Raw genomic sequence first — 57,671 nt, 5'->3', positions numbered from 1 at the left:
TGAGTCACTCATTTCTTACTAACAAAACAAACACTTCTATGTCTAAAAAATTACTGCAATTTCGAGTGGCTTTGGTGCTCATCGGCAGTATGCTATTGGCGGTGCTCAGTGGGAGCATAGCTATGGCACAGGTAACCACAGCCGTCATTGATGGCCAGGTGACCGACGATAAAGGCGGGGTTCTGCCTGGCGCCACTATTGTCGCTATTCACCTACCGTCGGGTAGCCGCTATGGTACAACTACTAATGCATCTGGCCGTTACACGATTCCTGGTGTACGTGTAGGTGGTCCTTTCAAAGTAACCGCCACGTTTGTGGGCTTTAAAGATCAGGTTGTCGATGGTGTCTTTACAAACCTGGGTACGTCGGCCGACGTAAGTTTTAAAATGGCTGATAACAGCACTGCCTTGTCGGAAGTAGTTGTAACCAGTAATCGGAATGGTATTATTAGCTCGAATCGCACGGGTGCTGCTACCTCCTACGGTCGGGAAACGATCAATACCGTTCCAACGATTGGTCGTACATTGACTGACATTACCAAATACAATGCGTATGGTAATGGTCAATCATTTGGCGGTCAGGACCCTCGTTTCAATAACATCACGATTGATGGTGCAGTGTTTAACAACGGCTTCGGCCTGGGTTCGTCTGCTATCGCGGGTGGACGTACGGGTACAACGGCTGTTTCTTTAGATGCGTTAGACGAAATTCAGCTTAACGTTGCCCCATATGACGTTCGCCAGACTGGTTTTTCAGGTGCTGGTATCAACGCTGTAACCCGTTCTGGTACGAACGATTTTTCGGGATCGGTATATTATCTGTTCCAGAATAACAGCTTAGCTGGTAAAAAAGCTGATGGCCGGGATCTAGCCCCAGTAACTATTGATAAGAAAACATCTGGCTTCCGGTTAGGTGGACCAATCATTCCAAACAAGTTGTTCTTCTTTGTGAATGTAGAACAATTCAAGAGCAGCGTACCCGCTCTGGATTGGGTAGCTAGCCGACCAGGATCAACTGCCGGTAACGTATCGCGCGTAACAGCCGAAGATTTGGAAGATCTGAGCGCGTTCATGAAAACGAATTTCAATCGTGATCTAGGCGCTATCGATAACTTCAACAACCAGGTAAAAAGCACAAAAGGTTTAATTCGCCTGGATTGGAACATTAACGACAACAATAAACTGTCGGTGCGTTATTCTCACCATGATTCTAAGTCAGATCAGGCCATTAGCAACAGTAGCAGTAGCGGCACGGCTGGTAATGGTAACCGTACCGGTTATGCTTCTTCGGGTTATGCTGGTAACCTGGCGCTTTCTCCACAGAATACGGGCTATCAAATTGCTGATAACACCCGGTCTATTGCTGCTGAATTGAACTCTACATTTGGTGGTAAGTTTGCCAACAAACTGGTTGCTACTTATAACAAGCAGATTGAAGACCGGACGTATTTGACGGGCGTATTTCCAACCGTTGATATTCTGAAAGACGGAACTACCTATACTTCCATTGGTTTTGATCCGTTTACCCCGAATAACAAGTTGAATTACTCTACGCTGAACATTACTGATAACTTCAGCTATTTCGCTGGTAAGCACACGCTTACATTGGGCTTGTCCTACGAGAAATATACATCGAACAACGTATTCTTCCCAGCTTCGAACGGTGTATATGTGTATAACTCGATTGCCGATTTCAAAACGGCGGCCCTGGCTTCTATTAATAATCCAACGGCTACGACGTCACCAGTACCAGTACGGCAATATAACCTCCGTTACTCATTGGTACAAGGTGGTGGAGAGCCATTGCAAACTTTACACAGAAGTACCTACAGCGCTTATGTGCAGGATGAGTTTCAGATTAACCCAACATTCAAACTGACGGCTGGTGTTCGGGCTGATATTTTCGCTTACGATAACTCAACGGCTGCTGCATTCAACAACCCAAAAGTAGCTAGCCTGACTTATAAAGACGAAAATGGTGCTAATTATTACCTCAATACGGGTGTTTTTCCAAAAGCTCGTCTATTGATATCTCCTCGTGTTGGTTTTAACTGGGATGTAAAAGGGGATAAAAAGACGCAAATTCGTGGAGGAAGTGGCTTATTTGTTTCGCGTATTCCCGAAGTATTGGTGTCGAATCAGTTGGGTAATAATGGAGTAAATACAGGCGTATTGACTAGACTAAATAGTACGACTATTGCCTCCGCTACTGATGTTCCCTTCGCTACTGATCCCAGCAAATTGCCTGCCGGTGTCTTGCCCGCGATCAATACTGATGTTACGAGTCTGAGCGGCTATGCTGTTAACGCAACAGATCCGAATCTGAAATATCCTGTGGTTTGGAAAACGAATATTGCTATTGACCAACGTCTGCCCTGGGGCTTGATTGGAACATTGGAAGTAATTTATAACAAGACAATCCAGGCTCTTCGGTATATTGATGCTAACTTACAATCGCCAACCAGCCAGCTTAGTGGTCCTGACACACGTGGTCGGTATCCTGCACTGGGCGTAACCGGTACAGCAGCGATCAACACAGCTCGTTATATCAACTACCCTACTAACACCAACGCGTTTGTGCTTAAAAACACAAAAGAAGGTAGTTCCTATACGTTCACGGCTAAACTTGAGAAACCAACAAGCCGAGGTTTTGGTGGTATGTTAGCCTATACATACGGTCTGTCGCGCGATTTGATGTCGGTTGGTAGTACTGTCGTTGGTAACACACCTACTGTGGCTGGTCAGAACTTCCTAACTACTTCGTTTGGTGATAATGACCTACGTCATCGGATTATCGGTTACCTGAACTATCGACTGAACTACGGTGGTAAGTTTGGTGGTTCGACTACCTTTACGTTGGGCATGCAATCGACTAGTGGTTATAAAGGATCGTACATCTATGGTAGTGACCTGAATGGTGACGGTCAAACAAATGACCTGATTTACGTTCCTAAAACAGCTTCTGAGTTGACATTCGCTCCACTAACAGTTGGTTCTGGAGCTTCTGCTGTAACGTATTCGGCTGAACAACAACAAGCAGCTTTCGATGCCTATATTGAGGGTAATGATTACCTTAAAACACGTCGTGGTCAGTATGCTGAACGTAATGGTGGTTATGCTCCCTGGTTGACCCGCTTCGACTTCACTGTACTTCAAGAGTTCTACGTAGCAGTTGGATCGAAAGGAACAAAGCACACGATTCAATTCCGTGCCGATATTCTTAATGTTGGTAACTTGCTGAACAACAAATGGGGTGTAGGTTGGGTTTCGACAACGGCTAACCCATTGGCAATCGCTAGTGTTAGTGCAGCAGGTTTACCTACCTACCGGCTTGCTACGCAGAATTTGAACGGTCAAATAATTCTGCTGAAAGATTCGTGGGTTAAAAGCATCACGATCGATAACGTTTGGCAGGCTCAGCTTGGCGTTCGTTACTCGTTCTAATCCCATTATTAATCGAATGAAAAATCCCCCGCACAGCGATTGTGACGGGGGATTTTTGCTTATTTAGATTTACGCTATGAAAATAACTATTTTCTTTTTACTGGTTTGCTCAATGGCAACTGAAGTGATGGCGCAAAAGCAAAACCGCTTTCATGACAATAAGATGATTGATGCCTTCTTCCAGTATAAACCAGACCGGAAGCGACCACTTATTCTGGCCCATCGGGGAGGGCCGGGGGCGTCGGATACCGAAAATTCGATTATCACATTCGACAAAACAACAAAGGTTCTTCCTGATGCTATCATTGAGATGGATGTGCGTATGACGCGAGACAGCGGCTTTGTGTTGTTGCACGATGCAACCTTAGATCGGGAGTCTGACGCCAAAGGCCCGGTAGCCGAACAGACAATGGCCGATCTGAGAAAAATTAAGCTCAAAACGCTCGCTGGCGAACTGACGAATCAGTCGATGCCCACCTTTACGGACATCCTGAACTGGAATAAAAATCGCTATATGTTAGCGCTGGATGTGAAGCCCGGAACAGATCCGCTTCGTGTAATGAAGGAGGTACAGAAGTACAAGGCTGAGTACTCTGTTTTTGTCATTTGTTATTCGATGGCCGATGCGCAACGTGTACGTGACCAATATCCGGTGCTTTGGCTGGCAGTTGGGATAAACAGTATAGCTGACCTTGAGCGACTGGAAGGCAGTAAACTGGCATCATCAGGAAGACTGATCGCGTTAACACCACAGAAGCTTCAGCCAACTACTTACTATGAACGGTTGCACAAACTCGGAATTCCCTGCTCGATTGGTACATATGGTCCTAACCAATTAGATGAAAAGACAATAGCAGAGGCTACGACTGGCTATCGGGACTTATTCCGGCAGGGTGGCGATATACTAACGACTGATCGCCCAGTTGATGTTTCCGTTTTGTTTTTAACTAAGTAATCTTGTGAAAATTTAAACACAGAGACACAGAGCACAGAGATAAAAAACATTTGCATTTAAAATTCTGTGTCTCTGTGTTTAAACCACTTTGTATGCAAGTCTCTCAGCTGTTAGCTTTCACTGTACTGTTCTTGTCGGCGACTAATACGTTCGCGCAACAGGTAGGGGAACCGCTGCCCGTTTGGCAGACGGGACAACTTGATATTCATCATATCAATACGGGGCAAGGGAATGCCACCTTTCTTGTGTTTCCTGATGGAGCAAGCTTATTAGTTGATGCGGGCGCTATTAGCCCGCTTGACTGGCGAACGAACAAGCCTCGAAACATTCCGATAAAGCCTACAAATGAGCGTCAGGCGGGCGAATGGATCGCTCGTTACATACGTACAGCCTTACGCTTTAAAGCCAACCCAGCGATTGATTACGCCATCATCACGCATTTTCATGACGATCATATGGGGTCACCGATAAACGCTGCCAGGCGGGCCACAGGTGGATATGCGCTAACGGGTATCACAGAAGTGGCTGAATACATTCCCATTCGTAAGATTCTGGATCGGGGCTGGCCTGATTACGCCTACCCACGATCTCTGGCCAATGATTCGATGGTCACTAATTACCGCCGATTCCTGAATTGGCAGATTCAGCATAAAGGGGTAGTTGTAGAACCGTTTCAGGCAGGGCGCAACAACCAGATTATGGTAGTCGGGCAATCTAAGTTAGGCCAAGAATATCCGGTTGAAATTAGAAACTTAGCCGTTAATGGAAGAATTTGGACGGGTACTGGTAACGAAACCCGGTCGCTCTTTCCCGACTTAACGCCGTTGAAACCTACAGAGTATCCAAACGAAAATATGTGCAGCATTGCATTTCAAATTCGTTATGGCGATTTTGATTATTTTTCGGGAGCTGATATCCAGGGTGTCCTTCAGTTCGGTACGCCTGCCTGGCATGATATAGAAACACCTCTGGCTAAAGTGGTGGGATCTGTAGACGTTCAATTACTTGATCACCATGGCTATGCTGATTCTGAAAATGGTGCTTTGTTGGCAAGCTTACGCCCTCGTGTGTTGGTAATACCGTCCTGGGCGTCTTCACATCCAGGCCGCGATGTACTCGAACGTATCTTCTCCGAACAGATATACTCTGGAGAGCGTGATGTATTCGCTACTAATTTACTAGACGAAGCCAAAACCGCTATTGGCGATTTCGTTCATCGACTAAAAAGTGAGTCCGGCCATATTGTCATACGCGTTGAGCCCGGTGGCAAATTCTATCGGGTGTTAGTTTTAGATGATACAAACGAGTCGTTTACTATAAAAGCAATCTGCGGACCTTATCCGTCGCGGTAACGGGATGGTCAGGGCAAAACCGTGGGATTGTCCGTTTGCCGATTCCACTTCAACATATCGGTTCCCGCCTGATATCCCTGAACAATCATCTTTCCGATGTCGTCGGATGTAAATTTCATCAGGTTTAAATAAAGAGGTTCCGTCGGTCGAATAATGGTTAGGTTAAGGCTACGACCATGAAGTTTTTCGCGTTCGGAGAAGCGTTCGGCCCAGGCAATGTCGTTGTTTACCAGTTGATTAACGGTAATGTCTTTTACCCGATCCATTAAGTTCAGTAGATTCCGGTAATTAAACTTCTCGTTGTAGATTTTCTTGGCGTGACAGGCAATACAGGCAATATCGGTAGCCCCATCCTCAATAGCCACACGTAAAGGAGCTACTTCGCGTAGGCCACCATCTAAGAACGCCCGCCGATGGTCGCCCCCAATTTGCACGGCCGGCATCAGAAAGGGGAGCGAACTACTGGCAAACACATAATCTAAAAAATTGGGATCGTGGACATCGGCATAACACATATCGCCCTGAATAATATCTACCGCGCCAACTTTAAGTGATACAGGCCCGGTTTTAATCGCTTCCAGATCAATATGACTACGAATTAGATTCTGGATAGGGGAGCTATCCAGTAAACCATCGAAACGACTCGTAATCGTGTTATACCCCATTCTGAACCGCGACCGAATGACAGCTACATCATCGGGTTTGGTAATATTCCGAATCCAGAACTCAATCAGGTATTTCCCTACTTTTTCCCAGTCAACCTTACCGTTTTCTGCATGCTGACGTGCCGCTTCGTTTGCAATAAAGGTGGCATTCAGACTCCCAACGGAAATGCCATATAATTGATCGGGTACAAAGCCGGACTCAAAGAGTGCCATAACCGCTCCAACCTGAAAGGCGCCTTTCAATGAGCCACCGCCCAGCACAAGAGCACGTACGGGAGATTGGGGGGTAGGTTGAACTGTAGTTGATTTTGGAAGTGATGGAGTCGGATTATCAATCATATCAGGCAAAAAATAGAGAACGTTAGCAGCACACAATTCGGGTAAGTTGAGACTTTTTAAGTAATAAACAAACGAATTGATGTACGGATAGTTATGAAAAGGTTGCCCGGTTTTCTAAACGGCTTTTTCGGCGTCTGCTCTTTACTTGCTATAATTGTCAGAAAATTAGTAAGTAAGTTGATAAGTCAGTAAGTGGCTGACGCGAGAGCAATGCATACATCTGCTACTTACTGACATCAATTTACCGACTTACCAACTATAATGCCCCTTACCGTCGCTGATATACAGGCTCCTATTGCTGTCGAAATGGAATTGTTCGAACAGAAGTTCCGGGGGCTGATGAAGAGTGACGTCATGCTCCTCGATCAGATTACGAAGTACATTGTGAAACGGAAAGGCAAACAGCTTCGCCCAATGTTTGTGTTTCTGATGGCGGGTGTTTGTGGACAAATTAATGAATCGACCTATCGGGGAGCCTCTCTCATTGAATTGTGTCACACCGCTTCTCTTGTCCATGACGATGTTGTTGATGAGTCCAACTATCGACGTGGTTTCTTTTCCATCAATGCTCTATGGAAAAATAAAGTAGCCGTTCTTGTTGGCGACTATTTGCTGACGCGTGGTCTCTTTCTTGCCGTTGATAATAATGATCATGATCTGCTTCGGATTGTTACCATGGCCGTGCGCGAGCTGAGCGAAGGTGAATTGCTTCAGATTGAAAAAGCCCGGCGATTAGATATTACCGAGGCTGTTTATTACGAGATAATCCGTCAAAAAACGGCTTCTCTGATTGCAGCTTGTTGTGCCGTAGGTGCACAATCGGTCGGTGTTGATAAGACTCTGGTTGAGAAGGCACGGGTTTTTGGGGAAAAAGTTGGAATCGCCTTCCAGATTAAAGACGATCTGTTTGATTACGGTACCGCCGAAGTTGGGAAGCCGCTAGGTATTGACATCAAGGAGAAAAAGATGACGCTGCCACTTATTTATGCACTTAATAAGGCTGGCTTCTTCGAGAAACGACGCATAATAAACATCATCAAAAACGAGAGCGAAAAGCCCAAAAAAGTCAATGAGGTAATTGCCTTCGTCAAGAATTCCGGCGGCATTGAGTACGCGACTAAGGCAATGAATCAATACGTTGCCGAAGCCCAGGAGTTGTTAAACGCCTTTCCTGACTCGCGCTATCGGCAGTCCTTACACCAACTTGTGCAGTATACTATTGATAGAAGTAAATAGTATATAGTAATAGGAGTGAGGAGTTGCTGATGCAACCCAATAACGGGCGTCAGTAACTCCTCACTTCTCACTACTAATACTATTTTTCGTTTTCTCCCCAAATAGTCGATGAAAATCCGGGCTTTCTGTTTTCATCCACTTATCCCAAAAAGTGAAGTATAAACCATAGTTGAACCGAAACTGGGTGTGGTGCAGGCTATGGTGCGTCGCGCCGATTAGCCAGCGTCCTAGCCAGTGATTGTCAAAGTTTTTTGGGTAGATTTCAGTATTCAAGTGGTTGACCGCGCTTGACATGGTCATAATCAATAAAATAATCCCTACTGCCGAAATATGCAGAGGCAATACGAATGTCATTACCGGAATGACAATGGCCTGTAATGTACTCTCAATCGGGTGAAACGAGAAAGCGGTCCAGGGTGAGGTTGTAATACTATCGTGGTGCGTTCTGTGAACCCATTTATACACGCCCGGTCGGTGCATCCAACGGTGAAGCCAATAATAATAGGTTTCGTGGATAAACAGAACTAGTATAATGCTGACCGGATACCACAGCAGTGGATAAGCATGAAAGTTTACATAGATTTTAGTATAGCCTGCCTGATAAGCCAGAATGACCCCCATGGCAATAGCCGTAAAGATGAGTGATGTCAGCAGCGACCACCGAATCTCTCGCCAATCCTGACCCGGTTTTCGAGGGCGTGTTTGCACGGCCCGGTGGGCAAACTGGTTTTTCATCGACACCTTGAATAGCCACCAGAATGCCAGCGAAAAAAGGACGTATCGCCCAAAAATAGCGCCGAAAAATAGTAGAGCTGTCAGCCAGAATGTAGCAGAACCAGTAATCTGAATCATACTGTATAAAGAGGATGCGGATAATGAATCCGTTGCTTAATCAACAGGATCAACACGATAATGTTGAGAAAAATCGCGCTACGTATACACAGATTGTTTTATTTTTTGGATTTGCCCGGATTGGGCTTTACAAAGGCTTTATACGCATCCGTCAATTGCCCACTAATTTGTTTTGTACATTTGTCCGAAAAGTTACTCAATAACCAACGAACGACCTTATGCGTCTGATTTCTTCCGTTTTGCTGTCGTCTCTGCTCACGATAACAGCCTTGGCTCAACCTAAAAAAATACCTTTACCAGCCCGCTCACCGTTAGCTAAACCTAAACTCGTTGTCGGAATTGTAGTCGATCAAATGCGGTACGATTACCTGTATCGGTATTACGCTAAATATGGTACGGGTGGCTTTAGGCGGCTGATGGATGAGGGGTTCAATGCCCGTAATAACCATTATCATTACGCAGCTACGTATACAGGCCCTGGTCATGCAGCTATTTATACGGGATCGGCCCCTGCTCTCAATGGCATTGTTGGTAATGACTTTTATGAGCGGAATATTGGCCGATTACTCTATTGTGCCGAGGATACTACAGTTAGTACGGTGGGTAATACAGGTAGTGCGGGCAAAATGTCGCCCCGGAACTTGCTCGTAACAACGATTGGTGATCAGCTTAAGCTTGCTACCGATGGTCGGGCTAAAGTTGTTGGGATTGCCTTGAAAGATCGGGGAGCCATTCTGCCAGCTGGTCACGCTGCCAATGCTGCCTATTGGTTCGATTCGAAAGATGGTAACTTTATTAGCAGCACATTTTATCAGAAGGAGTTACCTCAGTGGGTACAGGCATTTAACGCCCAGAAACTGCCCGAGAAATTTATTAGTCAGAAGTGGGAGCCTACATTAGCCTTGAACCAATATACAGAAAGCACTTCAGACGATCAATCGTATGAAGCAACAATGCCGGGTGAAGCCAAGTCTGTTTTCCCACATGAATTCGTTGTTCAAACCGGCAGCAGTAAATATGAAGTGCTGCGCACCAGCCCGTACGGAGATCAGATTACGAAAGAGTTTGCGCTGGCTGCGATAAAAGGAGAACAGTTGGGTCAACATGATGTAACCGATATGCTTTGTCTCAGTTTTTCATCCCCTGATTACATTGGCCACGCTTTTGGTACGCACGCCATAGAAACCGAGGATAACTACATTCGTTTAGATCGGCAATTGGCTGATATTTTTTCCCAGTTGGATGCAACTGTTGGAAAAGGACAATGGGTAGCCTTTCTATCGGCCGATCACGGCGCTGTTGATGCACCGGGTTTTTCACAGCAATATCGGATTCCGGCTGGTGTAAAGACCTATGGAGAAATTGGCGAAACGGTGAAAGCTACGCTCGAAAAAGCCTATGGCCCAGGGCAATGGATGCTGTCTTATATCAATCAGCAGGTTTATCTGAACCATGCCTTATTAAGGGAGAAAAAGATTGCCATGCAGGAGGTTTATGAATTGCTTCGGACTACCTTGCTCAAACAGAAAGCGGTAGTCAACGTGGTTAATTTACATAACCTGGGGGCCGAAGCGTTGCCTCTCTTGCAGGAAAATCTGTTTCGGAATGTTTATCATCCCAATCGTAGTGGCGATTTCTACGTAATGCAATCCCCAGGCTGGATCGAAGGACGGAATAAAGGCACTACACATGGTACTACCTATGCGTATGACACCCATGTACCATTCCTGCTCTACGGCTGGGGTGTAAAACCCGGTCAGACTCTCCGCCGGACACACATTCATGATATTGCCCCTACAATTACGGCGCTACTTGGATTATTAGAACCCAATGGAAGCATCGGTAATCCCGTAGAGGAAGCCATAAAATGATATATGATGTATGATATAGGTTATATGATGTATTGCCGTTTATATATCATATAACCTATATCATACATCATATATAAAAACTAACTTCTTTAAAACTAAAGTATCGTACCTGGCCGTCGATTGCAATTGCAAGACGGCCAGTTGTGTCTATACCAATGATTGTTCCCCGGAAAAGATGCCCATCCGATTCGAACGTATGTTCTTCCTGATACCGATAAAGTAGTTGTAAGTAGTTTATCTTTAGTACGTCACGCTGGCCTGAGCGAAGTTGCAGATAACGTTGTTCAAGGGTTTCGCAGAGACGGCTCAGTAGACCTGGCAAGTCATACGCATTAGGAAGTGGCGATTGGAACTGGAGCGAAGTGGCCGTTGAGTAGCCGAATTCGGTTTGATTTATATTCAGACCCATTCCCACAATCGACCACTCGATTGTATAACCATGTAAAATATTTTCGATTAGAATTCCGCCTAATTTCTGATCGCCTACGTAAATATCATTAGGCCATTTAATGCGTAGCGTATCGCCAACGAGAGGGGAAAGTGCATCATAAATACCCAGCGAAATGGCTATGTTCAGCCAAAACTGCTCCGTTGCTGCTAAAAAAGAAGGCTTTAGAATCAGTGAAACGGTTAGATTTTGCCCACTTTTTGCTTCCCATTTATTACCACGCTGTCCTCGTCCGGCTGTCTGATTGTCCGTTATGACAAGCATGCCTTCTGGTGGGTCTATTTGGGCAATCAAAGCAGACGCTTCGTCGTTAGTAGACTGACAGCTTGGCAGATATTGGATTATTTGTCCAAGAAAAAGCGTTTTGGGATAGATTTTGTACAAAATATTGTATAGTTTAGTAGTAGAGCTAATGAATGGTGCTTAGGGCCTTATGTCCTTCAGACAAAGTACCCGCTGGTTAGCGTGGCAATGTTAAACCGAAAGCATGAGAATTAACAACAATAAAGACTTTACCGCAGAGCAAATACGTGATTTCGTTGTTCGCGGAATGCAGGAAAAAAAAGGGCAGGACATCGTCGTAATGGACTTGCGGAATGTGAAGAACGCTATCTGTGATTACTTTGTCATTTGCTCGGGTAACTCCGATACACAAATTGACGCCATCTCAACGTCTATTGAAGAAGAAGTTTATAAAGCGAGCAAACAAGATCCCTGGCATAAGGAAGGCAAACTAAACCGGGAGTGGATTTTGTTAGATTATGTAGATGTTGTAGCGCACGTATTTAAAAAAGAGCGCCGATCTTTTTACGATCTTGAACAACTTTGGGGGGATGCTGAAATTCGTTTAATTGAAGACAACGAACTATCAGTAGCTTCCTGAATAACAATCATTGACTAATACGTTTTCTGTAAACAAGTAGCTATCGCTAACAGAATAACCAATAAAACAATGACTCATTATTCATTGCATTTAACTAAAATAGGTTCATAATGGGCCGTTTATCGGACTGATTAACCGTCTGTCCCAACCGTTTTACGAAAGAAACATTCAATTGCAAAACGGTGTTACTTGTTGAAATCCGTTTGTATAACCTGAAGAAATGGCAGATAATAATAATAGAAATCCGTTAGTACCTCGTGGAGGGCCTCGTAAGCCTAACTTTCAGGGTTGGATTGTTGCGTTGCTGATTGCCGCCATTCTTGGCATTACGTTCTTTAACAAAAGCTCGGCCACTCGCGAAACAACGCAGAAGCGGTTCGAGGCTATGGTGAAAGATCACGAAGTTGCCGAAGTGACGGTGGTAAATGATAAAATTGCTGAAGTGACACTCACGCAGCAGGCCGCGCAAAGCCCTAAATACCGATCCTTGTTTACCGAAAAGCCTTATTTTGGTAGCGGTCATGGCCCACATTTTCAATTTCAGATAGCATCTGGTGAAACCTTTAAGAAGGATTTAGATGCTATGCAGCAGGGTGTACCCGCTGGTGATAAGGTTGATTATAAATTCGAACAACGCAGCGACTTTGGTAGTATTATCAGCACATGGGGATTCCTGATTGTTATGATACTGGCTATGTATTTCCTGCTGGGCCGAATGTCGGGCGCAGGTGGCCCTGGTGGTCAGATTTTCAATATTGGTAAGTCGAAAGCCGCGTTATTCGATGCGGATAATAAGGTGAAAATCACCTTTAACGACGTAGCTGGCCTGGATGAAGCGAAGGAGGAAATCAAGGAAATTGTTGATTACCTTAAGAATCCAACCAAGTTTACGAAACTGGGTGCTAAAATTCCGAAAGGCGCTTTGCTGATTGGCCCTCCGGGTACCGGTAAAACTCTGTTGGCGAAAGCTGTTGCGGGTGAAGCAGGTGTTCCGTTCTTTTCGCTATCGGGCTCCGATTTCGTGGAAATGTTTGTTGGAGTGGGTGCTGCGCGTGTGCGTGACCTGTTTAAGCAAGCGAAAGAGAAAGCGCCTTGTATTATCTTCATTGATGAGATTGACGCGGTAGGTCGTTCACGTGGGCGAGGTTCAATGCCTGGTGCTAATGATGAGCGCGAAAACACACTCAACTCCTTATTAGTTGAAATGGATGGGTTTGCCACTGACTCGGGTATCATTATCCTGGCAGCAACAAACCGCCCAGATGTACTTGATTCGGCGCTATCTCGTCCTGGCCGTTTTGACCGTCAAATCAGTATCGATAAGCCAGATATTATTGGTCGGGAGGCTATCTTCCGGGTTCACTTGAAACCAATTAAGTTGTCGCCTGATGTTGATCCAAGAGAACTGGCAGCCCAAACACCAGGGTTTGCTGGTGCTGAAATTGCCAACGTTTGCAATGAAGCAGCCCTGATTGCTGCCCGTAGCGACAAGGAAGCCGTCGATATGAAGGATTTTCAGGACGCTATGGATCGAGTGATCGGTGGTCTGGAAAAGAAGAACAAGATTATTTCTCCTGAGGAAAAAGAAATTGTTGCCTATCATGAAGCAGGTCACGCAGTGGCAGGCTGGTTCCTTGAACATGCCGATCCGCTCGTGAAAGTGACCATCGTGCCACGTGGGGTAGCCGCTCTGGGTTACGCCCAATATCTACCACGTGAACAGTACCTATATCGTACTGAGCAACTCATGGACGAAATGTGCATGGCATTAGGTGGACGGGCTGCTGAAGACCTTATTTTCGGCAAAGTATCGACGGGTGCATTGAGCGATCTGGAACGTATCACGAAACTGGCGTACAGTATGGTGACGATGTATGGTATGAATGATAAGATTGGTAATGTATCATTCTACGATTCAAAACAATCAGATTACGCATTTAATAAGCCGTACTCTGAAGAGACTGCCAAGCATATTGACGAAGAAGTTCGTAAGATTGTTGATATTGCCTACACACGGACGAAAGAGTTGCTGTCTGAGCACCGTGAAGCGTTGGAAATCATCGCTAAGGAATTGCTCTCGAAAGAAATTCTGTATCAAAACGATTTAGTTCGTTTGATCGGGAAACGTCCTTTTGAGCGTGAAACCGTTTACCAGGCCTATAAAAACAAAGGTGTAGCTGAGGAAGTTAAAGAAGAAATCGGTAAGGAATCTAAGCCTGCTGAAACAGAGCCTGAATCGCTGCCGATATAAGTTTTGAGTCTTAACAAAAAAGGGCTTCCTGAACAGGGAGCCCTTTTTTGTTGGCTTACTTTTTACCTAGTTCGATCACTTGCATATCTAAAACTCGGCCCGCGTCGAGCGAAAATCGAATGGCAGTTCGCATAATATGAAAGCCCGTTTTCCCGGCCGCGCCTGGATTTACAAAGAGCATATTATTCATCGTTGAATCTCGTGTAACTTTGAGGATATGCGAATGCCCGCATACAAACAGATTAGGGGTGTTTTCCTTGAGTTGTGGACGAACGACAGGATTATATCTGGGCGGTGAACCACCAATGTGTGTCATCCAAATGGTCAAGCCCTCAAGCTCGAAACGCTGGTTGGCTGGCAAATCGATGCTTTCGCGATCAATGTTGCCCGATACAACTCGAAGTGGTCGAAACGCTCGCAATTGATCTGCAACCGATAACGCACCTACATCTCCTGCATGCCAGATTTCATCACATGCCTCAAAATGCGTGAAAATTTGAGGGTCCAGATAACTATGTGTGTCAGATAATAAGCCAATTCGAGTCATAGGAGGTAAACACAGAGGAATGAAGATTTTTACAGAGAACACAGAAAAATAGTCTCTGTGTTCTCTGTGAAAATCTCCGCTCCTCTGTGTTTGAAAAAATTACACTGCTTGAGTTCCTAAAATAGCGTCCTTCATCTCGCTTCGGATACGCTTTTTGTCGATTTTGCCAACGCTGGTCTTTGGAATTTCCGGCACAAATAAAATCCGGTCGGGAACGTACCATTTGTGAAGATCACCCCGATCTACTTTTTCTTTTAGGCCAGCTTTAATCCCTTCTGCTGTTAGCGTATAGCCTGGTTTTTGAACGATCAAGGCATGTGGCCGTTCACCCCAGCGAACGTCCGGAAGCCCTACTACAGCCGATTCGGCAACCCCTTCTACCTGCGAAAGTACGTTCTCCATGTCCAGCGAGGATACCCATTCTCCACCGGTTTTAATAACGTCTTTGGTTCGGTCTGCAATCATGACCCAATAATCCGGTGATATGCTGGCGACATCGCCCGTATGGAGCCAACCACCTTTCCAGAGTTCAGCACCTCGTTCGGGATCATTGTAATAACCTTGGGTCAGCCAAGGGCCCCGTGCTACAATTTCGCCAAGGGAGTGACCATCATGCGGAACGAAATTCCCTTCATCATCCATAAGTCGCATCTCAATGAAGGGAGAAATCCGGCCTGCCCGCGTGCGTAATTCAATCTGTTCTTCCATTGGTAATGCCTGCTCCTGCTCATTCAGATAGCCAACGGCCATGACAGGCGCAGTTTCAGACATACCATAGCCTGACATGACTGTGATGCCTAAATCGGTAGCGGCCTGGGCTAGTCCTTTTGTGAGCGCCGAGCCACCAATCAGCACCTTCCAACGACTCAAATTATCACGGAACTTCGGAGCTGCCGGGCTACTAACGAGCATGTTCAAAATGGTCGGGACACAGTGCGAAAGCGTAACTCCTTCCTTAATCAGTAATTTGAGCAGTAATTCCGGTTCGTAACGACCTGGATAAACCTGCTTAGCCGACATCATGGTTGCCAGGAATGGGAACCCCCACGCGTGTACATGGAACATAGGCGTAATGGGCATGTACACATCTGTTGACCCTTTGAAAGGCATCGCTTCATACCCAATAATATAAGCCAACAAACCCATAGTATGCATGAATAATTGGCGGTGCGAGAAATAAACGCCTTTAGGATTACCTGTTGTTCCTGTCGTATAGAACGTTGTTGCCCAGGTATTTTCGTCGAAATCCGGGAAGTCATAGTCTGGCGATGCCTCCTTTAATAAGGCCTCGTATTCGCCCGAAAAATAGGCTGGTAGATCGCTAAGGACCTCCAGAGCCGTAGGGCCATACACTTTATCACTCAGAACAACGAATTTTTCAACGGTTGTAAGCTGGTCTTTTATAGCAGCCAGGATCGGCAAAAAATCTTCGTGAATCAGTACTACTTTATCCTCGGCGTGATTCATCGTATAGAGAATCTGAGCAGGTGATAACCGAACGTTGACAGTATGCAGAATGGCCCCAACACTCGTAACACCGAAGAAACATTCAAGGTATCGGTGGCTATCCCAGTCTAGTACGGCTATAGTATCACCTGCCACCACACCTAAATCGGCTAGAACATTAGCCAGTTGTCGAACCCGCTGGTTGAATTGAACATAGTTCATGCGAAATAAGTCACGATAAACAATTTCGCGTTGTGGTTCGTATTTAAGCGATTGGGCTAATAGGGACTTTATGAGTAAGGGAGGCTCGCTAGCTTCGGCAGTACGCGGAATTAGTTTTGTCTGGATCATTTTATTCTGGATGGGGTTTAGATCATACATCTGTATGGAAGCACCGGTACTAAAACGTTAGGAATCGAAAGTAGGATTGAATAATGTAAAGAAAAAATAGTAATGAGCAAAAAAGCCCGGCTACTGACGAATCAGAGCCGGGCGGGTATACTATCGAGTGGGCGTTAAAATCAAATCAGTAATCCAGCCAGCGTTGCTGACATATAGCTGGCTAATGTACCACAGATAAGGGCTTTGAACCCTAATTTGGCCAAGTCGCTCCGGCGCTTCGGAGCCAACTCGCCAATACCTCCCACCTGAATGGCAATAGAGCTAAAATTGGCAAATCCGCAGAGTGCAAAACTAACAATGGCAATTGTTTTAGGGTCGAGAGTGGATTTGACTTTCACTAATTCTAAGTAGGCAACAAACTCGTTTACAACCATTTTTGTCCCCATTAACGACCCCGCAACCTGTATATCTTTACCAGGAACCCCCATTGCCCAGGCAAATACAGAGAATACTTTCCCCAGTAAAAAATTCATGCTTAGGTAGTCTATTCCTAATACATAGAATCCAAGGTGAAACAGTAAACTGTCAATTAAGGCAATGAGCGCAATGAAGCCAATAAGCATGGCAATTACGTTGAATCCTACTTTTAGGCCTTCGCTGGCACCGGAAGCAATCGCATCGAGCAGGTTAGCGTGGACCTTCTTAATTTCAACTTTCACGGTTCCCTGTGTTTCCGAAACCTTTGTTTCGGGCATTACAATTTTGCTGATCACCAGAGCCCCTGGCGCAGCCATGATACTGGCTGCTAACAGATATGGAGCCGGTACGCCCAAGGAGATATAAACAGCCAACACACCACCGGCTATACAGGCAAAAGAGCCTGTCATACTGGCCAGTAGTTCGGAGTTGGTCATGCCGTTCAAATACGGTTTAATCATGATCTGGGCTTCTACCTGACCCACAAAGGTACTTGCCACGTTCGAGAGCGCTTCAGCTCCACTTACGCCAAGCAGCCACTTCATAGCGCGAGCCATAACGGCAACTACACGCTGCATAATGCCTAAATGGTAAAAAATATTGACCAGAACGGCCACAAAAATAATTGTCGGAATAACCTTGAAGAAGAAAATAAAGTTGTTTTCTGGACCGAAAGCCTTTGTCAGAACATCGGGTTTGACCAGCGATGAGAAAACAAACTCAGCGCCTTTGTTGGCTTTTTGTAAAAGGCGGTCAACATAAAAGCCAAGTGCCTGAAAGAGGTTGCTTCCAAATTCGGTTTTTAGAACAAATAAGGCCAGCCCGAACTGGAGACCTAATCCTACGCCAACAGTACGGTAATTAATTGCTTTTCGGTTATCAGAGAGAGCGTAGGCGATGCCCAGAATTAAAACAATGCCAATCAGGCCGGTAAAACGATCCATTCAGTGATGATGAAATTACAGTTAGGTGGGCTAAGATACAAAAAGAAGCACACTACGAGTCCACCCTAAAGAGAACAAAATGAAAACTGGCTGATTTAACGAATATTATTCGTTAAATCAGCCAGTTTTCAGTAGCCATATTTTGCTTAGATGAGGGTGGTCAGTATAGGCAAAATGTATGACTATGGATTGAGAATAGCAGGAGGTCTCTGCAAAATTCATCTGCCCCTTAAATATCCGCAATAGCGCGTTCGGCACCTTCCTGATATTCTTCTTCAATTTTAGCGACCTCTGCTGGTTTAATCTCTGGGTCGAATAGCCGGGCTTCAATTGCCTCTTTCTCCGTCACATCAAAAAAACGCTGGTGCATATTGAATGGCTCACCACCTTCGGGTACCTCGCACTTCTGAAAATCCCCGTCTTCTTTCAATTCGTAGGAATTGACATTGTCGAGCAGGTTGTATTTCAGAATCAGAATAGCTTGCTGTTTCACCCGTAAATCTGCCAGGTAAAACAGTGACTCGATACGTCGGTCGAAACTGCGCACCATGACATCGGCACTACCACTATACACCTTTGGATCGCCGTTGTTGTGAAAATAATAAATACGGGTGTGTTCTAGAAAATCGCCGACAATAGATCGTACGGTGATGTGTTCGCTCAATCCCTCCCGCTGCGGGCGCAGGCAGCAAATACTTCGCACAATGAGCCGAATGGGTACGCCAGCCTGTGAGGCCTTGTATAATTCGTCAATGACCTGTTTGTCTTCCAGCGAGTTGACTTTAATACAGATACCACTGGGCAGATCGCGTTTGGCATTTTCAGCTTCCAACCGAATAAGCCGAACCAACTGATCGCGCATATCACGCGGGGCTGTAATCAGGTATTGGTATTCGTTGGGTAATGAGTGGCCTGTAATTACATTGAAAAATTCCGATATATCGTGTGTATACGTCTCATTGGTCGTCAACAGGCCAATATCGGTATAGAGTTTCGAGGTATCTTCATTATAATTGCCGGTGGCCATATGCGCATACCGTACAACCCGACTGCCCTCGCTGCGCACAACCAGTAATAGCTTGGTATGCGTTTTGAAACGGCTAATGCCATAGATCACAAAGCACCCGGCTTTCTGTAAGCGCTGTGCTTCTCGGATGTTATTTTCTTCGTCGAAACGGGCTTTTACTTCGAATAAAACGGATACGTGCTTACCATTTTCAGCCGCTTTCAAGAGGGCTTCGGTGATGCGTGAGCGTTTCGCCAGCCGGTAGACCGTTATTTTGATCGCCAGTACATTTGGGTCTTCCGCTGCCTGTTCGAGCAGTTGCAGTACGGGCTCGAAATTGTTGTAAGGGTGATGCAGTAGTAAATCTCGCTGCTTGATCGTTTCAAAAATATCGTCCGTTTTTTCACGGGTAAAGCCTAGTGGGAGAACTGGCGCATGAGGACGAGGCATGTCATCTTTAAATTCCGGGTGACCGATGATTTGCCAGCATGCCGAAAAGTCAAGCAAACCAGCCGACTCGAAAATATTCAAATCATCAATTTCCCAGCGTTTTTTAAGCAGGTTCAACATCCAGGGCGAATTCGTTCTGGATGCAGTGTTTGTATAAGTTTCTACCTCAACGCGGGTGACACGGCCTAAGCGACGATTCTTGATTTTCTGACGGACTTCATCGATAAAATCGACTTCGTCATCGTCATTTTCGTCAAGCGTAAAATCGCCATTACGTGTAATACGAAACAGATTTACCGATAGTATTTCGACGTTGCGGTAGAGCTTTTTAATATTGTGCCGAACGATTTCTTCGATCGGTAAAAAGAGAATACGATCCTCATGCTCAAACGATAGAAAGCGTGGCAGATTGGCCGGAATTTGTACAAACGATAAGCGTTGACGGTCATCTTCATCATCTGAATGCTGATTCTGCATATCGATGCTATCGGGACTCTGCGTGACCACTCCGAAAATGAGCACTTTGGCCAGTAACACCGGGAATGTGTGCGTATAGTCATACAGCATCGGTGTTAATGTCGGGTAAATAGCCCGATCAAAATAGTTTGTTGCTTCTGTCCGCTCCTCTGGGCTCAGGTTTTCGTATGTGACTAACTGAAGCCCATTTTCGCTAAATAATGGCAGCAATTGTTCGGTAAACACCGTTTGCTGGTCCTGACAAAGTTGATGAGCTGCCGTAAATAAAGCTTTTCTGAAAGGTACTTCACGAAGCCCGGAGTAGTCGACGCGCTGTTTATGATAATCCAGGTAATTGTACAAACTCCCAACGCGAATCATAAAAAACTCATCGAGGTTTGAGGCCGAAATTGCCAGAAACTTCAACCGTTCCATGAGCGTTCGGTGCGGGCTACGCGCCTGATCCAGAACACGTTCGTTAAATTTAAGCCAGCTTAAATCACGGCTGAGGTAATCGCTTTGATCAATTACACTGCTTACTTTTTCACTAACTTTTGCCATTTTATCAGTGACCTGGGCGGTGGTAGTTGACTGACGGTGTGTAAACCGGGAAACTAAATTGCCCAATATAGTTCGGTTCGGATTCAGGGAATAACGCATACTCATTTCAAACTTTGAAGTACAACAAAAAAGCGGACTAAAAAGCCCGCTTTATGTTATCATTCGGTTAAACATCCACTCGGGCATATTTCGCATTTCGTTCGATGAATTCGCGTCGGGGCGCTACTTCATCGCCCATGAGTGTCGAAAACACGTGGTCGGCATCGGCTGCCGATTCCACCGTTACAACTTTCAGGGTTCTTGTATCAGGATTCATGGTTGTGCTCCAAAGCTGCTCGGCGTTCATTTCTCCAAGACCTTTGTAGCGTTGTATACCTACATTCTCTTCTTTACCGCCAGCTGCTAACTCTTTTACCGCTGCTTCGCGCTGGGCTTCCGTCCAGCAATACCGCTCCTCTTTCCCTTTTTTGATCAGATAAAGTGGAGGTTGCGCAATGTAGATATAGCCATTGTCGATCAGCGCCTTCATGTTGCGGTAAAACAACGTCAGAATCAATGTTCTAATGTGACTACCATCGACGTCGGCATCGGTCATGATGATGATTTTGTGATACCGGAGTTTTTCCAGGTTCATCACCGTCTCATCATCTTTTTTCTCTAAGCGGATGCCCAGCGCTGTCCAGATATTTTTGATTTCTTCGTTTTCGTAGATCTTATGCTCCATGGCCTTCTCTACGTTCAGGATCTTACCACGCAGGGGTAAAATAGCCTGAAACGCCCGGTTACGACCCTGTTTGGCAGTTCCGCCAGCGGAGTCACCCTCAACCAAATAGAGTTCACATTTCTCAGGATCAGTATCGGAGCAGTCGGCTAGTTTGCCGGGTAAGCCCATACCGCCCATGAAATCCTTGCGCTCGGTCATGATGCGCTTGTAAGCCAGATCGGCAGCAATCCGCGCCTGAGCCGACACAAGGACTTTTTTAACGATACCTTTCGCTGTATTTGGATTTTCTTCCAGCCAAGTTTCGAGCAGATCGGCCATTGCCTGACTCACTGCACTGACAACTTCCTGGTTACCTAATTTGGTTTTGGTTTGGCCCTCAAACTGGGGTTCCTGAACCTTTACCGAAATAACGGCCGTTAGACCCTTCCGGAAATCTTCACCGCTAAACGCAACCTTACCCGAGTTCTTGGGCAATACGCCGGGGTTTTTGTCAGCATAGTTTTTCAATACCCGTGTTAAGGCCGAGCGGAAACCCTGTACGTGGGTACCGCCTTCGTGAGTGTTGATGTTGTTAACATACGAGAGTACGTTTTCACCTGCTTCATAGTTATACACCAGAGCAACCTGTACGGGAGTCGATCCTTTGGTGTTCTCCATGTAAATAGGCTTCATTCCATCAAGGGGGGGGCGTGTTTGGTCGAGGTACTCGACAAACTCAACTAAACCTCCTTGTGAATAGAAATCATCATGGCGCACGGGTTCACCAGCCTCATCCAGCTCACGCAGGTCGTTCAGGAAAATATGGATGCCTTTATTCAAATACGCTAACTCACGCAGGCGGCCTGCTACAGTGTCGTATTTGTAGACGGTGTCCGTGAATATAGTGGCATCAGGCTTAAAGTGCGTCCGTGTGCCTGTATCCTCGGCATCACCTATGATACGCACATCATAAATAGGAATACCTATTTTATATTCCTGCTCAAAGATTTTACCTTCCCGATGAACTTCTACGCGAAGGTCTGTTGAGAGGGCGTTTACGCAGGATACACCGACGCCGTGCAGACCGCCGGATACTTTGTAAGTATCTTTATCAAATTTACCACCGGCATGCAGCATGGTCATCGCCATCTGTAGCGCCGAAACGCCCATCTTGGTATTGATGCCTGTTGGGATACCCCGGCCGTTATCCTGTACCGTTACAGAGTTATCCGGATTAATCGTTACCGTAATTTTGTCGCAGTAGCCTGCCAGTGCTTCGTCAATGGAGTTATCAACGACCTCCCAGATCAAGTGGTGCAATCCACGCGTACCAACGTCACCAATGTACATGGATGGACGTTTGCGAACAGCTTCCAGGCCTTCTAACACCTGAATGTTATCAGCACCGTAGTTACCTAACGCAGTTTCAACGGGGGCGTCTGCTTCAATTATTTCGTTGGTCATATCAGAATAGGAGCAAGTCTGAAATTTGTTGTTTCAGGCTTAAAAAATAGCCCATTTTTATGTGTCTATACAGATTGTAAAAATACAAAAATAATTCATCTTTTCCTATCGATTTTGGCCCGTATTTACTGAATGTGCTTAAAATTTGCCTAACCATCAGGTAATGGGGTAGTTAATGGCTTTGCACTTGTTTTGATGCCCTTTTAGGCTACCTTGTCAGACGTATTTCGATTGAGTTAGTAACGGGAGAAAATGGAATTTCGCTGTACTTATTTTAGAAAAGCTGTTTCCCGAAAAAGTATTATTAGTAGCTCTAAAACAATCAAGCCGAATCAATCTGATTCGGCTTGATAAAAGGCAGAAAAAGTACTGATTAATCTTCGGGGTATGGAATATACACAAAGCCCGCAAAATCGCCGTGCACGACGAATAAACAGCAATATTCATCAGGCTTTTTATAGTTTTCCTTCCACAAGTCAATTGAGTCCTCGCCGATGAGTTCGCGTTGAATAAACTCATCCAGAAAAGAGGCTTTGTAATTCCATTTATTCTCCAGTTCATCGGCCGCGATGAGCACTTGCCCTATCGGAACATCCCGGCGTGATGCGACAAAAACAGGATACTCTGAAAAGCCGCGCTTACGAATCTGATAGGACGCTTCTTTAAGCTGATCGGATACCTTCACGAAATCAGACGAAATCGTTCCCATCAACTCTTTATTGACATCGTACGAGTTGGCGTCGTCGAGGAGGGTATTTTCGTTGCTATGGTTAATCATGGGAAGAAAGTTTGTAGTTTGACGTTTATAGTTTGAGGTTTGTAGTTAACTGCTGCTAACTACAAACCTCAAACTATAAACGTCAAACTTCTTAGAATCGGGCGGCTAGCAAGAGGTCTAGATCTTTAAAACGCAGATTGAATTTGCGGGCGATGTAGGCATTGGTAAGCGTTCCCTTATGGGTATAAACACCTTTCATAAACCAACGGTTCGCATACATCATCTGTTCAATGCCGCCCGTGGTTCCGGTTTCGAGCAGGAAGGGTAAGAAGATGTTACTCAGGGCCATACTCGCCGTGTAAGCGACGCGTGCAGCAATATTGGGAACACAGTAGTGAATAACACCCATGTGCTTATAGGTGGGCTGTTTGTGGGTCGTCATACGCGACGTCTCGAAATTACCACCCTGATCTATTGACACGTCGATAATAACCGACTCCGGTTTCATCCGACTGATCATTTCCTCCGTAACAACCACCGGACTAAGACCATCCTCAGCCCGCATTGCCCCAATCACGACATCGGCCCGCTGAATGGCTTCGGCCATGGTATCGGTGTCGATGATGGAGGTATAAACGTGTTGTCCGACGGCATATTTGAGCCGTTGTAATTTGTATAGATGCTTGTCGAATACCTTTACATCGGCACCCATACCGAGCGCCATGCGGATCGCGTATTCGGTTACGGTTCCAGCTCCGAGCATGACGACTTTAGTTGGGGGAACGCCCGTGATACCGCCCAGAATAATCCCCCGTCCATTATCGGCGTTGCTGAGGTATTCACCCGCAATGAGCATGACGGTGCTGCCCGCAATCTCACTCATTGACCGGATAACAGGTAAGCCACCGCTCTGATCTTCAATGTATTCGTAACCAAATGCAGTTAGGTTCTTACTCAGCATTTTCTCGAAATAAGCCTTGTCGTGCGACGGCAGGTTCAGCGCCGAAATGACTGTACTACCCGATTGAATGTGCTCGAACTCATCCTCGACAAGTGGTTCAATTTTCAGGATAAGATTAGCCTCGTAGACTTCTTTGGGCGATTGCGCAATCTGTGCACCCGCTTCGCTGTATTCATGATCCGGAAATTTGGCTTTTTCCCCCGCGTTTTTCTCCACAATCACATTGTGGCCATTTCGAACCAGAATTGCCACTGCTTCGGGTGTGAGCGCAATGCGGTTTTCCTGAAGCGATACTTCTTTCGGCAAGCCAATAAGCAGGCCTTGCCGACTGGTTTTCAGAGCCAGCGGAGCTTCTTTCGGATACAGGGCCGTTTGCTTGGCCAATTCCTCAAATCCAGTCAATGCTTTGATGTTTATGGTTTACGGTTTATCGTTTATGGTGGGCTGACGCAAGAATAACTGATGCGTCAGCCCATCGTAAACGGTAAACCGTAAACTGTTAAACTATGTCAGCTTCAACCATTCGATGACCATCTGCGTCTACCGATAGTTGAACCTGATAATATAGGGCAGGCCAAAGAGACATAATTCGCTCAGGCCATTCGATAAAACAATAATCACCTGATGCGAAATATTCCTCAATGCCGATGTCCAGCGCTTCAGCTTCGTTTCGGAGCCGGTAGCAATCGAAATGATACACGGAATGTCCCTCGTGGGTAGTGTACTCATTGACAATTGAAAACGTTGGACTCTGTACCGTACTAACAACCCCTAAGGCTCGGCAAAGAGCTTTAATGAGTGTGGTTTTGCCAGCCCCCATCTCGCCGTCTAGTAACCACACCGGCCGTTGTCGTCCTTCAGCGAGTAGCTGATGGGCTACTGTATCCAGTTCATCGAGGTGGTCAATATGCAGGGTCATAGGCTTGTGGCAGTACTAGCCTGCAAAGATACGGATTTTTAAGCCGCTCACTTCGTTTGCATTAGATGAGTTAGTAGTTGATTGCACTTGGCCGGGAACAAAAAGCGGGGAATAAGTAAGCTGTAGTTACCCATTCCCCGCTATACTCGACCTGTATCAACGACTGCTAATACCCTTGATTCTGTGGGAAAGTCGTCTTGTTGTTATACACATCAATTTCCGATTGCGGAATGGGATACACTACGCGGTAATCAGGCATTGTAATACCCGTTACTTTGATAGCCGCTACCGCAGTTCCCGTACGAATGAGATCGAACCAACGGTCGCTTTCCAAGGCAAGTTCCAGTCGACGTTCATTAATAACGGCCGTCTGGAAAGCATCTTTCGTGGCGAGTTGCGCACTCGTATAAGCCGTAACGCCTGCCCGTGTTCGTACGCGATTTAACGCTTTAAAGGCGTCACCATCTGCCTGATAACCAACCTGATTGAGTGCTTCGGCATAGAGCAGTAACACATCGGCATACCGTAAGACTGGGAAATCGTTACCCACATCATTCGTTGATGAAAGCTCGTCATAGAATTTTCTGGGAACGGCATTTATACTACTGGGAACGGGCACCATGACTGTTAGCGGAAGTCGCTTATCACCAGCCGGGTAAGCCGCCCGCAACGATGGCTCAATGGGGTCGCCAATGCTGGTGCCGAACCAGGAACCGTGGCCCTCGCCAATGGTACCACCTTTTTTAAATTTGACAGAAAACAGCAGTTCCGCATTGTTCTTATTCGTTACCGAAAACACATCGGCAATATTCGGAAGCAGTTGATAGGTAGTCCCATTCGCCAGATCTTTTAGCGCCGAAACGGCCAGATCATACTTCTTTTCGGTTACGTATACCTTGCCAAGCAGACCCGCTGCCGCTCCCGATGTAGCACGACCAATATCATTCCCGGTATAAGATGCGGGTAAACCGGCTGCGGCTGCTATCAGGTCTTTTTCAATAGCGGTATAAATATCGGTAACTTCATTCCGAATGTAGGAGCGAGCTTCGGTAGTTGTTCCCGCTATGAGAACCAGGGGCACTTTGCCCCATAAACGCACCAGATTGAAATACGACAGCGCTCGAATAAACTGAGCTTCCCCTTTGTAGCGAGCTTTCAGGGCAGCATCCATCGTAACTGCGTCGATCTTGTCCAGAATCAGATTAGACCGGTTAATACCTGTATAAAGGCTGCCCCAGGTATCGCGTAGAACGGTGTTCGTGGTTGGTTCGATGAACCGGTCGATGTTGTACCGAAGTCCCGAACCCGACGACGGGTCGTTATCAAGAACATTATCGCTCCGAGCCTCCACAATTGTATTGTAATCACCACCATACTGGGTTGAGCTTTGGAGTGCATCGTAGGCACCATTCACCGCGTTGTTAAAGTCGGTAGCGGTTTTGTAAAAATTATCGACGTTGGGTTGCGACAGGGGCTTGAGGTCCAGAAAATCTTTCTGGCAGGCTGTCAGACCCACGAAAGCAGTGAGAAATAAGGCTATCTTTTTCATGGTTGCTATTAGAATGACAGGTTGAGACCAACAGAGGTAGTGCGGGCGAGGGGGTACGTTCCATAATCTTCTCCCGACGACAGGGCGCTATCTGGGCGGCTGTTAACCTCTGGGTTGAAGCCCAAGTACTTGGTAAACGTAAATGGATTTTGGGTAGTCACATACAGGCGGGCACGACTCAGGTGTAACCGACTCAACACCCCAGCAGGTAGTGAATAACCCAAGGTAATGTTACGAACCCGTACGTACGAGCCATCTTCAATATGCCAGGTCGAAATTTCCCCGTTCGAGCCTGAGGCCAGCCGGTTAGCGCGGTTCACCAGGCCATTGCCTGGATTGTCAGCCGATTGCCAGCGATCCAGCGCTCCTCTGAACAGGTTGCCGTTACCCTCCATGTTGTAGATATACCGACGGATCAGGTTCAGGATTTTATGTCCCTGAACGCCCTGTACAGCTACCGCCAGATCGAACCCAGCGTAGGCAAAGCTTGTGTTAAACCCAAAGGTGTATTTGGGGAAATAGCTGCCGGTTACGGCACGATCGCTGCTGAAATCAATTTTGCCATCGCCATTGTTGTCCCGGAATTTAAAATCACCAGGACGAGTCGTTGTCGTGTGCGGATAGGCATCGATTTCCGCCTGATTTTTAAAGACACCATCGTAAATCATGGTATAGTATTCGCCAATGGGGTGGCCAATCTGGGTGATAAACTGCGCTCCGGCAACGCCACCCGCTACAATAATCGGATCGCCTGCGGGGCCGAGTGCTTTTACTTCATTGCGGTTGCTGGCAATGTTAGCGCTGGCATCCCAGCGTAACCGGCCAAACGTTTGCCGTGTGCCCAGTGTAAATTCGATCCCCTGGTTGTTTACTTTTCCGATATTCTGCAACTCCGTACTAAATCCGGAAGCACGGGGCACGGGTACGTTTAGCAGTAAGTCAGAGGTATTGGCATTGTAATAGTCGACCGTCAAGTTCAGTTTGTTGCGCAGGAAACTCACGTCGAAACCTACGTCGAGCATCGCCGTTTTTTCCCATTTCAGCTTGTCATTGGCCGAATTACCGGGAGCCAGACCACTCACTACGGTTTCGTTACCCAGAATATAGTTCGAATAGTTGAGTAAGCTGACAGAGCCATAGTTCGGAATCTGGAAATTCCCCGTTAAGCCGTAGCTGGCCCGTATTTTCAGGTCGCTCAGCCAGTTCACTGATTTCAGGAAGGTTTCCTGCGATACATTCCAGCCAGCAGATACCGACGGGAAATAACCCCATCGGTTGGCTTTCCCAAAACGGGAGGAACCATCAGCCCGTATAGCGCCAGACAACAGGTATTTTCCGTTGTAATCATACTGAACCCGGCCCAGATACGACAGTAGCGACCATTCCTGAACATCGGAACTCCCCGACGTAACCTGACCCGCATTGAGCGTGGTTACTAAATCATTGGGGAAATTGGTCGCCGTTAATTCATTCGCTACCCGACGATCTTTCTGCGACGAGAAGCCCGCCAGTGCGGAAATCGTGTGCTGCCCGAACGAGCGGTTATACGTCAGTGTGTTTTCGACCAGCCAATCGACGAAATTCTGCGCCCGTGAGAAGCCGGTTGGTGTAGAAGCGCCTTTCCGATCCCGTATTTCGAGGGTTGATGGTCGGTAGTAATCGCGCTGGAAACTGTTGATGTCGGTACCCACGCTGAGTCGGTACGATAAGCCATCAATGATTTCATACTGCGCATAGGCATTGCCCAGCAACCTGAGCTGACTAAGTTTGTCGCTTACCTGATTGGCAATGGCAACCGGGTTCAGGATCGATGTAGCGCCATAACCCCAGGCGTTACCGCCAAAATTGTAGGAACCATCGGCATTGTAGACTGGGAAAAGTGGTGGCATTTGAAGAGCTAATCCCACAACACCTTCGCCCAGATAAGGGCCTTCTGCCTTGATCAGATCATGGTACGAATAGGTCGGGTTGAAGTTGATACCCGCCGTTAGCCGGCCGTTTTTAACCTCAACATTGGCCCGCATCCCGTAGCGTTTAAAGCCTGAGTTGATAACTACCCCCCGCTGATTCAGGTAGTTGCCCGATAGGTAATATTTGACGTTTTCTTTACCACCAGAGATGGAAAGCGTATGGTTCTGAATCGTAGCCGACCGGAAGATGGCATCCTGCCAGTCGGTGTTGGTCAGACCCGCCTGACCGCTTAGATAGGGCACAATTTCGGGCTGGATGAGTGTACTGGGTGCGCCTACGCCCGCATTCCGAATAGTATTCGAGTCGGTTGGTTTGCCAGTCGGGTTTCGATCGAGATAGGCATTGTTTTTTGCCTCGTAGCTCAATTGTGCGTATTCATAGGCATTGAGCATGTCAATTTTTTTTGAGACGTTTTGCACACCCACGTAGGAGTCGTAGTTAATTACGGTTTTACCCTCTTTACCCCGTTTGGTCGTGATCAGTACCACTCCGTTCGAACCACGTGAGCCGTAAATGGCTGATGCAGAAGCATCTTTCAGGACTTCAATACTTTCAATATCGTCGGTATTGACTGTACTCATTACGTTGATCGGGTTATCTGGAAATTGTGTATTCGTACCCCCGGTTGCATATTTTGTATCGCGCGAAAGCGGAATACCGTCAATAACGTACAGGGGATCGTTACCCGCGCTGATCGACCCTGTGCCGCGCACCCGAATGGAAAGTGCTGCGCCTGGTGCGCCTGATGTTTGTGTAACCTGAACACCCGCAATTTTGGCTGCCAATGCCTGGTCGAAACTGGCAACGGGTTGGTTTGCCAGATCTTTCGCCTTTACCGAGCCAATGGCTGTGGTAATGTCCCGCTTGTTCTGAACACCATACCCCACCACAACCACTTCGCTGAGGGCATTGTCGGTGGCGGTTAGTTTGGCGTTAACAACGCTTTGGTTCCCCACGGCAATCTCAAGAGGCTGGTAGCCGATAAACGAGAAAATAAGCGTTTTGGTAACTGTGGGAAGCGTAAGTTGATACTTTCCCTGCGCATTGCTGGTAGCACCTACGTTGGTGCCTTTGGCCTGAATGGTTGTGCCTGCCAATACCTCGCCAGTTGTGGCATCGGTTACCGTACCGGTAATTGTTGATTGGGCGTAAATCAACTGAGTCGACAGAAATAGTAGACCAAATAACACCCATTGTCGGTACCCATGTCGGGTAGATTCTGGTAATGGAGTCATCATAAATGGTAGAATTAGAATTACAGGTTGAATTGATAAAATTGAAAAAGGCATCAACAACTGGTTTGATGACCTACAATAATACTTCGCAAAGCTCGATTTTTTTTAATATAGTATTAATACTTAATGTGAAGAGACATACTGGAGAAGTAGGCCTGTAACGCAAGGTAAAGGCATTTTCGAGGCTAAACGGCAGTCTTCTTACGGCTTTTTTATAGATTTTAACTCCCGTTTAGGATAATATATGGATTAAGTAGTCATATAGGGTGTTAGGCGTAGCGCAAGACAAAGCTTTATGTTGATGGTATGGCTATAAATACTAGTAAAGCGAACCCGTTTATCAACTGTATTCTAGACTTTTTTCTTTCAATTAACCAAAATTTATCTCTAAATTCTTCCTTATTCCTGATAGGTTTATGCCTATGAATCTTGCTAAGCTGAACTGAGTTGGAACAAAAAAAGGGACTAAGTAAGCGGTACTTACTTAGTCCCTCCGAAATAAGGTTGATGACGTTTAATTATACCCTGGGTTCTGAGTCAGGGTTTCTTTCCCATCTTTTTTACTGTTGAAAATCTCCTGGATAGGAATAGGAAAATATTCGTGCTGGCCTTTGATAAACTTCACGCCGTTCAGGTAAATCCGTTTAGGAGCTTCGCCAATATAATAGGCGTTTAAAACCTGATCGGCTATTCCCCAGCGCACAAGATCGAACCGACGATGGCCTTCCATGCCGAACTCCAGCCGTTCTTCAAACTGAACGGCTTTGCGGGCCGTAGCCTGATCCGTCCAGGATGCGCTATACGGTTTAATGGCGTAATTAGCTGCAGCTGTTCCATCGGCATTTTTTACAAATCCATCGGGGTTAGCCGCCCGTTGGCGAATCTGGTTGACGTAGCCGCGTGCTTTGTTCAGGTCGCCAATTTCCACTTCAACCTCTGCTAACCAGAGCAATACGTGGTCGTAGCGAATCATACGGTAATTGTTGGCATTCAGGCGAGGGTTACCGGCAAAGGTGTTTGTACCTACATCCGACTTGTACATCACGTGTTTCTTGGGTGAGTAAGGGCCACCATAGGCTTGGTCACGGACATACGCTTTACCTGGATGAACGCCCCAGTCCAGATACGGAATTCCCCGGCGGCCAACCGTCCAGTCCAGGCGAGGATCGACCGGTCCCGCATAAGGTGTAAATGGGGATGTTGATTCAATTCCCTGATCGCTGGGCAAGTCCGATGCATTAAAGGTGTCAACCAGTGGTAATCCATTGGCATCGGTTTTGAAAGCGTTCACCAGATTTTGCGAAGGCTGGAAGAAACCGCAGCAGGTTGTTACACCACCACCACCATATGGATAGTTCAGAGTAGAGCCAATGTTGCCGTTTTCACCACCTGATGCGCCATCGTTAACTGAATACTGCACCTCAAAAATCGACTCCGTATTGTTGTTGGTAACGGCTTTAAAGTTGTCGTGATACCGGTCCATTAACTTATACTGACCACTGGCCACAATAGCCTCCAGCAACGGCTTGGCTTCGGCATACTTTTTCTGAAACAAATAAGCCTTGGCGAGGGTAGCACCAGCCGCCCATTTCGTTGGCCGACCAACCTGAGTTTGTTTGGTGGGCAGTACGTCGTAAGCAGCTTTGATATCGGCTATGATATTTGGCCAGATGTCGGTGCTATTCGCTACTTTGGTGCTCTCCAGATCGTTCGGATTGTAGATCTTCTCGTCGATGTAAGGCACCATATTGAACATTTTCTTGAGTTCAAGATGGTAGTGCCCCCGTAAGAAACGGGCTTCGGCGATGACTTGGGCTTTCTCCGCATCGGTCATGTCTTTGGCTGCCGCCACAGCCTGTAACACATCGTTTGAGCGGGCGATGCCGTCGTACATACCCCGCCATTTACCCCGGAAATAGATGTTGTCAGACTGGATATTACCCTGTTCAATCAGTGAAATAGGCGGTTGGTCACCGGCAATGGTTCCTTTGTAGGCATCGTCACTGGCAACACTGCCATACACCCAGTTATCGGCCCCCACATTGTACGAGCGGTAGGCACCTTCGGCCGTTGCCCAGCCATCCAGAAGGGAATAAGCGCCAATCAACAAGGCGTTTACGCCTGTTTTGTTTTGCAGTACACTTACCGCTAAGGCCGCTTTAGGCTGCACATCTAAGAACTTGTCGGAGCAGGAAGTTGCCACTGCCAGACAAAGCGTAGTTATGAATATCGTTAGTTTTTTCATGGCTATGAATGGATAATGAATAATGGAAAATGGATAATGAAAAGAGGCTCTTTGGCCATATTCCTTATTCATTTTACATTATTAATTAAAATGCTAGATTCAGACCTACTAATACCGTTTTAGCGACTGGATACGAACCACCATCGACGCCGATCTGACGGTCGTTACCAGCCGAATAAGCGCGAAGGTTGATCTCAGGATCCATACCCGAATACTTGGTAACCGTCAACAGGTTTTGTCCCTGTATGTAAACCGACGTAGCGGATAAACCCAATTTCGACAGTAATCCCTGCGGCAGCTGGTAAGTCAACTGGATGTTTTTCATCCGGAAGTACGAACCACTTTCCAGGTAATAGGTCGATGGCTGGATACTAACCTGATCGCTTGACCGGAGTTGGGGCAGAACGGCATCCGTTTTGCCGGGACGCCACGACTGATACAGCATCCGGGTGCTCCGGTTTCCGGCGAAGGTTGGGAAATCGGTCCAGTACTTGGTGTAGTTGAAAATCTGGTTGCCGTCAACCCCCTGTCCAAACAATGTTAGTCCGAAGTTTTTGTAATTCAGGCTCAGGTTCAGGCCGTAGGTGAATTTAGGGTGCGGGCTACCGATAATGCTCAGGTCTTTGGTATTGATCACACCATCGCCGTTGATGTCACGGAATTTAAACCGGCCGGCTACGTTCTCTGAGGCTGCATTGCCAAATTGCACAGGTGCAGCTTTAGCTTCCTCGTTAGTCTGGAAAATTCCATCAATCGTATAGCCAAAGAACGAGGCAATGGGGTAGTCCTGCTGGGTCACTACGAAGTTCTGAATCCGCTCATCATTGATCCCAAAATACTGTGTGCTGGGGTCGCCATTGGTTTTCGTCACTACGTTACGATAGGTACTAAAGTTGGCACTTACGTTGTAGCTCAAACCGCTACCGCCGAGCTTATCTCCATAGCCAATCATCAGGTCAACACCCCGGTTGCGCATCGAACCGATGTTTTGGAATGGAACTGTAGCAACGCCCTGGGTAAGTGGTGCCTGTACGGGAAACAGCATGTCCGAAGTGGTACGGGTGTACCAGTCGAAACCGATGCTTAGCTTGTTTTTGAGCAACAGCGCGTCAAAACCAATGTTCAAACTGGTTGTGGTTTCCCACTTGGCTTTGGCGTTACCGAACTGGGTCAGCTCGTAGCCTGGAACAGCCGAGGTACGCGTGCCATTAATGTCGTAAAATGACGTAATAGGGTTCGTACTAAACTGCGTGTAGGAGTTGTAGTTGCCAATTTCCTGGTTACCTGTCTGACCCAGACCCGCCCGAAATTTCAGATCATTGATGAGTGTAATTGGCTTGAAGAAATTTTCTTTAGAAACCCGCCATCCCACACTGGCCGCTGGGAAGACTGCCGACCGGAATTCAGGCGCAAAACGAGATGACCGGTCACGACGAACGGTCAGGTCAATCAGGTATTTGTCATCCAGCGCATAGTTAAGTTTGGCAAACTCTGATGCCAACCGCCAGTTCGAAGCGCCACCATTGTTGGTCTGAACGCCTGTACCCGCACTCAGATAGCGGTTTTCGATGTCATCCACGGCAAAGTTGGTGCGGCTGGCGTCAAAAAACTCAAAGTAGTTTTTGATTGACTCTGTACCGGCAATTACGTTAAACCGATGCTGATCACCTAGCGACAGATTATAGGTCAGGGTGTTATACCAGGTCCATGTCCATTCATAGTTATTGTTGGTTTGTAGCTGGTTCGACCCTCTGGCTTCTGCCGATTCAATATCGCGGATGGTGTAGTTGCGGTAGTTGAACAGGTTATAGTCGATACCGAAACTCGTGCGAGCAGTCAGGTTAGGCAGAATGTCGACTTCGGCAAATGCATTGCCAAATAGCCGGACTTCTTTCTGTACGTTGTCTTTGTTTCGGTACAACAGCGCAACGGGGTTATTAGCGTTGTCGAGGTCACCGCCACGAGTACCGGCAAAATTCCCGGCTACGTCGTACACCGGAATGATCGATTGAATCCGGTAAGCGAACGAAGTGGGGTTACTTTCCGCATTATTCCCATTGGGCTGGCCAAGGCGTTCACCATAGGCTACCTGGAAATTCTGCCCGGCCCGAACCCGCTTATTGATATTAAACTCCGTATTTGCCCGCAGTGAATAGCGTTTGTAACCCGTGTACTTCATGATACCTTCCTGGTTGAAGTAGTTGAGCGACATGGCATACCGACCATTCTCATTACCACCCGATACCCCCAGCTGATGGTTCTGAATCGGGGCTGTCTGGAAAATCTCTTCCAGCCAGTTCGTTCCTACTTTATTGGCTTTAGTAATCAGCAGGAATTTAGGTGAGTTAATATCATTGTTGTAGTTCACATAGGTTCCGTCGGGGTTTTGCGCAACGCGTGGGTCGCTGGCCGAGGCACCCGTTGGTAGAACGTAGTCAGGAATAACAGGAGTTGGGCCGTTGCCAAACTGGGAATGGATTGGATTTCCATTAGCACCCACTACCCCCGAGTTGATCCGGGATTCCCAGGTTAGCTGAGCATACTCCTGCGTGTTAAGCATGTCGAGCAACTTGCCATGCCGTTGCGAACCGTAGTAGGTATCGTAGGTGAACTTGGGTTTACCCGCTTTCCCTTTTTTCGTGGTGATAATGACTACGCCGTTACCAGCCCGCGACCCATAGATAGAAGCCGCCGAAGCATCTTTCAGGATCTGCATACTCTCTACGTCATTGAGGTTCAGTGTGTTGAGGTTCCCCTTCGTTGGAACACCATCAATAACATAGAGTGGGGAGTTATCATTGATTGTTCCGAAACCACGAATACGAACCATTACGCCACCGCCAGGCGCATTCTCATTGCCAACCTGTACCCCCGCCACACGGCCCTGTAACGCTTGTCCAACGTTTGTGGCCGGAACGGATAGCAACTGTTTGGTGTCCACAGTAGCTACTGCACCCGTAATATCGCGTTTCGCCTGAGCACCATAGCCCGTTACGACCACTTCATTTAGGGTTTTAATGTCAGGGGATAAGGCAAGGTTTATAGATGTGCGGGAGCCAATTGTCACATCCTGTGTAGCATAGCCGATAGCAGAGATCGTTAAAATGTCGCGACCCTGAGCCACATTCAATGAAAACTGCCCATTGGCATCGGTAACTACACCGGTTTGCGTTCCCTTTACAACAACGTTAGCACCAGGTAGTGCAGTGTTGTCGTTACCGTCTGTAATACGGCCTGTAATTTTGCGATCCTGGGCAAATGCCCCCACGCACAAGAACCAGCTAAATAAAAATAGCGGCAGGGTGCGGTACGCTTGTCGTAAAGCGTTCTTCATCATAAGGTTTGGGAGAATATAAGGTAAGTAATAGTTAAAAATACGTAGGTACTAATGCTTAAAGAGGTTTATGAACAATTTCTAATTAATCTTTAATTAATCTTATTTATTTATTTTTAATCACAAAAAAAGTCCGCTTGCTTGCGCAATGCGGACCTGGTATTTTATGGATATGGTATAGTACTAAAGCGTGGTAATGTGAACGTTAGGTCAACTGTAACTCGTCGATTACTCGCTGCACTTTCGCCTTTAACTGAGCGTAGGTATCATCAAAGGCTTCTTTACTTTCGAGCGGCTCTCGAACACTGACATAGAACTTGATTTTTGGTTCGGTACCCGATGGGCGGGCCGAAACTTTGGTGCCATCTTCAGTAAAGAACTGCAACACGTTCGACGATTCGATTCCCATTTTACCTGCCTCAATGGCCGATGTCTGACCACTCTGCGCATCCAGGCGTGTCAGGGCTTTATAGTCGTCAACGCGAACTACCGGCGAGCCAGCAATGGACTTGGGCGGATTGGCACGGAAGTCGGCCATCATCTGTTGAATCTCTTCGGCCCCAGATTTACCTTTCTTAGTCAGCGATACCAGTGCTTCGTAATAGAACCCATTTTCCTGATACATCGCCATCAGCATATCGAACAGGCTCTTTCCCTGATCTTTAGCGTAGGCAGTCAGTTCGGCAATGATGGCGCAGGAGGCAATGGCATCTTTGTCGCGTACGAAATCGCCGATGAGGTAACCATAGCTTTCTTCGCCACCACCAATGAACTTCTCTTTGCCTTCCAGTTCACGAATGACTTCGGCAATGTATTTGAAGCCTGTTAGTGTGTTGTAACAGGTAACCCCGTAATTTTTGCACATCTGGTCAATGAGGTCGGTAGTTACGATCGTCTTGGCTACAAACTCCTTACCAGTTAGTTTACCTGCATCTTTCCAGGCATTCAGCAGGTAATAAATGATCAGACTGGCCATCTGGTTACCGTTCAGCAACTCAAACTCGCCATGATGGTTGCGAGCACCGGTGCCTACTCGGTCGGCATCGGGGTCGGTGGCCATCACGAGGTCGGCGTTTAGTTTATTGGCCAGATCGAGCGCCAGTTGCATAGCCGCCCGCTCTTCGGGATTCGGCGATTTTACCGTTGGGAAATTGCCATCGGGCGTAGCCTGCTCTTCAACAATATGAACATTATTGAAACCCAGGGCATCAAGTACACGTGGCACCAGCGTGATGCCCGTTCCATGGATTGGCGTGTACACGATGTTCAGATTGGCCTGCCGCTTGATGACATCCGGGTTCACTGCATTCGACTTGACCCGCTCCACATAAGGCGCATCGATTTCTTCGTCGATCAAGTGAATCCGTTCGGGGATACCATCGAATTTAATCAAATCGACAGACGTGATTTTGTTCACCTCTTCAATGATCGCTTTGTCGTGCGGAGCTACGACCTGACCACCATCGTTCCAGTACACTTTATAGCCGTTATACTCGGGCGGGTTGTGCGAGGCTGTAACGACAATACCGCTCTGGCAACCCAACTGCCGAATGGCGAACGACAATTCTGGCGTTGGGCGAAGGGCACTAAACAGATATACTTTGATGCCATTTGCCGAAAAAATATCGGCTACCAGACGAGCAAACTCCGGGCTCATCCGGCGACTATCATGTGCAATGGCCACACTGATATCCTCACCCGGAAAAGCGGCATTGATGTAATTGGAAAGCCCCTGCGTAGCTGCGCCAACGGTATACCGGTTCATGCGGTTGGAGCCCACGCCCAGAATGCCGCGCAGACCACCCGTGCCGAACTCAAGGTCGCGGTAGAACGAATCGGTCAGTTCGGTAGTATTACCAGAATCAATCAGGTGTTGAATCGATTCTTTAGTGGCGGCATCGTAATTGCCGCTAAGCCATTTATCAACGCGTTGCTGAGTAGGGGAGTCAAGGGTTACATCCATTGGTCAAGTGTAATAATTTGGGGTTTATTAATAGTAGACAATCGTTTATCATTAGTAATGAAAACCTCGCATTGATGAACTACGGCTGCACCGAGTTGCATAGAATCCATTGCTCTTAAGCTAAGTAATTGTGTTTGTAAGCTAAAGGCTTCATTGATAATCTCTGCTGTAATGGAAACGACATTCGTATGGGATACCGCAATAAGCTCATCAAATGCGCTTACTACATCCATGCGGTTTGCACGTAAAGGCTTTGTTTTAAACTCTAACCCGGTAAGGACAGAGGTTGTTACGACAACAGCGTGGTTTTGACAATACGTAAGAATGTCTTTTACAATAGGCGCAAATTGCAAATGACCTTCAATCAAATAGATGAACGGAGACGTGTCGAGAAAAGCTGATTTAAAACCGTTCATTCGTTCGACTCTCATTTACATATAGCTGGGCATCCTGCTCCCAAATATCCTTGCCTATGCCAATATAGTTGCCGAAATTAGTTTGCGTAGGTACTATGGGTGTAGGTGTGGCCAATATTCGATCTACTAACTGATGAAGGAGTTTTAGCTTTTCATCAGGTTGTAATTTATCCACCTCGTTTAAAATCGCGTCAACGGCTTCCATGCGCTTGATCGGTTTATCGGCCAAAATTACAATTATACTAATACCTCACAAATTCACAGCTCAGATTCGAATTTATATAGTGCCATTGATCCGTTGCATTGGCGAAGAAAGTCATAAGTCTTTATGTATCTTTAATTAATTTTTAATATACTAGTTGCAACGCCTTTCAGATGCAAACGTATTAGGTGTAAATAAATGATTTTACATTTTAAATACATCTGTTATGACTATTCTGGTGATTGGTGGTTGTCAGGTCTATGGATACGGACTTACTGCTAAAGAGTCTAGTTTTCTAGATCAATTTGTCTATCAGCTTAGCGAACAGGGATATCATCCTGAGGTAACCAGCTACGTTTTTCTTCCATTGGCCGACATTCGCGAAACACTAACTCATCTGGATCTATCACAATTCGATTTAGTACTTATTCAGCCTGCCCATTATTACCTGCAGCACCCGCCCACGTTCTGGAAACTATTTAAAACGCCACCCCAGAAAGTGCCAGCACATGCGGGAGCAGGATTACGCATGGCTGATCTTGACGCGCTACGAAATCTGCCGCTGTTACCACTCGACAGAACACCCGCCAGTTGGGTAAAGCGAACAAAAAGCGTTCTTAAATGTCTACTGCTGGCTTTAGGTAATCAGGCTGGCCTGGTGAAGCAGTTACTCTACGTGCAGCAGGAATTGACTGCCTTACTAAAGCAATTACAGATCCATCGCCAAAAGGTTTTCTTGTTAACGCCAACCCCGCATCGTGAGCTGGTGAGCCAGTGGTTGCGAAAACAGGGAAGATCCTTAGTCATACACGAAGGCCATCGGTGGGGAATAACTGTGTTAGATACGCATTCGATTATCAAGCCCCAGGAAGAGTTTTATATTTCCGATGATCCGAGTCATCTGAATGCTATCGGCCATGAACTGATGGGGCGGGCCTTATTCGCTTGCTATAAAGCAAAACGAAATAGGCTATCTGATGTAGAGCAACCAGTCGAGTTACAGCCTAAACCAGCGATGGAGACTGCTTAGGTTAACAGGCTGTATTTTAAAAACAACAGCTCTGTATTTTTCGGAATACGACCTGTTTTTTCTGATTATTACGAATTAATCCTGCCAGCCAACTGGCTTAAACGGCGTTCGGCTGTCGCTGGGGACACAGATAGCGGTTACCGGTCGGGGAGGGCCGCCCAGGATTCGGATATTGGGGTAGGGGTAGAGCGGTTCGGGGATGGGTTGTCGTAGATTAAGCGAGTAGAACAATTCAGAACCCGGTAATTTAGATTCTCCAGCCGGGTCCGTCTGCCCGAATGGCAGGCCGATCACATCTTTCCGATCGAGCCAATGCCGGACCGCCGACACGGCCGACGCTGTAAAATACCCCACCACCCGTTCCTGACTGTTGCTGGTATTCTGAATATTACCCACCGGAGCCGATGGTATGGGATCGGCGATACCGCCCACGTTCTGGGTTTGATCCTGGAAGCGCTTGAAATAGGTGTAGGCTGTTTTAGTCATTGATAATTGCCGGATTTCGACCAGACAGGCGGTACTATCGTAGTAGGGAATCTGGGCAATTTTTCGCTTTGTAATCAACCCGCCATTACTGTACTGGTCATCGAACACGTTGAGCGATGAACTGTACAATATCTCCCAGCATTGGGTACGGCAAGGGTAATCATAAACATATAAACCGCTTGCCAAAGGAGGTTGACTGGCCTCGAAATAATTAGTTGGTACGAAACAGCTTTCAAATGGCTGATCGCCGGATACGTAAAACGTTTTGTCTTTATACACGTGGTCAAGAATGGTATTGACCGCATAAATACCCTGCTGACAACTCCGGCACCAGGATTGTTTTTCCCATAATTTCCACTCCCAGCGGTAATAATTATGCTCCGTGGCCGGGTCTCTCCAGTTGATATACACATCATGCCCGGCCCGATAGCCGCCGGTTAATTGTTCTTCAACGGGCAAACTGGCAGGATTATACTGAGTCGATACCCGGTCAATCGCAGGAACAGCGGGCATAATTTGTAGGCTGGACTGGTAGTGTGTTCCATCGCTGAGGGTAAATCGGAGTTGGTAACTATGGCCGATCTGGCCTTTAAAATCGCTGGGTAACTGGTAACTGCCATCCTCGCTTTCATGACAGGAAATCACAAGCGAGGAATCAACGAGCACATCCACAGTAGCTTTTGTGATGGGGACGCTACCAAAACGACCCGTGAGTGGGTCGGCTTTTGAGCGGTTGAGCCGAATAACTTGTGGTTCGGGCAGGTTCGTGATCGTTCCATCAACAACCAGCGTGTTCACTGTCCCGTTGATCATCAGCTCAGCCGGATCAACACAGGCCGTGAGCAGGCGGGTTAAGAGAAAGACAGTAAGGGTAAAAACAAGAAAGCGCATGCGAGCTAAAAAAGGTAATTTAACCAGAATGTTTTGATAAATAACACGCTGGTTTATTTCTGCTCAGCAATTGATTAAGCGTTTCAGGAGATTTTTATTCCCTAACTTATTGATTGTACGTATACTCAAGTGTTGTTGTAAGCATCCCATGCCGGTACGCTTTCAATTGAGAGGGATACCCATCAGGTCGGTATTGGTATTCGTAGCGCCAGTCATCTCGACCACCCTGCTCATTGATAGTTTGACGGGTTATCACATTGTTGGAATTGATACTATTGACGGACAGCATATCGTTCATGTCGATCATTTCAGAATCGCCCGTTGTCCGGAAAGGGTTCGGATGTGTATCGTATGTAAAATAGTCGACTGTCCAATAACCGGCTGTTGTCCCTATGCGGTCCCACAGCGCATTGCTTTTTTCATTTCGCCGGTAAATTCTATTGTCTTGTCGTTTGCCCTGGTTGTCAATGATTCCAGACCAGATATACATGCCTTCTGAATTGAATCCCAACTGGGATGCCTCAATCCCGGTTTTTTGGTACCAATCGGTAAAAACAGTATTCGTTATTTTTGTCAGCCCGGCTATACCATTATCAATAGGGCTATACATAATCGTTTTGCTGGGTAGCAGGTCATTATTCTGTGGGGAACCTTCCAGATAAGGAGCTTCCTTATTCAGTTTAGACGCGACCTGTAGTAAGTTATTACCAGCGTAACTATAAGCGAACTGGACATAAATGTGTATACCATCCAGGTAGTAGGTAGTGCGTTCACTAAGGCGGTTTTGGGCATCATACTGGTAAGCAAGCCACAATTTACCGTTGTATGTCACTTGCGTTAAGCGAAGAGTTGTACCCGGTTGATTTGATTGACCAAACGGAAATTGCTGGGCTGTACTGGTGACTCCGAAAACAGGTTGGTAGGTAGCGATCGAATCGGGCATAGAGCGGCTCAACGATCCGGTAGACGCTGTTGGCGTAACGGGTGATACAGCTAGCTGATCAGCGGTTTTAGGATGGCAGTTCAGGAGGGCCAGCAGGCTTACGGGAAGAATTAAAACGCAGGTTCTGAACATGATTGTGGATTGGTTATCAATTTTTTGGAATCACTGACTGCACAACACAAGTAGACCACACTCAGGCAAATAGCCCCGCCCAACGAGCGTGTTAGTGGCCTTTGATTTTATAAAGTACGCCAAACCGGATTACCGTGGAATTACATTCATTCCGCCCGCCAATCCAGCCACTTTTGTAATTATTCAGGCCATAGGCGTAGCTCGTATAAGCGCCAACCTTTCTATAAAATACAGCCACTTGCACTCGGGGCCTAATATCCGTTTTTATCCCTGTTCGGTCTAAAGAGGTACTGTACGTTTTACCATTATCAGCAGTAGCTTTTCCATGCTCCGTTGAACTCAACAGGTAACCAATATCAAGGCCACCCGTCAGATCCACCGAAATTTGGCGGATTCCTACTCGGTAACCCAGGTAAGGAAACGCATTCAGTTGCTTGTTTGATAGATAGGTTTGTCCGGAGGCTACATCCTGAAAAGTCCCCGTTTTATCATACCCGTTAACGCCCGTAATGGTTGTCTTACTTCGCAGGTTTTCATAGCCTACACTAACACCGGCAATAAAATTACTTCGGGAGATGCGTTGAATCTGGTAGGATGCACCATACGAAAGCCCATTTTTAGCCCCGAATGGATTGTTTGTATAGCCTGTAGTGCCATTAGACGCCAAATTCAGTTGAGAGCTTTTCTCCGCCGAATAGCCCTGAAACGAGAACAAGCCAGAATTTAAGGCCAGGATGGATTCGGTCTTCTGGCCAAAAGTCAGGTTGACCGTTAGAGTTGTTAACAGCAGTAAAAGTAACTTTTTCATAGCAGTGAACTAGATTCTTCTTACTGACCCGCTCTTAGGCTGAATAGTTGGAATGCTAGCGAAGATAGTTTTATGGCCAAACGGCTGTAAATGACCATCTATTCCTAATTCCTGACTGGCTGATTTATCAAAAAAAGTTGAGCTACAGGCCGCCCCGCCGTACGTTAACACAAGTATATAAAAGTTTCGCTATCCTTTATAATTAATGCATGTTGGTTGACTAATATTTTGGTTGAAAAGTACGATACGTGCTAAACGAATCTTAAAATAAAACCAGCTGACAGCGTTTCCCGTCCTTAATACGTCTAGGTTGATAACCAGACAAATTAGCACGCCACGCTAAAGGCAACTGTCCTACACCTTTACCTTTTCTTTTCATGATTCGATCACTACTTGTAATTGTAGTTCTGGCTATTGGAGCGTCGGTAGCCCATGCTCAGATACTGTATACACTTTCCGGTACCGTTCGCGACTCCGCCAGTCATCAGCCCATTGTGCGGGCAGCCGTGGTACTCGACTATGAAAAGTCTACCACCGGTACCTACACAGATGCAGAAGGGCATTTCTCCATTAAAACTCGAATAGGACAGCATATTCTGGTGGTACGAAGTCTGGGCTTTGTTCCGTTTCGGACCACCATCAACCTGCGTGAGAATACCGTCCTCAACGTTCGACTTCCTTCCGTATCCAGTCAGTTAGAAGAGGTTGTGGTGACCAGCAAGGGCTATGACCGAAACGTACGTCAGCCACTCCTGGGCGTGAGCCAGATTAATATCGCTACCCTCAAAAAGATGCCAGCAGCCCTGGGGGAAGTCGATATTCTGAGGAGTCTGCAAATGCTGCCCGGTGTAACCAGCGTGGGCGAAGCGGCCAACGGGGTCAATATCCGGGGCGGTACCACCGACCAAAACCTGATCCTGCTCGATGATACCCCGATTTTCAACCCGACGCACATGTTCGGGCTTTTCTCGGTCTTTCCGCCCGATGCTGTGGGAGGCCTGGATTTATACAAAGGAAACGTACCGGCTCGTTACGGCGGTCGGGCGGCTTCAGTGCTGGACATTAGTCTTCGAAATCCCGATCTGAATCAGTTTCATTTAACGGGTGGGGTGAGTTTGGTGGCCAATCGGCTAACGGTCGAAACGCCCATTATTAAAGGCAAACTGGCCCTGATGGTATCGGGGAGAGGGGCATTCAACGATTTTCTATTGCGGGCTGTTTCACCTCGTTTTGATAACATCCGGGCTAAATTTGGCGATGGGACGGCCAAGCTATTTTGGCGGGTCAACGACAAAAACACGGTGACAGCCATGGGCTATTACAGCCAGGATTTGTTTCAGACGAATCTGCTGGGAAGTCTGGCTAATGTCAATGCTGTAAATACCCAGTATGCCCAGCAAACGGCTAACGGTATGGTGCGTTGGTTTCACGCGTTCAATGATCGACTAAATCTGCAAACAACGGCCCTGGTGGCGCAATACATTCCCCGCATTTTATCGACTGAGGACAGTACCAATAACAAAGTAGTATTGAAACAATCGCTGCTGCAACGACAGGTCAAGTCGAACCTGAACTACCAGTTAGAAAACCAGAAGATCGAGGTCGGTATTAGCGGCACGCACTATCGGCTGAATCCCGGCGAGTTGATACCGGGAAATAGTCTGGCGGTAAACTATCAGAAAACGCCTATTGAAAATGCGCTGGAATTTGGGATTCATGCTGAGGATGAGATTAGTTTGTCGGAGAAGCTGGCCGTATCGGCGGGCCTGCGTTACTCCCATTTCCTGAATCTCGGGCCTTCCGTCGTCCGCCGATACGTGAACGGTGAAGTGGCCGATGCTACAACGGTTGTGGATTCTACGGTGTACGGAGCTGGCCAGGTAACGAAGCAATACGGCGGGCTGGAGCCCCGGCTGGGTTTGCGGTATGCGCTAACACCCAATTCCTCCATTAAGCTGGGCTATAACTTGATGCGGCAGTATTTGCAGGTGATCACCAATACCACCACGCCTTTACCTACCTCGCGCTGGAAAACGTCGGATGCGCATATTCAACCGCAGGTGAGCCAGTTGTTTTCGGCGGGTTATTTTCAGAATTCGAAGAATAACATTTTTGAGTTATCGGCCGAGGTATACTGGCGCAGCACGCAGCATATTCTGGATTACAAACCGGGTGCCGATTTCCTGCTGCAACCCTATCCCGAAACACAACTGCTTCCTGGAAAGAGCAAAGCCTACGGACTGGAAGTGATGGTTTCTAAGAAGAAAGGCGAGCTGACCGGCTGGGTCAACTACACCTTTGCCCGCACCCTGAATCAGGTGAACCAAGGGGTTGATTTTCAGCAGCAGATCAACGGGGGCAACTGGTACCGGGCCAACTACGACCGTCCGCACAGCCTGAACATGAGCCTGACCATCAACCAGGGGAAACACCACAGTTTTTCGTTCAACTTCGCCTATAGTTCGGGGCGCCCCTATACGGCACCGGAGGGATTCATTCGCTATCAGGGGCGAACCTACCCGTATTACGACGAGCGCAACCAGTATCGGTTGCCGGATTATCACCGGCTCGACTTCGCCTGGAACATCTACAATCCGAGTATGAAAAACCGACGCTGGCAGGGGCATTGGACGTTCACGGTGTACAATCTGTATGGCCGAAAGAATGTGTATTCGATCTTCTACCGCACGGAGGGACAGGCCACGAACCCCTACCGACTCAGCATCTTTGGCGCTCCCATCCCGAGTTTGACCTACAATTTCGAGTTCAAGTAACCACTCAACGGTATGCGTCCAATAGCAATACCTATACTGATTTGTTTATGTAGTTGCCTGGGACTCGTTACCTGTGTTGACCCGATAGAATCAACTATAAACAGTTCGCTTAATGTCATCATTGTAGACGGTACGATTACGGATGTAGCTGAACAACAGGTTATTCGACTCAGCCGCTCGCAAGCCGACCGGCTTACAGGCCGACTTGGTTCTGTACCCATTACCAAAGCTACTGTAGCTGTTGTGGTTGACTCATTGACCGTTATTTCCTGCCCTGAAACCGACGATGGTAGTTACCAATTACCCAGCGATTTTAAGGGTCAGGCTGGTCATGCTTATCAATTACGGTTCACGTTGAGTGATGATACGCAGTACGAATCAACGACCGAGATTCTGCAGCCAGTTGCTCCAATTACCCAGGCTCGTGCCCAGTTTAATGCAACCAGCTTGAGTTCAACCCAGCGGTTAAATCAGGTCTATGCGGCCGCTCACGACTTTTATATAGATTTTACCGATCCTCCCGACCAGACTAATTATTACCGTTGGGAATGGAAAGATTGGGAGCGGCAGGAGTGGTGCCGGAGTTGCCAAGGGGATATCTATCAGATCGCTGATGAACAGGGAAAACTAATTGAAGATTGTATTAAGGATCGGTTTACGTACCCTCACTTCGACTACAATTGCCGAACCCAGTGCTGGGAGATTCTTTATAGTAATGACCTGACCTTGTTCGATGATCAATACAGCAATGGGAATATGGTTAAAGCCTTACGGGTTGCTCAAGTTCCCTTGTATTCGAAAGAACACTGTCTGGTCGAGATTCGTCAGACATCATTAACGAAACAGGCTTATACGTATTTCAAACGGCTAAACGATCAGACCCAAAAGACGGGTGGGGTAGCCGGGGCGCAGCCAGCCCTGTTGCTAGGTAATATCTATAACCTAGCGAAGAAGAATGAGCCAGTGGTTGGCTACTTCAGTGCGTCGGGTGTTTCTGCGGTTCGGTGCTGGTTAACCCGAAGCGATGCGACGGGCTTTGCTCCCGGTTTATTTCAGGCACTCAATGGGAGGGATCCCGTTCTGGAATATGGCGTCCAACCTGCTCGTTATCGTCCGCCGTTGGCCGTCTGCGTATCCAGCGACAGTCGAACGCCCTATAAGCCCGAAGGCTGGCGGGACTAAACCGATACTCAACAACTTGGTTATGCGTACTTTCTCTTCATCAATTCGTTTGCTGTTCTGGCTACCCTTATTTATGACGGTAGCCTGTGTTGATCCTGAGGACATCCTCCTGCGGGGTACCAATGATATTCTGGTGGTCGATGGCACGATTACCAATCTGGCCGAAACGCAACTTATTACTATTAATCGTTCCCGGGCCGACCGATTGACAGGCCGGTTCGGCACCCTGCCCATCACCAAAGCGACGGTCGAAGTGATCATGGATTCCTCAGTAGTGACTCTAGCCCATGAAACCACTGATGGCCTTTATCAACTACCGGCAGACTTTAAAGGCCAGGTAGGGCATGCCTACCAGTTGCGACTCACCCTCACGGATGGTACTCACTATGAATCGACCCAGCAAGTCATGCTCACCGCAGTCCCCATTGATAAGATACACGCTCAGTTCAACCTCAAAAGTTTGTCTCCCTCATTTCGGGGTTACTATACCTCGGGCCATGATGTGTTTATCGAGTTGGAGGACCCCATCGACCAGCGAAACTACTACCGCTGGGATTGGATTGACTACGAGCCTCAGCACTGGTGCCGCAGCTGCTATCAAGGCTTTTATTCAATCTTTACCCCAATCGAAGTGAGTCATGAGAGGTATATTTCCGGGCCTGACTTGTTAGAAGACTGTTATTTCCCGCGCATCGTCTATACGACCGATTTTGTTTACAACCGCAACTTTGATTATGTCTGCCGCACCCAATGCTGGGAGATGCTGCATAGTTACAACGTGGCGTTGTTTGATGACCAATACACCAATGGGGGCCTTATCCCCAATTTCAAAGTAGCCGCTATCCCCTTTTATCAACATGGCCCCTGCTTGGTACATGTGCGCCAGTCTTCACTAACCCCTGATGCCTACCGTTATTTCAAGCTGTTTCAAGACCAAACCCAGAACACAGGCGGCCTGGCCGACACACCCCCCACGGCCCCCATTGGTAATGTGCACAATGTGGCTAATCCTAAAGAAGTGGTGGTAGGTTATTTTACGGCCTCGGGGGTGTATAGTAAACCACTCTATATTGACCGTAAGGATTATCAGGGCCTGCCCTTAGGCTACGATCCCATCAATGGATATTCGGATCAGATAGGGAGTGAACTCTTCTATGCCTTGTATGGACGCTACCCCAGTCCCGAACCCACTCCCGACCCCAATCCTCCTCGGAACGCCCCGCTGGTAGTGAACTTTTTCGTTGACAATACACCCCGCCCGCCGACGGCCATATGTGCACCCCTTGACCAACGAACGCCCTTCAAGCCCGAAGGCTGGCGGGATTAAACCACCCCATGACTACGTTATGAAAACTTCACTTTCTGTACTACGTCTGTTTCTCGGGCTGCTGGTAGGTACGCTGGTTTCCTGCGTCGATCCTGAAGACCTGATACTGCGGGGTACGGTGGATATTATTGTGGTAGATGGGGCCATAACGAATCTGGCCGAATCGCAAACCATTCGGCTTAATCGCTCCAAATCGGACCCCCTCACCGGCCGATTTGGTACCCGGCCCATCACTAAAGCAACGGTCGAAGTGGTGGTAGACTCGGCGCAGGTCATCCCCTGCCATGAAACCGTGGACGGGAGTTATCAACTCCCCAGCGATTTTAAAGGTCAGGTGGGACATGCCTATCAACTCCGGTTTACCCTTAGTGATGGCGCCCAATATGTATCAAGTCAGCAGGTTATTCAGGCTGTGCCACCCATTGATAAGGTGACATCTCAGTTTAATCCCAAAAGTATTTTCCCCGCTTTAGCTGGATTTTATACCGCTGGCCATGACCTATTTATAGACACCCGTGACCCTGCCGAAACTCGAAATTATTACCGCTGGGACTGGAAGCTCTACGAAAGACAGGAGTGGTGTAAAACTTGCTACCAAGGTGTTTACGCCATTTTTGGCGATATTACGACCCAGTTAATGGAAAACCCTCCGCCAGCAGGGAACTATTACATCTATACATCCGGCAACAAGAAACTGCTGGAAGACTGTTACTATGAACTGACACCCCCGCCATACTCGCTAAGAAACCCAGTCCCTGAATACAAATACGATTATAATTGCCGGACTAACTGTTGGGAGATCATTTACAGCCACAACTTTAACCTCTTCAGCGATCAGTTTACAAATGGAGGATTGATCGTAAACCGAAATATAGCCCAAATCCCTTTTTACGACCGTAATCCAGGTTTGGTAGAAATTCGACAAAGTTCACTGACACCTGATGCCTACCGGTATTTTCAACTATTTCAACAACAGACCCAGAATACGGGCGGATTAGCCGATTCTCCTCCGTCGGCTCTGGCTGGAAATGTGCATAATGTAGCGAATAATCGAGAAGCGGTCGTTGGCTATTTCGCAGCTACGTCGGTAGCCACGTTTCGTTACTGGCTGGATCGTAAAGATGCGTATGGCGTATCCTTGGGTGGAACTGCTCCAGGTGGTTACTCCGGTCTGCCAGGTGCTGAGCTATTTTACGCGCTTAATCTACGACTGCCTATACCCGAGCCTACTTTTCCAGAAGTGCCCCAGCTTCAGCTCCTTAGCGCACCTTCACGTCCACCAACAGCCATTTGTGCACCCAGCGATACGAAAACTCCTTATAAGCCCGAAGGCTGGCGGGATTAATGGATAATAAAAAGCGCCCCAACTCTAATAGAAGTTGGGTCACTACGTTGCTACCAACAGAAGTGGCCAGTTACGTCAAAATCGGCTCCAGCGCGGCCCGGTTTTCGTTGAGCCAGTCGTTTGATTCTTCATTGACGAACGCTAATTGAGCCGCATTCAGTTTTATAAATTGCCCTTGTGCGAACGTATAGGCTCTGTTGGCACGGTAGGCGGTTTGAGGTTTATGGGTAATCAATAAAGTACCCATTTCAGGCCGCAGACGTTCCAGTAAATCAAGCACAAACTGCTCTGTGTGTTTGTCCATAGCCGCCGTTGGCTCATCGAGTAAGAGAAGTTGCGGGTTTCGGTATAAAGCTCTGGCTAAGGCCACCAACTGCCGTTGGCCACCCGAAATGGCAATGCCATCCTCGCCAAGCATTGTTAAATATCCTTGTGGGAATGTCTCGAAAAAACGATCAAAACCATATTGCTGACAAAAACGAACAATTTCTTCTGCTTCTTCTGTCGTATTGCCCAGGCAGATATTGTCGAGTAACGTACCGCTAAACAGTTTAACCTGCTGAGGAACCACGCCTATTATCTGCCGCCAGATTGTCGTATTGACGGTGATCCAGTCATTTCCATTCAGGCTGATCTGACCCGCTTCTGGGATGTAGAACCGTTGAATCAGTTGAAGTAGTGTACTCTTTCCACAGCCACTTTCGCCCAGGATTGCAATCAATTCGCCTTTATTAAGCGCCAGCGAAATATTGTCTAATTGCAAAGGCCGTCCTGGAAACCGGAAGTGGAGATTGCTGATTGTTAGCGATGAAAATGCGAACGCTGGATCAGGTTCGATGGACGTATTGGTTGATTTCTGTCCAGTTGGCCGATGCCATTCGGGTGTCAGATGGGCATATTCGTACATGCGCTCAAAGGCTACGTTGGCTTCCTGAATCTGGATATTGGTCATGGCCAGACTCGCCACAGCAGGTAGAATGCTGCCCGTCAGGGTAAGAACCGCCATCATTTCGCCCAGTTGCAATGATTTGCCGACAACCAGAAATGAGGTAACTGAAATAAGGCCAGCAATGAGCAAGGCACTAATGATCTCGGCGGTCAGATTAAGCCGTAGTCCAACCGTACCGAGTTGATATACTTTATCCTGAAAATGGCTGTAAATGACTTTGGTAACTGTACTAAAGAATGACTCCCGATTGGTAGATTTGATCACATCAATACCCTGAATCGTATCGACGTAATTACTTTCGGTATGCGCTGATGCGGCCATTACCTCACGCTGCCCGTCGATAATGCGCTGATGATATAGCCACACCAAACCACCGTAGAGTGGAATACTAAGTAAACTCAACAGGCCAATCCAGACCGAGTAGGTAAACAGATAGCCTGCGGATACCAGCACTACCAGCGCATTGATGACCACCGAACCTGTCAGGTGGCTGATGGCTCGTTGAATGCGTCCCGTGTCGTTTAAGCGCGCAATGAGTTCACCCGTTTTGCGACTGTCGAAAAATGATTTGGGTAAATGGAGCATCGCGTCGTAAAATCGGTTGATAATACGGTTATTAAAATCGCGGCTTTGTCGATTAAGGAGAAAGCCACGCAGATAAGTGACAATGGCTCGTGCTAGTAACAGAAACGTCAGGAGCGAGAGCCCGAGAATCAGTCGTTTTGTATCGTGTTTAGGCAGGATTTCGTCGATGAGTTTCTGCGAGAAGATAGCCGTCGATAAGCCCAATCCGGCGGTTACGATGCCTAAACCCGTAGCAATACCCAACAGTGGCAGATCATCGCGGACGAGACTGAGTAACCAGCGACGTTTCGCTTTTGTCTCATCGTCCTGTTGACGTAACGTAGTGTTAGGCGTAAGCGTCAGGAGTAATCGTGATGACCAAATAGCGGCTAATTCCTCGGTTGTATAGGTGACAATGCCCTGCGCGGGGTCGCCAATAAGAAAATGTTGACGAACGGCATCCCAACAATAACAGACTATATAATGCTGAAGCCTGTTATCGATCAATACATGTAGAATAACTGGCCCGCTGACATCGGTTTTTAGATTTTCAACAGAATCGGCCTCCATCCCTTTTGCATCGAAACCAATTTGCGACGCAGCCTGATATAAACCCAACATGGAGGTTCCCTGCGGATCAGTGCCGCTCAACTCGCGAAGTCGCTCCAGACGGCTGTGACCGCCATAGTACGCTAATAATGAAGCCAGGCAGGCCACCCCACAGTCAGCCTGGCCCTGTTGCCGAACGAGTGTTTGCTCAATGTGTTTGCGAGGTTTCATATCAGAGAATGGGTTGGGTGAAATACTCAAAGAGAAACCAAAGCAGTTGCCAGAGAACCGATAAAATCTGTTCCATATTGATAATCAGTACGTAGTGAAGGAGGATTTAGAGATGCCAGGAAATGACTTTAACGTGTTTATTTTGTTTTACCGAACCCGCTTTATCAACTTATCGTACATATCGTACTTTGTCAAATAACTATTATAGTTTTTAAAATGCTGGATGGTTGCCACTAGTACTGCTATAGTGACGCTTACAGTGACAAAATAGGCCCAATAAAAGAGCAGAGGTAATGTAGCAAGACCCAACGTTAGTAATGAAGTTAGTATACTTAAAAAATTTACGTTTCCCTGTCTGTCGAATGAGATAATTGATGTTATGTAGATTGGTTTATAAAATGAAAACCACAGCCCTCCTAACGTCAGTAAAATCGCGGTTGTCAGATAAAACAGGAGGGAGTCTAAATGTAATTGATTCGTAACGATCAAACAGATTACGGTCAGGATGAAATCGATCATGAGGGGAACTGTAATTAATTTCAGAAACCATCTGATTTGAGTAGATACTGCCGTAGTACGGCTGCTTAAATTAATCCATAATGCAGTGAAATACCCCCAGCTATTATTGAATAGATAAGAATATAGTAGGACTGGCGACAAGTAAACGGTCGAAATCAAGAAGTTAAGCTCTTGGTTCGAACTCGTTGTCTTTAATTTTGATAAGGTAGGAACCAAAAGGGCAAGTTTTACTAAAAAACCAATAAGTAGAATCGTTCGAGAGGTATTCTTTCTAAGGAAATAAAAATAATGATCTTGGAAGAAATCAGGGAAAGAACTGAGTACAGGCTGGTTCCTGATGACTTCAGTAATATTCTTGTCAATTAAAAAATTTATAGTAGCAAAGGCAATAAAAGCTACGATCACCGAAAATAGATTAATTTCGGTCTTATTAATATGCGTCCAGTAATACCATAGTGCATAGCCCGATAATCCGTTCAATAAAACCCACACACCTTTGTATGACACTTGATACTCAATAAGCAGTTTCAGGGATCTGATGATAAAGAAAACGGTTGTTATTCCGCTAAGCGACATCAGCAAGAATGAGAAGGTGAAAAAAGGGCTTGACAGCCAACAAGAAACGTAGAATAAAAAGATAGATACGAATAGTAATGTTAATCCATCATTTACAACGCCAAGCAACCAACTTAGTATCGGTTTTATAGGGTACGATTTCGCTACTAATTTTTCTGATTTTACATATGTAGGGAAAAAATTGCTGATAAGATATAAAATGCCTATAACCAGATTGATGTAGAGGGAAAAATCCTGAAAAGAAAAATTAACCTTCTTGTGATTGGTATCCGAAAATAAGACTTTGGAAATTAGCCCTAACCCAATGCCGTACAGCACAACAAGAATCACCCAAAAAGTGCGAAAGACAATTTGAGTGGCCGATTTATTTATGCCAGTTAACGAGCGCAGTCGTTTATGTAAAACAAAAACTAATAGATGCATAACCCTTAGTCGTTAAGCCAGTTTGGTGTAGCTAAATTTGTCTCTTTAGTCTGCAACATCCTATAAAGCGTTGAATCGACCAAGGACTTTCCCACTATTGCAAAATCGTCTACGCTACCGTCATACACACTTGTGCCATCATTGATTACCAAAATACGATTAGCTATTTGCTCCAGATAAGCCAGATCGTGCGAGGCAACTAGTATGATGTGGTCAGGGATACTATAAGCCTGTATCAATGTAATGAGCTGATGCGCCGTAACTGGATCTAAACCCGTAAATGGTTCGTCCAGAATTAGTACAGCAGGCTTATGGATGAGGGCAGCACAGAGCGAAATCTTTTTTCGCATCCCGGTAGAGTACTGAGCAATAGAGCGTTTGAGCGATTGCTCTTCCCCAAACATAAAGTCGTTGAGACTGGCTATACGTTCGGTAATGACTTTTTGATCAAGTTTATACAACTGGCCGATAAATCGCAGATATTCTTCACCCGTAAATTCGTCAATCGGTAATACCTCGTTACTTAGAAAGCCTACCTGTTGTTTGTATACATAATTCTGTTTATTAATTAACTGGCCGTTGTAATATATTTGGCCTTCGTCAGGTATAGTCAAGTCGAGTAAGCAATTAAGTAATGTCGTTTTGCCAACCCCATTCCTACCAATAATCCCTAAACAGGTACCACCTTTAATAGTTAGGTTAATATTGCTAAGTACTGTTCGACTTCCGAAGCACTTAACTAAGTTTTTAATTTCGATTTTAGTAGTTTCCATGAATCGAGCTCCCTGACTGTGAGAGCGTTTAGCTATATGTACTTAAGCAGTTTGTCAATACTGACTTCACCTTTGAAGCGTTTTACTAGATGCCCTGATCGATTGAAAATCAATGCTGATGGGATGCTATTAAATCCAAACTTCTCAACGGCGTCTTTATAAGACAACCGGGCAATCTGAATAGCAGTTATAGCTTTTTTTAACGAAAATTTTTTGTCGAACTGTTCGAGATCCTGTAGAGATGATGAAGACAGTAGAATTAAATTCACCGATGACAGAATCTTAGCTTTCGACACTAATTCTTTGGCTTCATGTATGCAGTGATCGCATTCGGGATGCACATATATGAATATGGTGGATTTACTTGTGTCGATCTGATCCTTAGTCAATATTTTACTTCCTAATAATTCGGCCTTAAATGAAGGAATTTGTTGTTTTATTTGTTCTTCCACCATTTTACTTTGTTGAATCTGGTGAAGTGCCCGGCTAGTTAAAAAGCCTATTAGAGCAATTGTAAGCCCCATTAGAAGGACGCTTATTTTCTTTTTCATAGCCATTTTTACAAAGTTTGAATAAAAACTACAGTTGCTATCCACAAAAACAAAGCTGGAATATAACTTGCAAATGTCACTTCTAAGCTTTTCGAGTAGGAGGTTAACTGATCAGATTTATATAGGCCATACGCTAATACCAGGATATACCCTAACTCAAATACATTGGCTAATTGTAGTGGATAGAGCCAATAGGAAGTTACAGTATTTATATTTGTTAGTTGCAACATCGAAAGCGGATAAAAGTATTGAAGTTCAAGTGGTGTAAAATCAGGATGTAGAAATAAAAAATAAAACGTCTTCACAATTGATGCCGTGAAGAAGACTAGTTCACTCAACATAACAATTTTAAATACCTGCCCCATTTGGAATGGTTTATTAAGTAGGAACAATCCTAAGCTTAAGCAAATGGTCACGAACGAAAATTTTATTAAATAGGAGAAGGGTATGATTATGAAGATCAGCCAACCCCATCTTTCTTGATCCGCAATTAATTGGTCAACTCGTTCCGTACTTAGCTGATTGCCAAGCAACTGTTCATAAAAACTCTTGTCAATAAACAGGTATTTGTTCAACAGGTGGTATCCCACTGCCACAAAACTAAATACGAAGAAATACAGCCAAGGATTATAGTTAAAATCTTCCTTTCTAATAAACTTTGCCATAATTATATAAGTAGACTTTACTTATGATTAGCTGTAATACGCTGCTCATACTAAATAGTCTGCTGGTTAGGTTAGATCAGTTAGTATATTAGTACGAGCAGCGTACTCCGTCTTATTTAGCAGAAAGCAGCGCATAATCCCCAACCTGCGCAGAAGCTTGCAGCTCCCCAGCCTACGGGCCCCCCAAAAACACCTACTACAGCGATGATAGCGCACGCACCGTTGACTCCGTCAATTACGTCTTTTGCTTTGCCGCCTTCTACTTTTTCCATCTGAGATAATGATAACTTATTCATAGTTTTTCGTGAAGTTGGTTAAAGATTAAATTGAATTATTCTTTCCAGGCTGCGTATAAAAATGCTCCACATGAAGGCCCAAACATAATAAGTGATACTACACCCCCAACTGCTGCCGCTGCACACGTAACCGCAGCTCCCCAAGATGGAAGACTCATTCCTCCTTTTGTCTCTTGCATTTTAATAATTGACAAGGTTTTCATGTAATTAGGTTTTGATAGTTTCCTACTCTATTTTAAGGCTTTTCGGCATCCGCCTTTGTTGCGCGTCAACGAGACAAAGGTGGCACAACCATTAATCTTGCACATGAAGGAACTTACTCATTTTTTATAGGTGAGTTCCCTCATTTTGTATAAGTAAGTTCAGGTGCTGCCAGTATTTTCTCGCGGTTTAGTAACGCAAACTTTACTAAGCTTCCCGGCCCAGCGCTCACGTTGAGTTTCTGCGAGATTTTGTATTTGTGATTATCCACCGTTTTAGGACTAATGAAGAGTATACCGGCAATTTGTGGCCCGCTTTTCCCTTCAGCCAGCAGCCTTAATACCCGGCGTTCACACTGGGTAAGCTCATGCCAGCCCGGAAAAGGTGCCTTCGTTGTTGAGACTGAGTGAGTTGCCAATAAAGCCGATACATAAAAATGACCATTTGAAACCGTCTGCAGGCACTTGTTCAACTCCGACAGTAGGCAGACTACATCTACGTCAAGTGCTTCTAACAGAGGCCAAAGTACACCAGGCTTCGGTGCGTTGGGGAGAACACACAGCATGATACGGGTAGTAGGGCTGCTCCGGCGGAGCTGAGCGAATAAACCAGGCTGCTCTGCATACTCACTAGTGAGCAATGCAAAATCAGGTTTTTGAGATCGAATTTGATTGACAAAAATGGTTTCATCCGTTTGCAACTGTTCACAGCCTAGGCTGGCTTCATTAGGGATAAGCGAATGCAAAAGCATCGTACTTCGACGGCGGCATAGGATTAGAATAGACATACGATACTATACAAAGAGACAAATTAATAGGCATGTATGAATGAAGTGATACAAATAAACACTGGGTAAATGTAATTGCCAATACTAAAGAAGTTACAAATGGGAAGACAAGGACGTAACGGGTTAAAACGAGGACGAAACCGCTTTTTTGAAGGACGAAACCCTTGTATTCACTGGTCGGCTCCTTCGTGTACAGGCTCTCAGCAAAACTTGGTAACTATGTTAAGTAGCCAGTCGGTTTTCTATTTTAGGCTATTAGTAACATAAGATGTCCATAAAATTGCCTAACAATTAAACATTATTGTATATTTACACTATTAATCTAGCTAATAACTAGTACTATTGGTGACAGGAAAGCCTACAGTATGCCGGATCTCGTTCTTATTCAAAACAATACAGTATCCCTTGTCGTGAAGCGAGTGGCTGACATGGCTGCCGTCGATTTACTGCAAAATACGCTCTATGGAACAAAGGGCATACGCTATCGACAAACTGGCCAGGAGCGCAAAATACCAGAACTCTTCAATCCTTTATTCTTTCACCTGTACATAAACGGAAGCCTTCAAGGTCTGTATTGTCTTGACCGTCGTGTTGTAGAAGGAAACAGCAGGGTTGAGGCTTTTTATGGGCGCTATTTAGCCGTGTCAAAGGCGTATCAGCGGAAAGGGTATGGGAAACTCCTGAAAACCGAAGCGGTCAAGTATGTGCGTACATTGATTCCCGAACCTTTTCTCTTTTATTCCTATGTAGAAGAGAAAAACATACGCTCATTAATTCTTTCTCAGCAGCTAGATTTTCGCTCAATCACCACGCTTAAAACCTTTGTTTTTCGGCATCTATATCCTGTTGTTGATAAACGATTTTGTCGACTTGATGACCATTCTTTGGCTCTGCCCTTATTGAAGGCGTATTACAAAAATTATTCATTAGCTGTCTATGACAAGGTCTTTGAAAATGGAAACTACTTTATTCTCAAAGAGGGTCAAACAATACTAGCTGGTGTTCATGCTAGCCCAACAACCTGGCAATTCGATCATATGCCGGGTTTGATGGGCTGGATTATGATGAATGGATTTCCTAAACTGCCCATCTTAAAAAAGCTATTTAAACCGACCTATACTTTTTTATCGCTGGAAGGAATATACCTATCCCAAGGCAGCGAGTCGCTACTGGCTGTGCTCATAGAAAGTGTCCTTGCCCATTTTAAACTCCATGCCGCTCTGGTACAGATTGATACGAGAGATAAATTGATCCATACAGTACAGGTGAATAAAGGACGCCTAAGCGGATTTCAGAAAGGGGTATCAACGCATGTTCTGGTTAAGCCAATTAGTTTAACAGATTCCCAGTTCAAGTGTATTCAGGACGGGGTGGTCTATGTATCTTCCTTTGATTTCACCTGATTGCTAATGGCTACAGCATCTGCAAATTCTATCACAAAACTGCTGGAGCAATCTAAACAGCG

41 protein-coding genes are annotated in these 57,671 nt (G+C 46.3%); 14 read left to right on the top strand and 27 right to left on the bottom strand.

Annotated features, from left to right (window positions below; all coding sequences use genetic code 11):
- Window positions 1-38: 38 nt before the first annotated feature.
- The 3 genes from ACYVGO_RS22490 to ACYVGO_RS22480 all read left to right on the top strand — a co-directional run bounded on the left by ACYVGO_RS22490 (window position 39) and on the right by ACYVGO_RS22480 (window position 5,750).
- Window positions 39-3,443, top strand: coding sequence for a TonB-dependent receptor (locus ACYVGO_RS22490; protein ID WP_460971203.1), 3,405 nt, complete (start codon window positions 39-41; stop codon window positions 3,441-3,443).
- Window positions 3,444-3,519: 76 nt separating this feature from the next.
- Window positions 3,520-4,398 carry a glycerophosphodiester phosphodiesterase family protein gene (locus tag ACYVGO_RS22485; protein WP_460971202.1) on the top strand — a complete coding sequence of 293 codons (879 nt, stop codon included), beginning with the start codon at window positions 3,520-3,522 and terminating at the stop codon, window positions 4,396-4,398.
- Window positions 4,399-4,490: 92 nt separating this feature from the next.
- Entirely contained in the window at window positions 4,491-5,750 is a 1,260-nt protein-coding gene (locus tag ACYVGO_RS22480) for a ComEC/Rec2 family competence protein (protein WP_460971201.1), read from the top strand.
- 8 nt (window positions 5,751-5,758) lie between these two features.
- On the opposite strand, the gene ACYVGO_RS22475 is transcribed toward ACYVGO_RS22480, so the two are convergent.
- On the bottom strand, window positions 5,759-6,754 hold the full coding sequence (locus ACYVGO_RS22475) for a patatin-like phospholipase family protein (protein ID WP_142776659.1): 996 nt from the start codon (window positions 6,752-6,754) through the stop codon (window positions 5,759-5,761).
- 261 nt (window positions 6,755-7,015) lie between these two features.
- Between ACYVGO_RS22475 and ACYVGO_RS22470 the strand changes: the two genes are divergently transcribed.
- Complete coding sequence (locus tag ACYVGO_RS22470) at window positions 7,016-7,990, top strand: polyprenyl synthetase family protein (RefSeq protein ID WP_460971200.1); 975 nt, start codon at window positions 7,016-7,018, stop codon at window positions 7,988-7,990.
- Between the two features lie 60 nt (window positions 7,991-8,050).
- On the opposite strand, the gene ACYVGO_RS22465 is transcribed toward ACYVGO_RS22470, so the two are convergent.
- Window positions 8,051-8,842: a sterol desaturase family protein gene (locus tag ACYVGO_RS22465; protein ID WP_460971198.1), complete on the bottom strand. Its 792-nt coding sequence runs from the start codon at window positions 8,840-8,842 to the stop codon at window positions 8,051-8,053.
- Window positions 8,843-8,865: 23 nt separating this feature from the next.
- On the opposite strand from ACYVGO_RS22465, the gene ACYVGO_RS22460 reads away from it, so the two are divergent.
- Both ACYVGO_RS22460 and pafA read left to right on the top strand, forming a co-directional pair.
- The gene (locus tag ACYVGO_RS22460; RefSeq protein ID WP_460971196.1) at window positions 8,866-9,045 is read left to right on the top strand and encodes a hypothetical protein; all 180 of its coding nucleotides are present in this window, start codon (window positions 8,866-8,868) and stop codon (window positions 9,043-9,045) included.
- A 15-nt stretch (window positions 9,046-9,060) separates the two neighbouring features.
- Window positions 9,061-10,713 carry an alkaline phosphatase PafA gene (pafA, locus tag ACYVGO_RS22455; protein ID WP_460971195.1) on the top strand — a complete coding sequence of 551 codons (1,653 nt, stop codon included), beginning with the start codon at window positions 9,061-9,063 and terminating at the stop codon, window positions 10,711-10,713.
- A gap of 67 nt (window positions 10,714-10,780) precedes the next feature.
- Here pafA and ACYVGO_RS22450 read toward each other — a convergent pair whose 3' ends face one another.
- The gene (locus ACYVGO_RS22450; RefSeq protein WP_460971194.1) at window positions 10,781-11,545 is read right to left on the bottom strand and encodes a biotin--[acetyl-CoA-carboxylase] ligase; all 765 of its coding nucleotides are present in this window, start codon (window positions 11,543-11,545) and stop codon (window positions 10,781-10,783) included.
- 103 nt (window positions 11,546-11,648) lie between these two features.
- Here ACYVGO_RS22450 and rsfS point away from each other — a divergent pair, with 103 nt between their 5' ends.
- Together rsfS and ftsH are read left to right on the top strand one after the other, a co-directional pair.
- Complete coding sequence (gene rsfS, locus ACYVGO_RS22445; RefSeq protein WP_142771876.1) at window positions 11,649-12,044, top strand: ribosome silencing factor; 396 nt, start codon at window positions 11,649-11,651, stop codon at window positions 12,042-12,044.
- Between the two features lie 220 nt (window positions 12,045-12,264).
- Window positions 12,265-14,295 carry an ATP-dependent zinc metalloprotease FtsH gene (ftsH, locus tag ACYVGO_RS22440; protein ID WP_460971193.1) on the top strand — a complete coding sequence of 677 codons (2,031 nt, stop codon included), beginning with the start codon at window positions 12,265-12,267 and terminating at the stop codon, window positions 14,293-14,295.
- Window positions 14,296-14,350: 55 nt separating this feature from the next.
- On the opposite strand, the gene ACYVGO_RS22435 is transcribed toward ftsH, so the two are convergent.
- From ACYVGO_RS22435 to ACYVGO_RS22365, 15 genes are all read right to left on the bottom strand, one after another.
- Complete coding sequence (locus tag ACYVGO_RS22435) at window positions 14,351-14,842, bottom strand: metallophosphoesterase family protein (protein ID WP_460971192.1); 492 nt, start codon at window positions 14,840-14,842, stop codon at window positions 14,351-14,353.
- 99 nt (window positions 14,843-14,941) lie between these two features.
- The gene (locus ACYVGO_RS22430; protein WP_460971191.1) at window positions 14,942-16,639 is read right to left on the bottom strand and encodes a fatty acid--CoA ligase; all 1,698 of its coding nucleotides are present in this window, start codon (window positions 16,637-16,639) and stop codon (window positions 14,942-14,944) included.
- 170 nt (window positions 16,640-16,809) lie between these two features.
- A complete protein-coding gene (locus ACYVGO_RS22425) occupies window positions 16,810-18,051 on the bottom strand; it encodes a NupC/NupG family nucleoside CNT transporter (RefSeq protein ID WP_142771880.1) in 1,242 nt (413 codons plus the stop codon).
- A 229-nt stretch (window positions 18,052-18,280) separates the two neighbouring features.
- Complete coding sequence (ppk1, locus tag ACYVGO_RS22420) at window positions 18,281-20,623, bottom strand: polyphosphate kinase 1 (RefSeq protein ID WP_460971190.1); 2,343 nt, start codon at window positions 20,621-20,623, stop codon at window positions 18,281-18,283.
- A 67-nt stretch (window positions 20,624-20,690) separates the two neighbouring features.
- Window positions 20,691-22,691 carry a DNA topoisomerase (ATP-hydrolyzing) subunit B gene (gyrB, locus tag ACYVGO_RS22415; protein ID WP_460971189.1) on the bottom strand — a complete coding sequence of 667 codons (2,001 nt, stop codon included), beginning with the start codon at window positions 22,689-22,691 and terminating at the stop codon, window positions 20,691-20,693.
- A 373-nt stretch (window positions 22,692-23,064) separates the two neighbouring features.
- Complete coding sequence (locus ACYVGO_RS22410) at window positions 23,065-23,469, bottom strand: hypothetical protein (protein ID WP_142771883.1); 405 nt, start codon at window positions 23,467-23,469, stop codon at window positions 23,065-23,067.
- 91 nt (window positions 23,470-23,560) lie between these two features.
- On the bottom strand, window positions 23,561-24,772 hold the full coding sequence (locus ACYVGO_RS22405) for an alanine dehydrogenase (protein WP_460971188.1): 1,212 nt from the start codon (window positions 24,770-24,772) through the stop codon (window positions 23,561-23,563).
- Between the two features lie 97 nt (window positions 24,773-24,869).
- Complete coding sequence (tsaE, locus tag ACYVGO_RS22400) at window positions 24,870-25,289, bottom strand: tRNA (adenosine(37)-N6)-threonylcarbamoyltransferase complex ATPase subunit type 1 TsaE (RefSeq protein WP_460971187.1); 420 nt, start codon at window positions 25,287-25,289, stop codon at window positions 24,870-24,872.
- A gap of 166 nt (window positions 25,290-25,455) precedes the next feature.
- Window positions 25,456-26,838 (bottom strand): RagB/SusD family nutrient uptake outer membrane protein, encoded by a 1,383-nt coding sequence (locus tag ACYVGO_RS22395; RefSeq protein WP_460971186.1) that lies wholly within the window; start codon window positions 26,836-26,838, stop codon window positions 25,456-25,458.
- An 8-nt stretch (window positions 26,839-26,846) separates the two neighbouring features.
- The gene (locus tag ACYVGO_RS22390; RefSeq protein WP_460971185.1) at window positions 26,847-30,047 is read right to left on the bottom strand and encodes a SusC/RagA family TonB-linked outer membrane protein; all 3,201 of its coding nucleotides are present in this window, start codon (window positions 30,045-30,047) and stop codon (window positions 26,847-26,849) included.
- Between the two features lie 511 nt (window positions 30,048-30,558).
- Window positions 30,559-32,289 carry a RagB/SusD family nutrient uptake outer membrane protein gene (locus ACYVGO_RS22385; RefSeq protein WP_460971184.1) on the bottom strand — a complete coding sequence of 577 codons (1,731 nt, stop codon included), beginning with the start codon at window positions 32,287-32,289 and terminating at the stop codon, window positions 30,559-30,561.
- 85 nt (window positions 32,290-32,374) lie between these two features.
- Window positions 32,375-35,626, bottom strand: coding sequence for a SusC/RagA family TonB-linked outer membrane protein (locus ACYVGO_RS22380; protein ID WP_460971183.1), 3,252 nt, complete (start codon window positions 35,624-35,626; stop codon window positions 32,375-32,377).
- A gap of 202 nt (window positions 35,627-35,828) precedes the next feature.
- On the bottom strand, window positions 35,829-37,586 hold the full coding sequence (locus ACYVGO_RS22375; RefSeq protein ID WP_460971182.1) for a phospho-sugar mutase: 1,758 nt from the start codon (window positions 37,584-37,586) through the stop codon (window positions 35,829-35,831).
- Complete coding sequence (locus ACYVGO_RS22370) at window positions 37,577-38,002, bottom strand: type II toxin-antitoxin system VapC family toxin (RefSeq protein ID WP_460971181.1); 426 nt, start codon at window positions 38,000-38,002, stop codon at window positions 37,577-37,579. Before ACYVGO_RS22370 ends, ACYVGO_RS22375 begins: the two co-directional genes overlap by 10 nt.
- A complete protein-coding gene (locus ACYVGO_RS22365) occupies window positions 37,989-38,207 on the bottom strand; it encodes a hypothetical protein (RefSeq protein WP_460971180.1) in 219 nt (72 codons plus the stop codon). The genes ACYVGO_RS22370 and ACYVGO_RS22365 overlap by 14 nt, the downstream gene beginning before the upstream one ends.
- Before the next feature lie 223 nt (window positions 38,208-38,430).
- On the opposite strand from ACYVGO_RS22365, the gene ACYVGO_RS22360 reads away from it, so the two are divergent.
- Entirely contained in the window at window positions 38,431-39,234 is an 804-nt protein-coding gene (locus ACYVGO_RS22360; RefSeq protein WP_460971179.1) for a hypothetical protein, read from the top strand.
- A gap of 75 nt (window positions 39,235-39,309) precedes the next feature.
- Here the strand turns inward: ACYVGO_RS22360 and ACYVGO_RS22355 are convergent, their stop codons facing one another.
- The 3 genes from ACYVGO_RS22355 to ACYVGO_RS22345 form a co-directional block, all read right to left on the bottom strand.
- The gene (locus ACYVGO_RS22355; RefSeq protein WP_460971177.1) at window positions 39,310-40,611 is read right to left on the bottom strand and encodes a DUF4249 domain-containing protein; all 1,302 of its coding nucleotides are present in this window, start codon (window positions 40,609-40,611) and stop codon (window positions 39,310-39,312) included.
- 106 nt (window positions 40,612-40,717) lie between these two features.
- Entirely contained in the window at window positions 40,718-41,686 is a 969-nt protein-coding gene (locus ACYVGO_RS22350; protein ID WP_460971176.1) for a hypothetical protein, read from the bottom strand.
- Window positions 41,687-41,777: 91 nt separating this feature from the next.
- Window positions 41,778-42,494 (bottom strand): hypothetical protein, encoded by a 717-nt coding sequence (locus ACYVGO_RS22345; RefSeq protein ID WP_460971175.1) that lies wholly within the window; start codon window positions 42,492-42,494, stop codon window positions 41,778-41,780.
- A gap of 377 nt (window positions 42,495-42,871) precedes the next feature.
- On the opposite strand from ACYVGO_RS22345, the gene ACYVGO_RS22340 reads away from it, so the two are divergent.
- From ACYVGO_RS22340 to ACYVGO_RS22325, 4 genes are read left to right on the top strand one after another with little or no spacing between them, the layout of a single operon-like run.
- A complete protein-coding gene (locus ACYVGO_RS22340; RefSeq protein ID WP_460971174.1) occupies window positions 42,872-45,268 on the top strand; it encodes a TonB-dependent receptor in 2,397 nt (798 codons plus the stop codon).
- A 12-nt stretch (window positions 45,269-45,280) separates the two neighbouring features.
- Entirely contained in the window at window positions 45,281-46,450 is a 1,170-nt protein-coding gene (locus tag ACYVGO_RS22335) for a DUF4249 domain-containing protein (protein ID WP_460971173.1), read from the top strand.
- 22 nt (window positions 46,451-46,472) lie between these two features.
- Window positions 46,473-47,777 carry a DUF4249 domain-containing protein gene (locus tag ACYVGO_RS22330; protein ID WP_460971172.1) on the top strand — a complete coding sequence of 435 codons (1,305 nt, stop codon included), beginning with the start codon at window positions 46,473-46,475 and terminating at the stop codon, window positions 47,775-47,777.
- 19 nt (window positions 47,778-47,796) lie between these two features.
- Window positions 47,797-49,122 (top strand): DUF4249 domain-containing protein, encoded by a 1,326-nt coding sequence (locus tag ACYVGO_RS22325; RefSeq protein WP_460971171.1) that lies wholly within the window; start codon window positions 47,797-47,799, stop codon window positions 49,120-49,122.
- A 70-nt stretch (window positions 49,123-49,192) separates the two neighbouring features.
- On the opposite strand, the gene ACYVGO_RS22320 is transcribed toward ACYVGO_RS22325, so the two are convergent.
- From ACYVGO_RS22320 to ACYVGO_RS22295, 6 genes are all read right to left on the bottom strand, one after another.
- Window positions 49,193-51,415: a peptidase domain-containing ABC transporter gene (locus ACYVGO_RS22320; protein WP_460971170.1), complete on the bottom strand. Its 2,223-nt coding sequence runs from the start codon at window positions 51,413-51,415 to the stop codon at window positions 49,193-49,195.
- A 147-nt stretch (window positions 51,416-51,562) separates the two neighbouring features.
- On the bottom strand, window positions 51,563-52,933 hold the full coding sequence (locus ACYVGO_RS22315) for a hypothetical protein (RefSeq protein WP_460971169.1): 1,371 nt from the start codon (window positions 52,931-52,933) through the stop codon (window positions 51,563-51,565).
- Between the two features lie 5 nt (window positions 52,934-52,938).
- Window positions 52,939-53,706 (bottom strand): ABC transporter ATP-binding protein, encoded by a 768-nt coding sequence (locus tag ACYVGO_RS22310; RefSeq protein WP_460971168.1) that lies wholly within the window; start codon window positions 53,704-53,706, stop codon window positions 52,939-52,941.
- Between the two features lie 32 nt (window positions 53,707-53,738).
- The gene (locus ACYVGO_RS22305) at window positions 53,739-54,257 is read right to left on the bottom strand and encodes a hypothetical protein (protein ID WP_460971167.1); all 519 of its coding nucleotides are present in this window, start codon (window positions 54,255-54,257) and stop codon (window positions 53,739-53,741) included.
- A gap of 8 nt (window positions 54,258-54,265) precedes the next feature.
- Window positions 54,266-54,922: a hypothetical protein gene (locus tag ACYVGO_RS22300; RefSeq protein ID WP_460971166.1), complete on the bottom strand. Its 657-nt coding sequence runs from the start codon at window positions 54,920-54,922 to the stop codon at window positions 54,266-54,268.
- A gap of 639 nt (window positions 54,923-55,561) precedes the next feature.
- A complete protein-coding gene (locus tag ACYVGO_RS22295; protein WP_460971165.1) occupies window positions 55,562-56,206 on the bottom strand; it encodes a response regulator transcription factor in 645 nt (214 codons plus the stop codon).
- A gap of 365 nt (window positions 56,207-56,571) precedes the next feature.
- Between ACYVGO_RS22295 and ACYVGO_RS22290 the strand changes: the two genes are divergently transcribed.
- Window positions 56,572-57,609: a GNAT family N-acetyltransferase gene (locus ACYVGO_RS22290; RefSeq protein WP_460971164.1), complete on the top strand. Its 1,038-nt coding sequence runs from the start codon at window positions 56,572-56,574 to the stop codon at window positions 57,607-57,609.
- Window positions 57,610-57,671 lie beyond the last annotated feature (62 nt).

The sequence above is a fragment of the Spirosoma migulaei genome, assembly GCF_054776855.1.
The sequence above is the reverse complement of the archived record's forward strand: the minus strand, read 5'-3'. Positions and strand labels throughout refer to the sequence as shown.

Bases quoted from the DNA above. Each gene is read 5' to 3' on its own strand.
- ACYVGO_RS22490 (WP_460971203.1), top strand. From the start codon at position 39: ATGTCTAAAAAATTACTGCAATTTCGAGTGGCTTTGGTGCTCATCGGC.
- ACYVGO_RS22485 (WP_460971202.1), top strand. From the start codon at position 3,520: ATGAAAATAACTATTTTCTTTTTACTGGTTTGCTCAATGGCAACTGAA.
- ACYVGO_RS22480 (WP_460971201.1), top strand. From the start codon at position 4,491: ATGCAAGTCTCTCAGCTGTTAGCTTTCACTGTACTGTTCTTGTCGGCG.
- ACYVGO_RS22475 (WP_142776659.1), bottom strand. From the start codon at position 6,754: ATGATTGATAATCCGACTCCATCACTTCCAAAATCAACTACAGTTCAA.
- ACYVGO_RS22470 (WP_460971200.1), top strand. From the start codon at position 7,016: ATGCCCCTTACCGTCGCTGATATACAGGCTCCTATTGCTGTCGAAATG.
- ACYVGO_RS22465 (WP_460971198.1), bottom strand. From the start codon at position 8,842: ATGATTCAGATTACTGGTTCTGCTACATTCTGGCTGACAGCTCTACTA.
- ACYVGO_RS22460 (WP_460971196.1), top strand. From the start codon at position 8,866: ATGAATCCGTTGCTTAATCAACAGGATCAACACGATAATGTTGAGAAA.
- pafA (WP_460971195.1), top strand. From the start codon at position 9,061: ATGCGTCTGATTTCTTCCGTTTTGCTGTCGTCTCTGCTCACGATAACA.
- rsfS (WP_142771876.1), top strand. From the start codon at position 11,649: ATGAGAATTAACAACAATAAAGACTTTACCGCAGAGCAAATACGTGAT.
- ftsH (WP_460971193.1), top strand. From the start codon at position 12,265: ATGGCAGATAATAATAATAGAAATCCGTTAGTACCTCGTGGAGGGCCT.
- ACYVGO_RS22435 (WP_460971192.1), bottom strand. From the start codon at position 14,842: ATGACTCGAATTGGCTTATTATCTGACACACATAGTTATCTGGACCCT.
- ACYVGO_RS22430 (WP_460971191.1), bottom strand. From the start codon at position 16,639: ATGATCCAGACAAAACTAATTCCGCGTACTGCCGAAGCTAGCGAGCCT.
- ACYVGO_RS22425 (WP_142771880.1), bottom strand. From the start codon at position 18,051: ATGGATCGTTTTACCGGCCTGATTGGCATTGTTTTAATTCTGGGCATC.
- ppk1 (WP_460971190.1), bottom strand. From the start codon at position 20,623: ATGCGTTATTCCCTGAATCCGAACCGAACTATATTGGGCAATTTAGTT.
- gyrB (WP_460971189.1), bottom strand. From the start codon at position 22,691: ATGACCAACGAAATAATTGAAGCAGACGCCCCCGTTGAAACTGCGTTA.
- ACYVGO_RS22410 (WP_142771883.1), bottom strand. From the start codon at position 23,469: ATGATTAACCATAGCAACGAAAATACCCTCCTCGACGACGCCAACTCG.
- tsaE (WP_460971187.1), bottom strand. From the start codon at position 25,289: ATGACCCTGCATATTGACCACCTCGATGAACTGGATACAGTAGCCCAT.
- ACYVGO_RS22395 (WP_460971186.1), bottom strand. From the start codon at position 26,838: ATGAAAAAGATAGCCTTATTTCTCACTGCTTTCGTGGGTCTGACAGCC.
- ACYVGO_RS22390 (WP_460971185.1), bottom strand. From the start codon at position 30,047: ATGATGACTCCATTACCAGAATCTACCCGACATGGGTACCGACAATGG.
- ACYVGO_RS22385 (WP_460971184.1), bottom strand. From the start codon at position 32,289: ATGAAAAAACTAACGATATTCATAACTACGCTTTGTCTGGCAGTGGCA.
- ACYVGO_RS22380 (WP_460971183.1), bottom strand. From the start codon at position 35,626: ATGATGAAGAACGCTTTACGACAAGCGTACCGCACCCTGCCGCTATTT.
- ACYVGO_RS22375 (WP_460971182.1), bottom strand. From the start codon at position 37,586: ATGGATGTAACCCTTGACTCCCCTACTCAGCAACGCGTTGATAAATGG.
- ACYVGO_RS22370 (WP_460971181.1), bottom strand. From the start codon at position 38,002: ATGAACGGTTTTAAATCAGCTTTTCTCGACACGTCTCCGTTCATCTAT.
- ACYVGO_RS22365 (WP_460971180.1), bottom strand. From the start codon at position 38,207: ATGGAAGCCGTTGACGCGATTTTAAACGAGGTGGATAAATTACAACCT.
- ACYVGO_RS22360 (WP_460971179.1), top strand. From the start codon at position 38,431: ATGACTATTCTGGTGATTGGTGGTTGTCAGGTCTATGGATACGGACTT.
- ACYVGO_RS22355 (WP_460971177.1), bottom strand. From the start codon at position 40,611: ATGCGCTTTCTTGTTTTTACCCTTACTGTCTTTCTCTTAACCCGCCTG.
- ACYVGO_RS22350 (WP_460971176.1), bottom strand. From the start codon at position 41,686: ATGTTCAGAACCTGCGTTTTAATTCTTCCCGTAAGCCTGCTGGCCCTC.
- ACYVGO_RS22345 (WP_460971175.1), bottom strand. From the start codon at position 42,494: ATGAAAAAGTTACTTTTACTGCTGTTAACAACTCTAACGGTCAACCTG.
- ACYVGO_RS22340 (WP_460971174.1), top strand. From the start codon at position 42,872: ATGATTCGATCACTACTTGTAATTGTAGTTCTGGCTATTGGAGCGTCG.
- ACYVGO_RS22335 (WP_460971173.1), top strand. From the start codon at position 45,281: ATGCGTCCAATAGCAATACCTATACTGATTTGTTTATGTAGTTGCCTG.
- ACYVGO_RS22330 (WP_460971172.1), top strand. From the start codon at position 46,473: ATGCGTACTTTCTCTTCATCAATTCGTTTGCTGTTCTGGCTACCCTTA.
- ACYVGO_RS22325 (WP_460971171.1), top strand. From the start codon at position 47,797: ATGAAAACTTCACTTTCTGTACTACGTCTGTTTCTCGGGCTGCTGGTA.
- ACYVGO_RS22320 (WP_460971170.1), bottom strand. From the start codon at position 51,415: ATGAAACCTCGCAAACACATTGAGCAAACACTCGTTCGGCAACAGGGC.
- ACYVGO_RS22315 (WP_460971169.1), bottom strand. From the start codon at position 52,933: ATGCATCTATTAGTTTTTGTTTTACATAAACGACTGCGCTCGTTAACT.
- ACYVGO_RS22310 (WP_460971168.1), bottom strand. From the start codon at position 53,706: ATGGAAACTACTAAAATCGAAATTAAAAACTTAGTTAAGTGCTTCGGA.
- ACYVGO_RS22305 (WP_460971167.1), bottom strand. From the start codon at position 54,257: ATGAAAAAGAAAATAAGCGTCCTTCTAATGGGGCTTACAATTGCTCTA.
- ACYVGO_RS22300 (WP_460971166.1), bottom strand. From the start codon at position 54,922: ATGGCAAAGTTTATTAGAAAGGAAGATTTTAACTATAATCCTTGGCTG.
- ACYVGO_RS22295 (WP_460971165.1), bottom strand. From the start codon at position 56,206: ATGTCTATTCTAATCCTATGCCGCCGTCGAAGTACGATGCTTTTGCAT.
- ACYVGO_RS22290 (WP_460971164.1), top strand. From the start codon at position 56,572: ATGCCGGATCTCGTTCTTATTCAAAACAATACAGTATCCCTTGTCGTG.